The sequence below is a fragment of the Streptomyces sp. NPDC045899 genome, from assembly GCF_056431485.1.
The window spans coordinates 94,831-151,420 of the sequence record NZ_JBWKKP010000017.1 but is presented as its reverse complement, the minus strand read 5'-3'; the positions used below and the strand labels follow the sequence as shown (position 1 = coordinate 151,420).

The 56,590-nt window shown below is 72.7% G+C and carries 49 protein-coding genes and 1 riboswitch; of the genes, 25 read left to right on the top strand and 24 right to left on the bottom strand.

Translation table 11 applies throughout. The annotated features are described in order from the left end of the window. Positions 1–71 precede the first annotated feature (71 nt). Complete coding sequence (locus AC07FT_RS24560) at positions 72–890, top strand: SAM-dependent methyltransferase (protein ID WP_471203529.1); 819 nt, start codon at positions 72–74, stop codon at positions 888–890. Between the two features lie 68 nt (positions 891–958). Here the strand turns inward: AC07FT_RS24560 and AC07FT_RS24555 are convergent, their stop codons facing one another. The 3 genes from AC07FT_RS24555 to AC07FT_RS24545 all read right to left on the bottom strand — a co-directional run bounded on the left by AC07FT_RS24555 (position 959) and on the right by AC07FT_RS24545 (position 6,755). Beyond that, positions 959–1,288, bottom strand: a complete 330-nt coding sequence (locus AC07FT_RS24555) for a hypothetical protein (RefSeq protein WP_471203530.1) — start codon at positions 1,286–1,288, stop codon at positions 959–961. A 183-nt stretch (positions 1,289–1,471) separates the two neighbouring features. After that, positions 1,472–4,819: a sacsin N-terminal ATP-binding-like domain-containing protein gene (locus AC07FT_RS24550; protein WP_479178131.1), complete on the bottom strand. Its 3,348-nt coding sequence runs from the start codon at positions 4,817–4,819 to the stop codon at positions 1,472–1,474. A gap of 1,018 nt (positions 4,820–5,837) precedes the next feature. Next, on the bottom strand, positions 5,838–6,755 hold the full coding sequence (locus AC07FT_RS24545; protein ID WP_479178117.1) for a DUF3027 domain-containing protein: 918 nt from the start codon (positions 6,753–6,755) through the stop codon (positions 5,838–5,840). Positions 6,756–7,164: 409 nt separating this feature from the next. On the opposite strand from AC07FT_RS24545, the gene AC07FT_RS24540 reads away from it, so the two are divergent. From AC07FT_RS24540 to AC07FT_RS24525, 4 genes are all read left to right on the top strand, one after another. After that, positions 7,165–8,676, top strand: coding sequence for an MFS transporter (locus AC07FT_RS24540; RefSeq protein WP_479178130.1), 1,512 nt, complete (start codon positions 7,165–7,167; stop codon positions 8,674–8,676). 80 nt (positions 8,677–8,756) lie between these two features. After that, positions 8,757–9,272: a hypothetical protein gene (locus tag AC07FT_RS24535; RefSeq protein ID WP_479178116.1), complete on the top strand. Its 516-nt coding sequence runs from the start codon at positions 8,757–8,759 to the stop codon at positions 9,270–9,272. 16 nt (positions 9,273–9,288) lie between these two features. Next, positions 9,289–10,263 carry a futalosine hydrolase gene (locus AC07FT_RS24530; protein ID WP_479178115.1) on the top strand — a complete coding sequence of 325 codons (975 nt, stop codon included), beginning with the start codon at positions 9,289–9,291 and terminating at the stop codon, positions 10,261–10,263. Next, positions 10,260–11,111: a 1,4-dihydroxy-6-naphthoate synthase gene (locus AC07FT_RS24525; RefSeq protein WP_479178114.1), complete on the top strand. Its 852-nt coding sequence runs from the start codon at positions 10,260–10,262 to the stop codon at positions 11,109–11,111. The genes AC07FT_RS24530 and AC07FT_RS24525 overlap by 4 nt, the downstream gene beginning before the upstream one ends. A 132-nt stretch (positions 11,112–11,243) precedes the next feature. Here AC07FT_RS24525 and AC07FT_RS24520 read toward each other — a convergent pair whose 3' ends face one another. Then, positions 11,244–11,627, bottom strand: a complete 384-nt coding sequence (locus tag AC07FT_RS24520) for a cold-shock protein (RefSeq protein WP_308358768.1) — start codon at positions 11,625–11,627, stop codon at positions 11,244–11,246. A 146-nt stretch (positions 11,628–11,773) separates the two neighbouring features. Between AC07FT_RS24520 and AC07FT_RS24515 the strand changes: the two genes are divergently transcribed. Further along, complete coding sequence (locus tag AC07FT_RS24515) at positions 11,774–12,073, top strand: hypothetical protein (protein ID WP_254752125.1); 300 nt, start codon at positions 11,774–11,776, stop codon at positions 12,071–12,073. A 37-nt stretch (positions 12,074–12,110) separates the two neighbouring features. Here the strand turns inward: AC07FT_RS24515 and AC07FT_RS24510 are convergent, their stop codons facing one another. Together AC07FT_RS24510 and AC07FT_RS24505 are read right to left on the bottom strand one after the other, a co-directional pair. Continuing rightward, positions 12,111–12,743 carry an HAD family hydrolase gene (locus tag AC07FT_RS24510; RefSeq protein WP_471203538.1) on the bottom strand — a complete coding sequence of 211 codons (633 nt, stop codon included), beginning with the start codon at positions 12,741–12,743 and terminating at the stop codon, positions 12,111–12,113. 96 nt (positions 12,744–12,839) lie between these two features. Then, on the bottom strand, positions 12,840–14,108 hold the full coding sequence (locus tag AC07FT_RS24505; protein ID WP_479178113.1) for a hypothetical protein: 1,269 nt from the start codon (positions 14,106–14,108) through the stop codon (positions 12,840–12,842). A 113-nt stretch (positions 14,109–14,221) separates the two neighbouring features. Between AC07FT_RS24505 and AC07FT_RS24500 the strand changes: the two genes are divergently transcribed. After that, a complete protein-coding gene (locus AC07FT_RS24500; protein ID WP_479178112.1) occupies positions 14,222–16,912 on the top strand; it encodes a helicase C-terminal domain-containing protein in 2,691 nt (896 codons plus the stop codon). A 1-nt stretch (position 16,913) separates the two neighbouring features. Here the strand turns inward: AC07FT_RS24500 and AC07FT_RS24495 are convergent, their stop codons facing one another. Further along, positions 16,914–17,783, bottom strand: a complete 870-nt coding sequence (locus tag AC07FT_RS24495) for a VanZ family protein (RefSeq protein ID WP_479178111.1) — start codon at positions 17,781–17,783, stop codon at positions 16,914–16,916. 173 nt (positions 17,784–17,956) lie between these two features. On the opposite strand from AC07FT_RS24495, the gene AC07FT_RS24490 reads away from it, so the two are divergent. Further along, positions 17,957–19,606, top strand: coding sequence for a DNA repair helicase XPB (locus AC07FT_RS24490; RefSeq protein ID WP_479178110.1), 1,650 nt, complete (start codon positions 17,957–17,959; stop codon positions 19,604–19,606). A 37-nt stretch (positions 19,607–19,643) separates the two neighbouring features. Here AC07FT_RS24490 and AC07FT_RS24485 read toward each other — a convergent pair whose 3' ends face one another. After that, on the bottom strand, positions 19,644–19,835 hold the full coding sequence (locus AC07FT_RS24485; protein ID WP_432037719.1) for a hypothetical protein: 192 nt from the start codon (positions 19,833–19,835) through the stop codon (positions 19,644–19,646). A 355-nt stretch (positions 19,836–20,190) separates the two neighbouring features. Here AC07FT_RS24485 and AC07FT_RS24480 point away from each other — a divergent pair, with 355 nt between their 5' ends. Continuing rightward, on the top strand, positions 20,191–22,272 hold the full coding sequence (locus tag AC07FT_RS24480; RefSeq protein WP_479178109.1) for a HelD family protein: 2,082 nt from the start codon (positions 20,191–20,193) through the stop codon (positions 22,270–22,272). Positions 22,273–22,467: 195 nt separating this feature from the next. Here AC07FT_RS24480 and AC07FT_RS24475 read toward each other — a convergent pair whose 3' ends face one another. Continuing rightward, positions 22,468–23,196, bottom strand: a complete 729-nt coding sequence (locus AC07FT_RS24475) for a copper homeostasis protein CutC (RefSeq protein ID WP_479178108.1) — start codon at positions 23,194–23,196, stop codon at positions 22,468–22,470. 56 nt (positions 23,197–23,252) lie between these two features. Between AC07FT_RS24475 and AC07FT_RS24470 the strand changes: the two genes are divergently transcribed. Then, positions 23,253–23,918, top strand: coding sequence for an HD domain-containing protein (locus tag AC07FT_RS24470; protein ID WP_479178107.1), 666 nt, complete (start codon positions 23,253–23,255; stop codon positions 23,916–23,918). A gap of 1 nt (position 23,919) precedes the next feature. Here the strand turns inward: AC07FT_RS24470 and AC07FT_RS24465 are convergent, their stop codons facing one another. Next, complete coding sequence (locus AC07FT_RS24465) at positions 23,920–24,609, bottom strand: haloacid dehalogenase type II (protein ID WP_479178106.1); 690 nt, start codon at positions 24,607–24,609, stop codon at positions 23,920–23,922. 255 nt (positions 24,610–24,864) lie between these two features. Here AC07FT_RS24465 and AC07FT_RS24460 point away from each other — a divergent pair, with 255 nt between their 5' ends. Next, positions 24,865–26,088 carry a Cmx/CmrA family chloramphenicol efflux MFS transporter gene (locus tag AC07FT_RS24460; RefSeq protein ID WP_479178129.1) on the top strand — a complete coding sequence of 408 codons (1,224 nt, stop codon included), beginning with the start codon at positions 24,865–24,867 and terminating at the stop codon, positions 26,086–26,088. Between the two features lie 16 nt (positions 26,089–26,104). Here the strand turns inward: AC07FT_RS24460 and AC07FT_RS24455 are convergent, their stop codons facing one another. Beyond that, the gene (locus AC07FT_RS24455; RefSeq protein WP_471203556.1) at positions 26,105–26,380 is read right to left on the bottom strand and encodes a DUF4031 domain-containing protein; all 276 of its coding nucleotides are present in this window, start codon (positions 26,378–26,380) and stop codon (positions 26,105–26,107) included. Beyond that, on the bottom strand, positions 26,380–26,736 hold the full coding sequence (locus AC07FT_RS24450) for a hypothetical protein (protein WP_471203558.1): 357 nt from the start codon (positions 26,734–26,736) through the stop codon (positions 26,380–26,382). Before AC07FT_RS24450 ends, AC07FT_RS24455 begins: the two co-directional genes overlap by 1 nt. A gap of 125 nt (positions 26,737–26,861) precedes the next feature. Between AC07FT_RS24450 and AC07FT_RS24445 the strand changes: the two genes are divergently transcribed. Together AC07FT_RS24445 and murQ are read left to right on the top strand one after the other, a co-directional pair. After that, positions 26,862–27,791 (top strand): MurR/RpiR family transcriptional regulator, encoded by a 930-nt coding sequence (locus tag AC07FT_RS24445; protein WP_479178105.1) that lies wholly within the window; start codon positions 26,862–26,864, stop codon positions 27,789–27,791. An 87-nt stretch (positions 27,792–27,878) separates the two neighbouring features. Beyond that, on the top strand, positions 27,879–28,829 hold the full coding sequence (murQ, locus tag AC07FT_RS24440; protein WP_479178104.1) for an N-acetylmuramic acid 6-phosphate etherase: 951 nt from the start codon (positions 27,879–27,881) through the stop codon (positions 28,827–28,829). 100 nt (positions 28,830–28,929) lie between these two features. On the opposite strand, the gene groL is transcribed toward murQ, so the two are convergent. From groL to thrC, 4 genes are all read right to left on the bottom strand, one after another. Further along, a complete protein-coding gene (groL, locus tag AC07FT_RS24435) occupies positions 28,930–30,555 on the bottom strand; it encodes a chaperonin GroEL (RefSeq protein ID WP_254752083.1) in 1,626 nt (541 codons plus the stop codon). Between the two features lie 353 nt (positions 30,556–30,908). After that, a complete protein-coding gene (locus AC07FT_RS24430) occupies positions 30,909–31,115 on the bottom strand; it encodes a cold-shock protein (protein WP_009716982.1) in 207 nt (68 codons plus the stop codon). 408 nt (positions 31,116–31,523) lie between these two features. Next, positions 31,524–31,802, bottom strand: coding sequence for a MoaD/ThiS family protein (locus tag AC07FT_RS24425; RefSeq protein ID WP_254739496.1), 279 nt, complete (start codon positions 31,800–31,802; stop codon positions 31,524–31,526). Then, a complete protein-coding gene (gene thrC / locus AC07FT_RS24420; protein ID WP_479178103.1) occupies positions 31,799–33,112 on the bottom strand; it encodes a threonine synthase in 1,314 nt (437 codons plus the stop codon). The genes AC07FT_RS24425 and thrC overlap by 4 nt, the downstream gene beginning before the upstream one ends. Positions 33,113–33,129: 17 nt before the next feature. Then, positions 33,130–33,270, bottom strand: a riboswitch (SAM riboswitch). Between the two features lie 193 nt (positions 33,271–33,463). Between thrC and AC07FT_RS24415 the strand changes: the two genes are divergently transcribed. Next, positions 33,464–34,411 carry a glucosyl-3-phosphoglycerate synthase gene (locus tag AC07FT_RS24415; RefSeq protein ID WP_431771743.1) on the top strand — a complete coding sequence of 316 codons (948 nt, stop codon included), beginning with the start codon at positions 33,464–33,466 and terminating at the stop codon, positions 34,409–34,411. A gap of 101 nt (positions 34,412–34,512) precedes the next feature. Beyond that, positions 34,513–35,973 carry an alpha,alpha-trehalose-phosphate synthase (UDP-forming) gene (locus AC07FT_RS24410; RefSeq protein WP_479178102.1) on the top strand — a complete coding sequence of 487 codons (1,461 nt, stop codon included), beginning with the start codon at positions 34,513–34,515 and terminating at the stop codon, positions 35,971–35,973. A gap of 453 nt (positions 35,974–36,426) precedes the next feature. Here AC07FT_RS24410 and otsB read toward each other — a convergent pair whose 3' ends face one another. From otsB to AC07FT_RS24395, 3 genes are all read right to left on the bottom strand, one after another. Next, positions 36,427–37,272: a trehalose-phosphatase gene (gene otsB, locus AC07FT_RS24405; protein WP_479178101.1), complete on the bottom strand. Its 846-nt coding sequence runs from the start codon at positions 37,270–37,272 to the stop codon at positions 36,427–36,429. 30 nt (positions 37,273–37,302) lie between these two features. Next, positions 37,303–37,521, bottom strand: a complete 219-nt coding sequence (locus tag AC07FT_RS24400) for a DUF3263 domain-containing protein (protein ID WP_432590646.1) — start codon at positions 37,519–37,521, stop codon at positions 37,303–37,305. 140 nt (positions 37,522–37,661) lie between these two features. Further along, positions 37,662–38,945 carry an extracellular solute-binding protein gene (locus AC07FT_RS24395; protein WP_479178100.1) on the bottom strand — a complete coding sequence of 428 codons (1,284 nt, stop codon included), beginning with the start codon at positions 38,943–38,945 and terminating at the stop codon, positions 37,662–37,664. Positions 38,946–39,280: 335 nt separating this feature from the next. Here AC07FT_RS24395 and AC07FT_RS24390 point away from each other — a divergent pair, with 335 nt between their 5' ends. The 3 genes from AC07FT_RS24390 to AC07FT_RS24380 all read left to right on the top strand — a co-directional run bounded on the left by AC07FT_RS24390 (position 39,281) and on the right by AC07FT_RS24380 (position 42,512). Further along, entirely contained in the window at positions 39,281–40,213 is a 933-nt protein-coding gene (locus tag AC07FT_RS24390; protein ID WP_479178099.1) for an ROK family protein, read from the top strand. Beyond that, positions 40,213–41,385, top strand: a complete 1,173-nt coding sequence (gene nagA, locus AC07FT_RS24385; RefSeq protein ID WP_479178098.1) for an N-acetylglucosamine-6-phosphate deacetylase — start codon at positions 40,213–40,215, stop codon at positions 41,383–41,385. The genes AC07FT_RS24390 and nagA overlap by 1 nt, the downstream gene beginning before the upstream one ends. 158 nt (positions 41,386–41,543) lie before the next feature. After that, the gene (locus AC07FT_RS24380) at positions 41,544–42,512 is read left to right on the top strand and encodes a 1-phosphofructokinase family hexose kinase (RefSeq protein WP_479178097.1); all 969 of its coding nucleotides are present in this window, start codon (positions 41,544–41,546) and stop codon (positions 42,510–42,512) included. Between the two features lie 42 nt (positions 42,513–42,554). Here the strand turns inward: AC07FT_RS24380 and AC07FT_RS24375 are convergent, their stop codons facing one another. Beyond that, positions 42,555–43,535, bottom strand: coding sequence for a carbohydrate-binding protein (locus tag AC07FT_RS24375; protein ID WP_479178096.1), 981 nt, complete (start codon positions 43,533–43,535; stop codon positions 42,555–42,557). Positions 43,536–43,765: 230 nt separating this feature from the next. Further along, a complete protein-coding gene (gene cdgB, locus AC07FT_RS24370; RefSeq protein ID WP_471203581.1) occupies positions 43,766–45,442 on the bottom strand; it encodes a diguanylate cyclase CdgB in 1,677 nt (558 codons plus the stop codon). A 334-nt stretch (positions 45,443–45,776) separates the two neighbouring features. Here cdgB and AC07FT_RS24365 point away from each other — a divergent pair, with 334 nt between their 5' ends. Continuing rightward, the gene (locus AC07FT_RS24365; protein WP_479178095.1) at positions 45,777–46,349 is read left to right on the top strand and encodes a flavin reductase family protein; all 573 of its coding nucleotides are present in this window, start codon (positions 45,777–45,779) and stop codon (positions 46,347–46,349) included. Positions 46,350–46,591: 242 nt separating this feature from the next. Here AC07FT_RS24365 and arfB read toward each other — a convergent pair whose 3' ends face one another. After that, on the bottom strand, positions 46,592–47,020 hold the full coding sequence (arfB, locus tag AC07FT_RS24360; RefSeq protein ID WP_471203585.1) for an alternative ribosome rescue aminoacyl-tRNA hydrolase ArfB: 429 nt from the start codon (positions 47,018–47,020) through the stop codon (positions 46,592–46,594). A gap of 214 nt (positions 47,021–47,234) precedes the next feature. Here arfB and AC07FT_RS24355 point away from each other — a divergent pair, with 214 nt between their 5' ends. Then, complete coding sequence (locus AC07FT_RS24355) at positions 47,235–47,810, top strand: TerD family protein (RefSeq protein WP_471203587.1); 576 nt, start codon at positions 47,235–47,237, stop codon at positions 47,808–47,810. A 197-nt stretch (positions 47,811–48,007) separates the two neighbouring features. Here AC07FT_RS24355 and AC07FT_RS24350 read toward each other — a convergent pair whose 3' ends face one another. After that, positions 48,008–49,015 (bottom strand): AraC-like ligand-binding domain-containing protein, encoded by a 1,008-nt coding sequence (locus AC07FT_RS24350; RefSeq protein WP_479178094.1) that lies wholly within the window; start codon positions 49,013–49,015, stop codon positions 48,008–48,010. Positions 49,016–49,165: 150 nt separating this feature from the next. Then, a complete protein-coding gene (locus AC07FT_RS24345; RefSeq protein WP_479178093.1) occupies positions 49,166–50,506 on the bottom strand; it encodes a tetratricopeptide repeat protein in 1,341 nt (446 codons plus the stop codon). Positions 50,507–51,227: 721 nt separating this feature from the next. On the opposite strand from AC07FT_RS24345, the gene AC07FT_RS24340 reads away from it, so the two are divergent. The 5 genes from AC07FT_RS24340 (at position 51,228) to AC07FT_RS24320 (ending at position 56,496) form a co-directional block, all read left to right on the top strand. Continuing rightward, positions 51,228–51,674 (top strand): glycine-rich domain-containing protein, encoded by a 447-nt coding sequence (locus AC07FT_RS24340; RefSeq protein WP_479178092.1) that lies wholly within the window; start codon positions 51,228–51,230, stop codon positions 51,672–51,674. A 79-nt stretch (positions 51,675–51,753) separates the two neighbouring features. Further along, positions 51,754–52,587 (top strand): serine/threonine-protein kinase, encoded by an 834-nt coding sequence (locus AC07FT_RS24335; protein ID WP_479178091.1) that lies wholly within the window; start codon positions 51,754–51,756, stop codon positions 52,585–52,587. A 454-nt stretch (positions 52,588–53,041) separates the two neighbouring features. Continuing rightward, a complete protein-coding gene (locus AC07FT_RS24330; protein ID WP_479178090.1) occupies positions 53,042–54,682 on the top strand; it encodes a M4 family metallopeptidase in 1,641 nt (546 codons plus the stop codon). 90 nt (positions 54,683–54,772) lie between these two features. Next, positions 54,773–55,858, top strand: a complete 1,086-nt coding sequence (locus AC07FT_RS24325) for an S-(hydroxymethyl)mycothiol dehydrogenase (protein ID WP_479178089.1) — start codon at positions 54,773–54,775, stop codon at positions 55,856–55,858. Further along, positions 55,858–56,496: an MBL fold metallo-hydrolase gene (locus AC07FT_RS24320; protein ID WP_479178088.1), complete on the top strand. Its 639-nt coding sequence runs from the start codon at positions 55,858–55,860 to the stop codon at positions 56,494–56,496. Before AC07FT_RS24325 ends, AC07FT_RS24320 begins: the two co-directional genes overlap by 1 nt. The last annotated feature ends 94 nt before the right edge of the window (positions 56,497–56,590 follow it).

Genomic DNA, 56,590 nt, shown 5'->3' with positions numbered 1-56,590 from the left:
ATGTTCCACGATGCGGATGCCTCCCGGAAACCGCCCACGGCCGGCCCCAACCCGCCAGTAATGTGGGCGATATGACGGGGCACCGCTTTCGCGCAGACGAGATCGACACCAGCAAGCCGCATTCGGCACGCATGTACGACTACTTCCTGGGCGGCAAGACGCACTACGCGGTCGACACCCAGGCCGCCGAACAGGTCGAGGCCGTCTGGCCGGACGTCAAACCCTGGACCCGCGCCAACCGGTCCTTCATGCACCGCGCGACCCGCTGGCTCGCCGCCGAGGCCGGGATCCGGCAGTTCCTCGACATCGGCACCGGCATCCCCACCGAGCCCAACCTCCACCAGGTGGCCCAGGGCGTGGCGCCGGAGTCCCGGGTGGTCTACGCGGACAACGACCCCATCGTGCTGGCCTACGCCCAGGCGCTGCTGCTCTCCACCCCCGAGGGCCGCACCGCGTACCTGCACGCGGACATCACCGAGCCCGAGGCGGTCCTCGCCTCCGAGGAGCTGCACTCCACGCTCGACCTGACCCGGCCGGTGGCGCTGTCGCTCAACGCGGTCCTGCACTTCATCGCCGATGAGCAGAAGCCGTACGACATCGTGCGACGACTGGTCGACGCGCTGGCGCCGGGGAGCTATCTCGTGCTGTCCCACGGCTCGCCGGACCGCCGCCCCGGCATCTCGGACGCGGTCACCAACCTCTACCGCAGCAGCGGCATCCACGTCCAGGGCCGCACCCAGGAGGAGATCCTGCCGTTCTTCGACGGTCTCGAACTGGTCGAACCGGGCGTGGTGATGCCGCACCGCTGGAAGCCGGAGAGCGAGCGGGCGCGGGCCGAGGCGGAGGCCCTGGACCTGTGGATCCACGCGGGCGTGGCCCACAAGCCCTGACGCGGACGGCCCCGCAGCCGCCCCCGGAGGGACGGCGGCGGGGCCGCCGTGGGTCATGGATCAGGCGGTCAGCACCTCTTGATCTCGCCCGAGGACTCGAAGTGGCTGGACTGCGTCCACAGCGCCCCGCCGATGTCCTGTACCGAGTACCACACCCCGCCGCCACCGACCTTGAGGGCGCACCAGACCCGGGCGGTCTCACCTCGTTGGAACGTTCCCGCCCTGCGGGACCTGGTGCTGGCCTTCTCGTAGACCGGCGCCGGTTCGAAGGCCTTCAGCTCCACATAGCCACGCTTGGAGGCCGGCACATGATGATCCGCCTGGGCCACCGGCGACACCATCGCCGTCAGCGCGACCGCCGCTCCGACCAGCGCCGTCCCTCGTACGAGCTTGCTCATGGGCACACTCCCTGAACGTCCGAACTGCCATCGGTCCGGACCCGGAGGTCCCGCGAGACCTCGTGTTCCCCTCGGCCCCGCGCCCCCGCGTCCTGCCCGTCAGTCTGCCGGGGCGGGGGGCGGAGGGCGTTAGCACTCGGTCCACGGCCCACTTGGCTCTGCGTCGATGCGGCGGGACAGGGCCTAGTCGAACCAGCGGGCGCGGGCCAGTTCCTCGGTGCGGGTCAGGTCCTCGAGCAGGGCGGCCACCTCGAAGCGGCGGGACCACTGGCCCGCGGCCCAGGACAGTCCGGCCGCGACACCCTCGACCGTCGAGGCGTGCAGAGTGCCGTCCAGGTACCGCCAGTCGAGCTCGGTCCCGCCCTCGACCAGCAGTTCCTCATGCTCGACATACGACAGCGGGGCGTCCGGGAGGAGTTCGCGCACCGCCTCCGCGACCTCGTGGGGGTCCCCCTGGGAGACCACCGGCGCCGGGTACGCCTCGGTCAGCCGCCGCACCTGGAACAGCTCCGCCAGGTCCGCCGCCCGCGCCGGGGCCACCGGCAGCAGGGCCCGGCCGTCCGCCTCGGCCAGCGGCATCAGGTCGGGCGCGTCCGCGACCAGCGCCTCGCCCGCGTCCACCACGCGCGGACGCCCGTCCACCACGGCCCGCAGATCGTCCGGCAGGGTCACCTGTTCGGGGTCGAGACCGGCCAACTGCCCGTAGAGCGAGCGCAGCTGGGCCGGGGTCACCTCGCGGTCCGGGTCGGCCAGCCGGGCCAGCAGCTCGGCCGCGCCGCCCGGTTCGTCCAGCAGCGCCGCCACCGAGGTCCGCACCCCGAGGGCGCGCAGCACCTGCTCGTCCTCGAACCCGGCCGCGTCCACCGCCTCGTAGAGCCCGGCCAGCAGCGGATCGCCGCCGGCCGCGCGCAGTCCGGCGGGACGGCGGCCGTCCAGCACCGGATGGCCGCGCAGCCACCACGCGGTGTACGACCGCACGGCCTCCGTGGTGCCGTCCGGCAGCAGCACCCGCACCGGCGCGGTCAGCGCGTCCCGCAGCGGCGGCTGGGCGAGCATCGCCAGCGCCGCCGGCCAGGCGTCGTCGTCCACCAGGTCCAGATCCCGCACCGCCACGATCTCGGTGGCCACCGGCGGCACCGGGGTCTCCGGCAGCCGGTCCAGCGCGTCCTCGCACCACACGTCCACCGCGTCCAGCACACCCACGTCATCGGGCTCGGTGTAGTCGCCCTCGCGCGGCTCCAGCTCATCCGGGTCCAGCACCACATCGGTCGCCCGGACCAGGGCAAAGCCCGCCAGCACCCCGACGGCGGCCAGCGGCTGTTCGCCCCAGCGCTCGGCCAGCTCGGCGTCGCACGCGGCGAGTTCGCCCTCCCGCATCACCCGTTCGAAGGCGCTCCCGGGCAGCACCAGCTCACCGGCCGGGGCCAGCTCCCCGTCCTCGTCCGGCAGCGCCAGCGCGGCCAGCCACGGTTCGTCTCCGGGCGCCAGCCGGGCCTGCTGGACCAGCCCGAGGACGGTGTCGGCCAGCGCGTCGGCGTCCAGCGCCGCGCCCAGCCCGGCGCCGTCCTCCGGGAACGGGTCGTAGTCGTCCTCCGCCTCCAGCGAATGCGCCACGGCGGCCCGCACCTGGGGGGTGGTCAGCACGGCGCGCGGGGTGGCCGGGGTCGCGCCCAGCTTCTCCAGCAGCGGATGCGCGGCGTCCGGGTGCGCGACCTTCAGGCCCAGCCGGGCCAGCGTGCGATGAGTCTCGGCGACGCCCTCGCCCTCGCCGATGTCGGTCTCCCCGGGCAGCGGGAGCAGCACCTGCCGCGGCCCGATCGTCGTCCGGCCGTCGGCCAGCGGCACCGGCAGCCCGCTGAGCCGGTCCGGGTCGGTCCCGGCCAGCGCGTCGTACAGCCGCCGCCACCAGGACGGGTCGCGCTCCACCCCCGCCAGCCGGTCGATCACCTCGCCCAGCGGCACCCGCGCCACCTCGAGCACCCGCAGCTCCGTCCGGCGCTCGAGACCGGCGGGCAGCAGGGTCGGGAACAGCTCGGCCAGCACCTCCACGGTCGCCGCGCCCGCGCCCTCGACGATCTCCGCGTCCCGGGGGCGCAGCGCGTACGGCTCGCCCTCCAGCGCGCCGGGCGCCAGGACGTCGTCGTCCCAGCCGCCGAGATCGGGGGCCGCGGTCCGCTCCGGCGTCCCGCCCGCGGCGCCCACCGCCGGTCCGCCCTCCGCCGCGTCCGGGCCGAGCGCGTCCGGCGAACCCAGCCAGCCGGCCACCGGTTCGCGGCCGCTCTCGCCCGCCGCGGGCGCCGCCGCACTGGGCAGGAACGGCACCCGCGGCAGCCGCTCCAGCACCCGCTGCCGCAGCTCACCGTCCAGCTCGCCCTTGCCCAGCCGGCCCGGGACCAGGCCGATCGTGCCGACCCCCACCGGATGCCAGTCACGCAGCAGCGCGGCGTACGCCTCGGCCGCGCGGTCCAGCAGGAAGTCCGTGAGCGGGCCGGGCGCGGTGTGCCGGCGGGTGGGCTCCAGCGGGAACGAGGCGATCAGCAGCGCGGGCAGCCCCATCGGCTCGTCGGTGGGCGTCGGCGCGTGCACCACCGGGGCCGTGGCGGGCCGCACCGGCGCGCCCTCGGCGTCCACCGGCACCGCCCAGGTCACCGACCACACCGGCCGCAGCCGCTCCTCGACCGGGCGGTCGGCGAGCAGCGCGGTGTCCAGCCGTCCGCCCGCGCTCTCGGTGCGCCAGCGCGTCGTACCGCGCTCACCGCTGTCCTCGACGACCGTGTACGGCCCCTCGGCGCGGCGCCGCAGCGTCCGTACGCCCTCGGGGGTCTCGACCACGACCTCGGCCAGTCCGGGCAGGGTCAGCAGCAGCGCGTCGTCGACCCCGGCGAGCAGCCGCTCGGCCACGTCCAGGGCGGCGCCGTCGCGCAGCGGCAGCACCACGACGGTGTCGTAGCCCTCCGGCGCGCTGCCCTCGGCGGGCAGCGGCAGCCGCAGCAGCGGAACGTGCCCGTCCCGGCGGCGCAGCTCGTCCGCCAGCCCCGGCGCGGCCTCCGCGGTGCGCAGGGTCAGCTCCCGCGCCTCGGCCAGCGACCAGCGGATCCCGCCGCTCCGGCCGACGACCGCGGGTTCGTCGCTCACCGCGAGCACCGCCGCGAACCCGACACCGAACCGGCCCACGGCGCTGTCCGGCTCGTCCCGCTTGGCGGAGGCCCGCAGCGTGGACAGCGACTCGGCCCCGGCGGCGTCCAGCGGGGCGCCGGTGTTGGCGGCGGCCAGCACGGCCGGGTCGCCGTCGGTGGCCGGGTGCAGGGTGAGCCGCAGCCGCCCCGGGACCCCGGCGCGGGCGGCGGCGTCCGCCGCGTTCTGCGCGAGCTCGACGATCAGCCGGTCGCGGTGGCCGCCGAGCGCGAGGTCCTCCTCGGCGTTGGCGTCCTCCCGGAAGCGGGCGGACGAGGCGGCCCAGGCGTCCAGCACGCCGCGCCGCAGTCGCGCGGTCCCGAACGGGTCCGCGTCCTCGGTCGCGCCTCGCACCATCGCCGTGCTGCTCACGTCTCGCCTCCGGAGTTCCTGGTCCGTGCCCTGCGGTCCTGCCGTACGGGTGCCCGTAGCCGGGTTCCCCACGAGACGCGATTTTCCACCGCACTCGCCGGACCCCCGCGCGCCCGAGGTGCGTCCACCTGCGAACGCCCCTGGTGATGACGGACCCTAGCGGCGAACGTACCCCTCCCGCGATCCACCCCGGCGCCGGACGGGCGGCCACCGGCATCCGCCGCACCGGAGGCCGGTCACCACCCGGTCGCGGACGACCCCCACGGACTCCCCGGCGGCCCGGCCGAGCGGACGCGAACGCGAACGCGCCCGGACGGCCGGGACCGCCCCGGTGCAGATGTCCGCGGCCGATCCCCACGCCCCGGCCGTCCGGGTCACGGCCCGCACCCGTGCCGGTTGAGCACCAGGGCCGCTGTGCCGGGGAACGCCGGAGGCGGTGACCCGCCGGGCGGCGGTCGCCGCGTTGTGACAGAGGCACGGGCCCCACGGCGGAGCCACGGCCGCCGTGGTGCGGCAACGGCCGGGCCACGGTGCGGCGGCCCGCGCACCGCCGTACCGCACGGGCCCCGCCCCGGCGGACGCACGGCCGGGGTCACCCGCGTGGGGAACGCCGGAGGCCGTGAGCCGCCGGGCGGCGGTCGCCGCGTTGTGGCCGGGGCTCGGCCCGTGAGCACCGGCCCGGGGCGTGAGGCCACCGGGGAGGGTTGATGCCGCCGTGGGCAACGCCCCGGCTCGCCGACCGAAGCCCGAGGACACCCACCGCCGCAGCGCACGGGCCCCACGGCGGACGCACGGCCGCCGTGGTGCGGCAACGGCCGGGCCACGGTGCGGCGGCCCGCGCACCGCCGTACCGCACGGGCCCCGCCCCGGCGGACGCACGCCGGGGTCACCCGCGTGACGGAACGGATCACCCGGCCGGCGCGGGCTCGGGGCCCCGACCGGGCGGCCGGGGCGCTGGGATCGCCCCATCCGCGCCGGGTCCGGGACCGCTGCCCGCGGAGGGCTAGGAGTGGCCGAGTTCCTCGGCCGGGGCGTCCGGCTCCACCGAGCCGCCGGTGCGGTCCGGGTGGAGCGGCATCGGTTCGACGACCGTCTCGTCGAGGACGGGCTCCGCCGGACGCGGCGGCTTCGGCATCACGGCCGCCTCGGAGTGCGCCCCGCAGCCGTACGACAGGGACACCACACGGCCGTCCGCCGGGCTGAACTCATTGGCGCAGACCCCGAACGCCTGTCGCAGCGAACCCGCGAGCGGCATCAGGAAGCCGCAGCTCGCACAGGTGCCGGGGGCCGCCTGCGCCATCGGGGTCTTCGCGCCGAACGCGTCGTCCCAGCGGTCGGCGGCGTCGTGGAGGCCGTACCGGGAGAGCACCCGGGCGCGGCGCATGCCCAGTTCCTCGGCGATGGCCGCGATCGAGCCGGTCGCGGGCGCGGCCCCCTGGACGGCGGGCGCCCCGGGCGTCACGTCCGCCTCCTCCAGCGCGGCGAGCTGCTGCATCTCCTCGGAGACCACGGAGTTGGGCGGCGGGGCGTCCTCGCCCGAGAAACCCGCCTCCAGCCGCAGGTCCTCGGCCTCGGTGGGGAGCAGGTCCCCCGGCCCCATGTCGCCGGGGCGCAGCCGCTCGCTCCACGGCACCCATTCGGGCGCCAGCAGCGCGTCCGGGCCGGGCACCAGCACCGTCTCGTCCAGCGTGACGGCCTTCGCCCGCGAGGCACGGGTGACGGTGACCGCCCAGCGCCAGCCGCGGTAGCCCGGTTCGGAGGCTTCGAAGAGGTGGGTGACGACGCGGTCTCCTTCCGCGACGGCACCGACATGCTCGCCCACCGTCCCGGGCCCGGCCACTTCCCCGGCTGCCTCGCGGGCGAGTTCGACCGCCTCGGCGCACAGGCGGTCAGGGGTACGGCTTCGCATCGCAGCACTCACAGGATCGATTCTCTCTTCCACGCCGTCGCAGCCGTCTGACGAGTGCGCCAGCCGACCGCCGGACGGCGGGACTGCGGACGGAGCGGACCGTGGGACCGCGTCGACGTCCGCGCCCGATCCGACCTCGGGCGCACCTTGTACGTTCCATTCTGCGGGATGGGAACTCGGTACATGGCCAGGAACGACCGTCGGTGGCGCGCTACGCACGCTACCTTGTCCGGCCGGGCCGCCCCCACCCCCGTCCCCGCCCGATCCTCCGTCATCCGTCCCAGCCGAACCGCGTTTGCGCAGGACAGAGCGGGGTTCCCGAGGGATGCCATGGGTGTCGGAGTGAACCGAACCGATCCGGAAAGCCGCCGAAGGTCTCACGTACCGGCCGTGTTGGCTGCACCATGGTCAGGTGGCAGCCATGCGGTTCCAGGGGAGCGGCCCGATCCAACGGTCGGGCCGCTGGATCGCCCGCGCACTGCACCTCCCCTTCACCGCGACCGGCCGCGGCATCCGGCGGGCGACCCATGCGCACGGCGCCGGGGAGTCCGGGCTGGGCAAACTGATCGAGCTGCACGCGGTGAACTCGGCGGGCGACATGATGATCACCGTCGCGCTCGCCTCCACGATCTTCTTCTCGGTCCCGACGGACGAGGCGCGCGGCCGGGTGGCGCTGTATCTGGCCATCACCCTGGCCCCGTTCGCCCTGCTGGCCCCCGTCGTCGGTCCGCTGCTGGACCGCATCCCGCACGGCCGCCGCGCGGCGATGGCGGGCGCGATGCTCACCCGGGCCGTGCTGGCGCTGACGATGGCGGGCGCGGTGGTGGGCGGCGGTCTGGAGCTGTATCCGGCGGCGCTGGGCGTGCTGGTGGCGTCCAAGGCGTACGGAGTGGTGCGGTCCGCGATCGTGCCACGGCTGCTCCCACCACGGTTCTCGCTGGTCAAGGCGAACTCCCGGGTGACCCTGGCCGGGCTGCTCGCCACCGGGGTCGCCGCGCCGCTGGGGGCCGGGCTGCATCAGCTGGGGCCTAGCTGGCCGCTCTACGGCGCGTTCGTGATCTTCATGGCGGGCACGTTCCTGTCCTTCACGCTGCCGCACAAGGTGGACTCGTCCCTGGGCGAGTCGCGGGCGCGGCTCACCTCCGGCACCCACCATCTGCATCTGCCCGCCTCGGTGCACCGGCCGCGGCCCAGGCCGACGACGCCCTCGGGGGCGCGGCTGGGGACGAAACCGGGCGGACGGTTCGCCGGCGCGTTCGGCGGACGGTTCGGCGGTGCCTTCCGCGAGCTCTTCGGCCGGCGCCCGGCCGACCGGCTCGGCGGCCGGGAGCGGCGCCCCGGGCTGCGTACCGTCGGCCCGTCCGTCCTGCACGCCCTCCAGGCGTGTGCCGCGCTCAAGACGCTGTCCGGCTTCCTCACCCTGTTCCTCGCCTTCCTGCTGCGCGACCAGCCGGTGGGCGGGCTCGGACCCGAACTCTCCCTGGGCCTGGTCGCGGTCGCGGCGGGCGGCGGGAACGCCCTGGGCACGGCGATCGGCGCCTGGCTGCGGGCCCGCGGGCCGGAGCGGATCATCGCCGTGGTGCTGACCTCGGCCCTCGGGGTGCTCATCGTGTCGGCCGCGCTGTACGGCGTGGTGACGGTCGCCGCGGTCGCCGCCACGGCGGGCATCGCCCAGGCGCTGGGCAAGCTGTCGCTGGACGCGCTCATCCAGCGCGACGTACCGGAGGAGGTCCGCACCTCGGCGTTCTCCCGTTCGGAGACCACACTCCAGATCGCATGGGTGATCGGCGGGGCCGTCGGTATCGCGCTGCCGCTCAACGGGGTGCTGGGGATGGCGGTCGCCGCGGGGGTGATCGCCCTGGGCGTCGCCGTGAGCGTACGGGGGCTGCTGACCGCCTCCCGGCACGGCGCACCGCGCCCCCGGGTGGCCTGACCGGCGTCCGTCCGCGGGGCGAAACGCTCTGGGACGAACCCGCGCGCGGCATGATCGGAACGGACCGATAGCCTGCCCGCATGACCGCTGCGCTGTTTTCCAGGGGCAAGGGCCGCCGGGCCGCCACCGCCGCCTGCGCTGTTGCCCTCGGGCTCATCGCCCTCTCCGCCTGCGACAAGCCGACTCCGATCGCGACGGTGACGGTCGGCTCGACCACCGTGACCGCGGAGGCCGCCGAGGACTGCTACAGCGAGAGCGGGCAGCTCAGCAAGTCGGCGCTGAACAAGTGCCTGGACAAGGCGCCGGAGAAGACGATCAAGGTGACCACCGGTGAGAAGGTGCGCATCGGCGTCGACCCGAAGATCGCCGAGTCCGGCTGGGCCGTGGTGGCCGGTACCCCGGTCATGAACGAGCCGAGCAAGGAGACCTACCGCAGCTTCGACAGCGAGGCCCTGCTGTCGCAGTCGAACCCCCAGACGGGGCAGTCGACTCCGGTCAACAAGGTCACCCTCACCGTCGTCCAGGTGGACGACGGCGGGAAGGGCAGCCAGCGTCCCAAGGGCATCTGGCGCTTCAAGCTCGAGCGGGACTCCTGACGGACGACCGGCGCCCATGCGCGCGCTGATCGTCACGGCCGTCGCCGCCGAGCGGGACGCGGTGGTACGGGGCCTCGCCCGGCACCTCCGCGCCGCCGCCCCGGCGGGCGGATCCGGGAGCATCGGCGAGGCCACCGCACCGGACGGGGCCGCCGCCACCGGAACAACGGCCGCGCCGGGAGCACCGGGTGAGTCAGCGCCGCCGGACGGGCCGGGCATCAGCGGCGCCGGCCGGCGCATCGCGTCCGGCCGGGACGCCGCGCGTGCCGAGGTCACCCTGCCCGGCGCCATCCTGCACCGCCTGACCCGGTCCGGCTCCCCGGCGCTCACCGTCGACGTCCTGGCCGCCGGGGTCGGCCCGGCGGCCGCCGCTGCGGGCACCGCCACCGCGCTGACCGCCGCCGCGCTCGCGGGCACCCCCTATGACCTGGCCGTATCGGCCGGTATCGGCGGCGGCTTCACCGTTCCAGCCGGTGCCGGTGCCGACGCCGGTTCCGGGGACGCCCCTCGCGCCCCGCTCGGCTCGGTCGTCGTCGCCGACGCCGTGGTCGCCGCCGACCTCGGCGCGGAAACCCCCGACGGCTTCGCCGCCGTCACCGACCTCGGCTTCGGGACCGTCGCACACCTGCCGCCCGCCGACCTCGTGGCCGCGGCCGCCGAGGCCGCCCGCGCGGCGCGCGGCACCGTGCTCACCGTGTCGACCGTGACCGGCAGCGCCGGACGGGCCGCGGAGCTGCTGCGGCGTCATCCGCGGGCCACCGCCGAGGCGATGGAGGGATTCGGGGTGGCCGAGGCGGCCGCCGCGCAGTCCGTGCCCGTCCTGGAGGTACGGGCGGTCTCCAACGCCGTCGGCCCGCGCGACCGTGCCGCCTGGCGGATCGGCGAGGCGCTGGAGGCCCTGGCCGACGCCTTCGGGCGCCTCGTACCCGTCCTCAGCACCTGGACCCGGGCCCCGGGCCCGGACCCCGACCGGGAAGGAACCGGGCCGTGACCGAGCCCCTGAAGATCGCGTACTCCCCGTGCCCGAACGACACCTTCGTCTTCGACGCCTGGGCCCACGGCCGCGTTCCCGGGGCTCCACCGCTGGACGTCACCTTCGCGGACATCGACATCACCAACGGGATGGCCGAGCGCGGGGAGTTCGACGTACTGAAGGTGTCGTACGCCGTTCTCCCGTGGGTGCTGGACCAGTACGCGCTGCTGCCGTGCGGCGGGGCGCTGGGCCGTGGCTGCGGTCCGCTGGTGCTGACCCGGGAGCCCGGCCGGGCGGCCGACCTGGCGGGCCGGACGGTCGCGGTGCCGAGTGAGCGTTCGACGGCCTATCTGCTGTTCCGGCTGTGGGCCGCGACCGAAGTCCCGGACGGGGTCGGGCAGATCCAGGTGCTGCCGTTCCACGAGATCATGCCCGCGGTGCGCGACGGCAAGGTGGACGCCGGACTCGTCATCCACGAAGCCCGGTTCACCTACCGGGACTACGGCCTGCACTCCCTCGCCGACATGGGCGAGCACTGGGAGTTGACGACCGGGCTGCCGATCCCGCTCGGCGCGATCATCGCCAAGCGCTCACTGGGAACCGAGCGGCTGCGCGCACTCGCCGACGCCGCCCGCGCCTCGGTGCGGATGGCCTGGGACGACCCGGAGGCGTCCCGCCCGTATGTGCTGGCGCACGCCCAGGAGATGGACCCGGCCGTCGCCGACCAGCACATCGGTCTGTACGTCAACGAGTTCACCGCCGGGCTGGGCGAGGACGGCTACGCCGCGGTGCGGGGGCTGCTGACCCGCGCGGCGGCCGAGGGGCTGGTACCGCCCCTCGGCCCCGATGCGCTGGAATTCGCCTGACCGTCGTTCCCGGGCATCAGCGCGACACGTCTCCGCCGTCCCTTTGTCCGGAACTCGTCGCTGAGCGTGTCTGATTCATTACGTTCCGGGGGCCCGCACGGTGCGGGGCGCCCGGGTCGGACGTCGGACCGATCAGACGTCGAGCTGATCGGCGACCGCGCGCAGCATGCCCGCGATCTTGTGGCCGTGCGCCTTGTCCGGATACCGGCCGCGCTCCAACTGCTGGGTCACGTTCTCCAGCAGGGTGGTCAGATCCTGGACGATGGACGCCAGCTCGTCCGGCTTGCGCCGCTGGGCCGCCGCGACCGACGGTGTCGGGTCAAGGATCGTCACCGAAAGTGCCTGGTCACCGCGGTTTCCCGCCACCACGCCGAATTCCACGCGCTGCCCCGGCTTCAGGGCGTCCACGCCGTCCGGAAGCACTGACGAGTGCACGAAGACGTCACCGCCGTCATCGCGGGAGAGAAAGCCGAAGCCCTTCTCGCTGTTGAACCACTTGACCTTGCCGGTAGGCACGTCTGTCCTCGTCCTCGTCGCTCGTCGGAAAACACGGAAAAACAGCTCTGGATAGCACTACAGCGGGTCGTAGGACCCGCCACCACCAAGGCTAATGGTCCCGAGCCTGGTGACAAGACGTACCCGGATGGTTCCGGGTGGTTCGCATGGGCGCTCAGGCACCGATCTACCCTGGTGCGGTGAGCAATGAAACCCCGCACCGTGGCAGCCCTCCCGACGGGCCGGGCGACCGGCTGGTCCGTATCGGCGTGATCGTCTTCGTCGTCGGCGCGATCGCCACCCTGGCCACCGTCGCACCCATGTTCCTGGGCGCGGATCCGCTGCCCACCGCCGCGTATCTGATCTCGATGCTCATGGGCGTCGGCTTCGCGCTCGCCGCGGCCGGGGTGCTGCGGTCGATCACGGCGCAGCGACGGGAGGCCGCGCGGGTCACGGACGGCCGCTAGGCCGTGTCCGGTCGGTCTTCCTGCCGGTCTTCGTGGATCAGCTTCCGGCCGACCGGCCGTCGAGGTGCTCCGCCAGCCACACCGGGAACGCGGTCAGATCGGTGAGCACCACGTCGGCCCCGGCCTGACGCAACTCCTCCGCACCGCAGGGACCGGTGGGGACCGCCACCGACAGCGCGTCCGCGAGGCGCGCGCCCCGTACGTCGCCGGTGTGGTCGCCGACGTAGACCGTCGCCCCGTGCTCGCGCAGCGCCTCCGCCTTGGCCTCGGCCCACAGCCAGCCGACGACCGCGTCCGGCACGATGCCCAGGTGGCTCAGGTGGAGTTCGGCGTTGGGCTCGTGCTTGGCGGTCACCACGACACTGCGGCCCCCGGCCCGCCGCACCGCCTCGATCGCCTCCCGGGCACCGGGCAGCGCGGCTGTGGGCGCTATCGCGAACTCCGGGTAGAGCGCGCGGTAGAGATCGCTGATCTCCGGGATCCGCTCATCGGGGAACCAGTGTGCGAGCTCCTGCTCCAGCGGCGGCCCCAGCCTGGTGACGGCCAGCTCCGCGTCGACGAAGGTGCCGGTGCGGGCGGACAGCTCCTCGTACGCCGCCTTGATACCGGGCCGGGAGTCGATGAGCGTCATGTCCAGGTCGAAGCCGACCGTCACCGTGTGCGAAGCCATGTCCTTCATTGTGCCGTCCGCGCGGCGGCCTCCCGCGGTCAGGTTGACCTGCCGCGTTGACACGGTGGGTTGACCCAAGGGACCGCGCGGTAGGAGTCAGCCCCGGCGCCGCGCCCGCCACACCAGGAAGAGCACCGTGGCGACGGCCGCGGCCCGGACGATCACCGGCCAGGTGTCCGTCAGCGCGTCCTTCATCCCGTCCTTCGGGATCGGGTCGCCCCACTTGCCGTTGGCACGCCCCCACAGCCAGACCATGCCCCCGGCCGCGACAAGACCCGGCATGCCCAGCACGGCCCACTTCGCCTCGGCGCGGGAGTGCCTGCCGGTGGTGTACGCCAGCACCCAGCCGAAGCCCAGCAGCAGGATGTTGCCCATCGCGGCACCCGCGATGAGCAGGGCGATCGAGAGCAGCAGCAGCGGGCCGAGCCCCGCCAGCCACCCGGCCCCGGCGGCCCGGCCCCCATCCTCCGCCGCGGCCTTGCCCGGACCGAACAGGGTGCGGCGCAGCAGCCCGCGCCGACCCGCGCCGGTGCCCTCCGCTTCGCCGTCCGCCTCGGCTTCCGCCTCCTCCTCGGCCGCGGCCCGCTCGGCGGCGTCCCGTTCGAACCGCTCGCGCCGTTCCCGGCGCTCCTGCTCGGCCGAGGTACCGCCGAGCAGCTCGGGGATCTCGATCCCGCCGACGAACCCCTCGACGGCGCCGTACTGCGCGTCGTGCTGCTCGGGCTGGGCGAACGGCCCCGGCTCCACATGCCACCAGTCGGGGTTGGACTCGCGCGGGCCGAGCTCGTCCTCGCCCGCGAGGTGCGGCGGTGACGCGGCGGCCGACCGCGGGGCGGGGATGGCGGGCCCGTCGGGGGTGACCGGGGTGTGCTTGATCAGGGAGGTGCCGTCGCCCGCCCCGTTCCCGTACCCCCCGCTGTCGTTCCCCTTGCGCGGGGTGGGCACCTTGCCGCCGGTCAGCCCGGTGCGTTCGGCGAGTCCGGCCAGTTTGTCGCGGGCCGCCCGCGCCGCGCCCGCGGCGCCGCGCGGCGGTTCGGAGGTGACCGGACCCGACACGCCCGGGCCGGAGGGTTCCGGTGCCGACGCTCCGCTGGAGGGGCCGCCCGGCGCGCCCGCGCCCGGGCCGGGATCGGGGGCCCGGCCACCCGCGGCGGCGACCACCTCGGCCGGCGAGCCCAGCTTGGCGAGGATCCGCTTCACCCCGGCCGCGCTGTCCGCTCCGCCGGTGGCCCGCCGGTGGTCGATATCGGCGCGGAGCCCGGAGACCAGCCGCATCCGGTCACCCGACGGCAACCCCTGCTGCTGGGCCAGGTCCCCGACACGGCTCAGATAGTCGTAGACGAGCTTCTCGCTCTCGATCCCCACCAAGACCCCTGAGAATGCGCACGGTCGGCGTACCAGACGGCTTCGACCGTACCGTGCGGGAGCGGATTCCCGCCGCACCACCGGCGTCCGCCGCCCCGGGTACTGTGGATCGAATGACCAGCTCGCGGAATCGGGAGGCGCGCGTGGCGGCAGAGACCGGCCCGGCGGACAGCGGCCGCGGCGCGCCGCGCACACTCGCCGAGGAGCTGCGCACCCGCCCCGACGACGCCCTCGCGACGCTGCTGCGCGCCCGTCCCGATCTGCTGTCCCCCGTCCCGAACGACCTCACCCAGCTCGCCACCCGGGCCGGGACCCGCGCCTCGGTCGTACGGGCGGTGGAGCGCCTGGACCGGTTCGCGCTCCAGACCGCCGAGGCGCTGGCCGTCGCCCCGGACCCCTGCCCGTACGAGACGCTGCGCGACCTGATGACGGGGACGGGCGACCAGCCGGGGACGGGCGGCGAACCGGCCGGGGCGGGCTCCCTGCCCGACGGGCTGCGCGCGCGGATCGCCGAGGAGCTGCCGCGCGCCGTCGCCACCCTGCGCGGCCAGGCCCTGGTGTGGGGCGGCGACGACCGGTTGCGGCTGGTCCGCACCGCCCGTGAGCTGCTGACCCCGTCCCCCGGCGCACCGTCCCCGACCGGGCTGGGCCCCACCGTCCAGGAGGCCACGGCCGGGACGTCGCCGGGGCGTCTCCAGGAGTTGCTGGCCACCGCCGGACTGCCGCCCACCCACGATCCGGTGACGGCCGTGGCCGCGCTCGCCGGGCTGTTCGGCGACCGCGCGCGGATGGCCGCGCTGCTGGCCGGGGCACCGGAGGGGGCCCTCGCCGTCCTGTCCAAGCTGGTCTGGGGGCCGCCGTACGGCGAGGTGTCCGTGGCCGCGCCGAGCCCGCCCGTCGCCTGGCTGCTGGAGCGCGGGCTGCTGCTGCCGTCCGGGCCGCGCAATGTGGTGCTGCCCCGTGAGGTGGCCCTCCATCTGCGCGGCGGCCGGGCGCACCGCGCTCCCGAACCGCTGCCCCCGCCGCTGCCGCCCGCCGCGGAACACCGTCCACAGGCTGTGGACAGCACCGCCGCGGGCCAGGCGTTCACCGCCCTGGACACCGTCGAGGAGCTGATGGGGCAGTGGGAGACCGCCGCGCCGCAGGTGCTGCGCGCGGGCGGGCTGAGCGTACGTGACCTCAAGCGGACGGCCGCCGCGCTCGACGTGACCGAGCAGACCGCCGCCTTCTGGATCGAACTGGCCTACGCGGCCGGTCTTCTGGCCTCCGACGGGGAGACCGACGAGCGCTACGCCCCCACACCCGCCTACGACGACTGGCTGCGGCTGGCCCCCGAGGAGCGGTGGGCCGGGCTGGTCTCCGCCTGGCTCGCCGCGACCCGTACGGCGGGTCTGATCGGCGGCCGGGACGCCAAGGGCCGTACGCTCGCCGCGCTCGGCCCGGAGCTGGACCGCTCCCCGGCACCGGAGGTGCGCCGCCGACTGCTCACCCTGCTGGCGGCGCTCCCGTCGGGGGCCTCGGCCGACGCCGACGGACTGCTGGCGCGACTGCGCTGGGAACGGCCGCCGCACCGGGGGGCCGCACCGGCCGTTCCGGCACCGTCGTCACCCGCGGGTGCCGGTTCCGTTCCCGGTTCCGCTTCCGCTGCCTCCCCGGCTTCTTCCGGTGACGATCTGCGGTCGCGGCTGGCCCGCTGGACCCTCACCGAGGCCGAGCTCCTGGGCGTCACCGGCCGCGGCGCCCTCTCCTCCCACGGCCGAGCGCTCCTCGGTCTGCCGCCGGAGGGTCCGGCGGCCGTGGCCGTGGCCGCGCAGCCGGCCACCCCCGCCGAGACGGCCACCGCGACCGCGAACGCCGCCCGGCTGCTCGCCCCGCTGCTGCCCGAGCCCCTGGACCATGTACTCCTCCAGGCCGATCTGACCGCTGTCGCGCCCGGCCCCCTGGAGCGTCCGCTCGCCGAGACGCTGGGCGTACTGGCCGAGGTCGAGTCCAAGGGCGGTGCCACGGTCTACCGCTTCACCCCCGCCTCCGTGCGCCGTGCCCTCGACGCCGGGCGGGCCGCCGACGATCTGCACACCTTCCTCGCCGCGCACTCCCGCACCCCCGTGCCCCAGCCGCTGGCGTACCTGATCGACGACGTGGCGCGCAAACACGGCCATCTGCGGATCGGCGCCGCCTCCGCGTATGTGCGCTGCGACGATGAGGCGCTGCTGGTGGAGATCCTCGCCGACCGCCGTTCCGCCGGGCTGCGGCTGCGCCGTCTCGCCCCCACCGTGCTGGCCTCCCAGGCCCCGCCGGACGCACTGCTCGACGGTCTGCGCGCCATGGGGTACGCACCGGCCGCCGAATCCGCCGAAGGCGATGTGCTGATCACCCGCGCCGAGGCCCAGCGCACCCCGCCCCGCACCGCGCCCACCCCGGTGCCGGACGGGCCGCCGCGGCCCGACGACACCCTGCTCGGCGCCGCCGTCCGCGCCATCCGCGCCGGGGACCTCGCCGCCACCGCACCCCACAAGCCGGTACCGGCCGCGGTCGGCGCCGATGGCACGAGCGCGTCCGGCGGCCGGCTGCCGCGCACCACCTCCGCGGACACCCTCGCCACCATGCAGGCCGCGGCCCTCACCGGGTCCGCCGTCTGGATCGGCTACGTCAACGCGGACGGCGCCGCCAGCCAGCGCGTCATCGCCCCGGTCCGGGTCGAGGGCGGTTTCGTCACCGCGTACGACCACACCGCGGACGAGGTCCGCACCTATCCGCTGCACCGCATCACCGGCGTCGCCGAACTGGCCGACGAGGCCGGGTAGCTCACACCGCGGGGCCTCCCGCCGCGGAGGAGGACGAGGGCTTGGTCCAGCGGTGCCACCAGTGGCGGCGCCGCGGGTGCAGGGCACGGCCGAGCAGCCGCCCGACCAGGACGTAGCCCAGCAGGGCACCGCTCGTATTGAGGATCACGTCGTCGACGTCGAAGGCACGCCCCTCGACGATCAGCCCCTGTGCCGTCTCGACCATGACCATCACCAGCCCGGTCACCAGCACCACCCGCACCGCGCCCCGCGCCCGGGGCATCAGCATGGGCAGCAACACCCCGAAGGGCGCGCCGAGCAGCACATTGCCGCCGATCTGCTTGACCGTGTCCTGGAAGGCGGGCTGATCGAGGTACGCGCGCAACGAGGCGCCCGGCCGCATGTTCGTGTGCACGAGGTCGGACGAGCCGGGCGACGGCACGAGCGTCGCCCCGGCGAGCGCCACCGCGAACCCCACCATGCAGACGAACGCCAGCAGCAGCACCAGCACGCGCGCGGCCTGCGCCCGCCACGAGTCCCGCTGGAGCAGCGGCCGCTTGGGCGCGGCCGCCGCCTCCGTCGCCGGTGCCTCGGCGGCCTCCGGAGTCGGCTTCGACCGCGGCTTCGGGGGCAGCGCCTCCGTGGTCCTCGTGGCCGACGCCTTGGTGGCCGACGCCTTGCCGGCCGTCGTCTTCTTCGCCGGTGTCCGCTTGGCGGCCGTCTTCTTCGCCGCTGTCGTCTTCGCCGCCGTCGTCTTCTTCGGCACGCCCGCCGCCTTCTTCTTCGTCGTCTCGGCGGGCTTCTTCGTCGTCGCGCTCTTCGGAGTCTTCTTCGCGCCGGTCGTCTTTGCCGCGCCGGTCTTCCGGATCTCCCACCCGGCGATTGTGACCACAGGGACCAACCTCCCACCGCTGTCTCTGTCCCCGCTTGCCCGTAGCGGTGGGGAGTATCCCTGTGGCTCTGTGCGACCGCTCCGCTACATCTCCCCGCCCGTTCCGCCCGATGGGGGACACTGGTTCTTTGGCCACCCGGCCGAGCCCCAGCGAAACGGAAGGATCCAGGCGCGTGAATGGACCCCTCATCGTCCAGAGCGACAAGACCCTCCTGCTCGAGGTGGACCACGAGCAGGCGGACGCCTGCCGCCGCGCCATCGCGCCCTTCGCCGAGCTGGAGCGGGCGCCCGAGCACATCCACACCTATCGGGTGACCCCGCTCGGGCTGTGGAACGCCCGCGCCGCCGGGCACGACGCCGAGCAGGTCGTCGACGCGCTCGTCGAGTTCTCGCGCTACCCCGTACCGCACGCGCTGCTCGTCGACGTCGCCGAGACGATGGCCCGCTACGGGCGGCTGCGGCTGCTGAAGCACCCCACCCACGGGCTGGTGCTGGAGACCAGCGACCGCCCGGTGCTGGAGGAGATCCTGCGGTCCAAGCGGGTCCAGCCGCTGGTCGGCGCGCGGATCGATCCGGACTCGGTGGTAGTCCACCCCTCCGAGCGCGGGCAGATCAAGCAGACGCTGCTGAAGCTGGGCTGGCCCGCCGAGGACCTGGCCGGTTATGTCGACGGTGAGGCCCACCCCATCGAGCTGCGGGAGGACGGCTGGGGCCTGCGGCCGTACCAGAAGCAGGCCGTCGAGGGGTTCTGGCACGGTGGGTCCGGGGTGGTCGTCCTCCCCTGCGGCGCCGGAAAGACGCTGGTCGGGGCGGGCGCGATGGCCACCGCCAAGTCCACCACGCTGATCCTGGTGACCAACACCGTCTCCGCCCGGCAGTGGAAGCACGAGCTGGTGCGCCGCACCTCGCTCACCGAGGAGGAGATCGGTGAGTACAGCGGTACGCGGAAGGAGATCCGCCCGGTCACCATCGCCACGTACCAGGTGCTGACCACCAAGCGAAAGGGCATCTACCCGCACCTGGAGCTGTTCGACTCCCGCGACTGGGGTCTGATCGTCTACGACGAGGTGCATCTGCTGCCCGCGCCCGTCTTCAAATTCACCGCCGACCTCCAGGCGCGGCGGCGGCTCGGGCTGACGGCCACGCTGGTCCGCGAGGACGGCCGCGAGTCCGACGTCTTCTCGCTCATCGGGCCCAAGCGCTTCGACGCACCCTGGAAGGAGATCGAGGCCCAGGGCTACATCGCGCCCGCCGACTGCGTCGAGGTCCGCGTCAATCTGACGGAGACCGAGCGGCTGGCGTACGCCACGGCCGAGACCGAGGAGAAGTACCGCTACTGCGCCACGACCGGTTCCAAGCGCCGCGTCACCGAGGCGCTGGTGGCCCGGCACCGGGGGCAGCAGACCCTGGTGATCGGTCAGTACATCGACCAGCTCGACGAGTTGGGCGAGCATCTGGACGCGCCGGTCATCAAGGGCGAGACCACCAACGCCCAGCGCGAGAAGCTCTTCGACGCCTTCCGGCAGGGTGAGCTGTCCGTGCTCGTCGTCTCGAAGGTCGCCAACTTCTCGATCGACCTTCCCGAGGCCACGGTCGCCATCCAGGTGTCCGGCACCTTCGGCTCCCGCCAGGAGGAGGCCCAGCGGCTGGGGCGGGTGCTGCGGCCGAAGGCCGACGGCCATCCGGCGGTGTTCTACTCGGTCGTCGCGCGCGACACGATCGACCAGGACTTCGCCGCGCACCGGCAGCGGTTCCTGGCCGAGCAGGGGTACGCGTACCGGATCGTGGACGCGGGGGAGCTGCTGGCGGACGAGGACGTGTGACGGGGCGCATCGGGGCCGGGTCCACGCGGGGGCGTGCTCAGCGTCTGGGTACCGTCACGCCCCGCGCGTCGTCCCCGTACGAACCGAGAACGGCCACGCTGAACGCCGTGCCCGCGAAGATCCGCACCGCGCGGAGGGCCTGGCCCACCAGGTGACGGGGGTGGGCGGCGGCGCCCGCGGCGGCGTCCTGGCCGGTGCTTGCGCTGGTGCTGATCGCTGCGGTGGTCATGTCCTCCAGCATGCTGCGCGGGTCCGGCCGCGGCATCGACCTGCCGGTGTAATCGGCCCGGCGGCGGCGTACGACCGCAGGGCCATGCCGTCCCCTCCGGAAGGACGAGCACGCCCCTGAGACGGACCGGGACGCGGGTCCTGCCGGAGGATGACCGCCCGACGACCGGACGACGACCGGACGGTGAAGAAGACGGCGGAAAAATCGTTCGCAACCGCGATCCGCCCTGGCTACACTCGCGCGTCTGCCGCCTCCCGTACGGGGAGAGCCGCCGTCCGGTCGGAAACCGGTCGGCATCTCGAGCTCGTCGAACGTTCCTCATTCGCCCTGCCGCACCCTGCCCGGAGGCTACGCCGTGCCCTCGCACGTCCCTGACCCGTCCGACGCCCCGACCGACGCCTCTTCCGACCCGCTCGCCCGGGAACGCTCCCACCTCAGCGCCTCCCGTGCCGCCCTGCGCGCCATGCGCGCCGACGTCGAGGCGCTCGACCTCCGGGACGTCACCGCCAACTGGGTCAACGCCGAGGTGCTGCAACGCCAGGTCGAGGACCGCATCAAGGCACTCGCCGACCTCGCCGACACCCCGCTCTTCTTCGGCCGGCTGAACTACCTCCACGCCCCCGGCGCGGAGACGGCGGAGGGCGCCGAGGGCGAGCTCTTCTACATCGGGCGGCGGCATGTGCACGACGCCGACGGCGACCCCATGGTCATCGACTGGCGCGCCCCCGTCTCCCAGCCCTTCTACCAGGCGTCGAAGAAGGCGCCGATGGACATCGCGCTGCGCCGCCGCTTCGGCTACACCGGCGGTGAACTGACCGCCTACGAGGACGAACGCCTCAGCGACCCGGACGAGGCCGAACACTCCAGCAAACTGCTCCAGGCCGAGATCGAGCGTCCGCGCGTCGGCCCGATGCGGGACATCGTCGCGACGATCCAGCCCGAGCAGGACGAGATCGTCCGCGCCGGGATCGGCGGCACCGTCTGCGTCCAGGGGGCGCCGGGCACCGGAAAGACGGCCGTGGGCCTGCACCGGGTGGCCTATCTGCTCTACGCGCACCGCGAGCGGCTGGCCCGCTCCGGCACCCTCGTCATCGGCCCGAACCGCTCCTTCCTCCACTACATCGAGCAAGTTCTCCCCGCGCTCGGTGAGTTGCAGGTCGCCCAGGCGACCGTCGAGGACCTGGTGGCCCATGTGGAGGTGCGCGGCACCGACACCGCCGAGGCCGCCCGGCTCAAGGGCGACGCCCGGATGGCCGAGGTGCTGCGGCGCGCCCTGCGGTCACATGTGTCCGTCCCCGCCGAACCCTGTGTGGTGGTGCGCGGCTCCCGCCGCTGGCGGGTGCCCGCGTACGAACTGGAACAGATGGTGCGGGAGTTGCTGGACCGCGACATCCGTTACGGCGCGGCCCGCGACGCCCTGCCGCAGCGGATCGCCCACGCGGTGCTGGTCCGTATGGAACAGGCGGGTGAGGCCCCCGACGACCGGGTGCAGGACGCGGTGGCCCGCAACGCGGCGGTCAAGGCGGCGGTCAAGGCGATCTGGCCCGCCGTCGACCCGGCCAAGCTGGTGCTGCGGCTGCTCTCCGACGCCGACTTCCTGGCCGCGCACGCGGACGGAATCCTCGACGCCGACGAGCGGAAGGCCGTGCTCTGGACCAAGCCCGCACGGGGCGTGAAGACCGCGAAGTGGTCCCCGGCGGACGCGGTGCTGATCGACGAGGCGGCCGACCTCATCGAGCGCACCCACTCCCTCGGCCATGTGGTCCTCGACGAGGCGCAGGACCTCTCCCCCATGCAGTACCGCGCGGTCGGCCGCCGCTGCACCACCGGCTCGGCGACGGTGCTGGGTGACCTCGCACAGGGCACCACCCCCTGGGCGACGGCCAGTTGGGAGGAGGCCCTCACGCACATGGGCAAGGCGGGGGCCACGGTGGAGGAGCTGACCCAGGGCTTCCGCGTACCGCGCGAGGTGATCGCCTACGCGTCACGGCTGCTGCCGGACATCGCCCCCGGCCTCAACGAGGCCACGTCCGTCCGCGAGGCCGCGGGCGACTTCGCGGTGCGGGCCGTGGATCCGGCCGGGCTGGACGACGCGGTCGTGACGGCCTGCCGGGAGGCGCTGACGCACGAGGGTTCGATCGGTCTCATCGCCGCCGATGCCCGGGTGCCGGTGCTGGCGGAGAAACTGGCGGCGGCGGGGCTGGCGTATCTCGCCCCGGGCGAGGAGACCAGCGCGGACGCCCGGCTCACCCTGGTCCCGGCGACGCTGGCGAAGGGTCTGGAGTACGACTACGTGGTCCTGGACGAACCGGCGGCCGTGGTGGACGGCGAACCGGATGAACGGACCGGCCTGCGCCGGCTGTATGTGGCGCTGACGCGGGCGGTGTCGGGGTTGACGGTGGTGCATGGGGCGGGGTTGCCGGAGCGGTTGCGGTAGGTGCGGGCGGAGCGCGGGTGCGTTTTCCCGGGTGCGGGGCCGGGGCCTCCGGGGCGGGGTCCTGGACCGTCTATTTACGGCGCCGGTGCCCGGGAGCGTGAGCCTGGGCCGGAGATTGGCGCCACAAATACACGAAAGTGTCCCGGACCCCGCCCCTGCGACCCCGGCCCCTCCCGTCTCGTCGGCGGCTCTCCGTCAGCCCACCGGGACGGGCACGTCCAGCGCGGTGCGCCACTGACGGACGGCGGCCGTGTCCACGGGGCCGTCCCATCCGGCGGGACGGGCGGCACCGCCGATGTGGAAGGCGTCGATCCCCGCCGCGCGGAGGGCGGACAGATGGCCGAGGCGCAGTCCGCCACCGGCCATGATCCGCGGCTCGTAGCCGGGCAGACCGGTGCGGGCGGCCTCGACGAGGAGGGTCGGCAGCCCCTCGTCCACTCCCTGTGCCGATCCGGCGGTGAGGTAGGTGTCGAGACCGGGGAGGTCCGCGAGTTGCTTGCGGAGCGTGTCGCGGTCGGCGGCCCGGTCGATGGCGCGGTGGAAGGTCCAGCGGCTCTCGTCCATACCGGGTCCGGCCCCGATGACCTCGATCAGCTCGGTGATCGAGGAAAGGTCGACGTCACCGGTGTCGGTGAGGAACCCCAGCACGAACTCGTCGGCGCCCTCGGCGTACAGCGCGGCGGCGCGCCGGCAGAGGGCGTCGAGGTCGGCGGCGTTCCCGGCGGCGAAGCCGTCGGACGCGCGGAGCATCACCCGCACCGGGATGTCGACGGCCGACCGGACGGCGGCGAAGGTCTCCCGGGAGGGGGTGAGCCCGTCGGCGGCCATGTCGGTGACCAGTTCGAGGCGGTCCGCCCCACCGGCCTGTGCGGCGATCGCGTCAGCGGGGTGGAGCGCGATCACCTCGAGAACTGGTCTAGACATGCTTCTCAGCTTGCCACACGGCGCCGGAGGCGAAACCGGTACCCCACAATTGGCTCATGTCCGCCCCCGCGCGCCACCCCGCCCATGACGCCCTGCTCGCCCGCTGGACGACCCTGCTGACCGGTGCCCGCGAGGTCAGTGCCCCTCCGGCGGCCCCCTACGGCGAAGACCTCCTGGCCCGCTGGGCCGAGCCCCAGCGCCGGTACCACACGACGGACCACCTGATCGCGGTCCTCGACCGGATCGACGAACTGCTCGTCGACGTCCCGGCACCCGACCCCGACGCCGTCCGGCTGGCGGCCTGGTTCCACGACGCCGTCTATCTGCCGGAGCGGTCGACGAACGAGGACCGCAGTGCGCGACTGGCCGAGCGGGCACTGCCGGAGGCGGGCGTCCCCGCGGCACGGACGGAGGAGGTGGCCCGTCTGGTGCGGATCACCGCGGACCACGATCCGGCCGACGGCGATCTCAATGCCGAGGTGCTGTGCGATGCCGATCTGGCCGTTCTGGCCGGTGCGCCCGGGGACTACGCCGCTTACGCGGCGGCCGTGCGGGAGGAGTACGGATTCGTGCCCGACGATGTCTTCCGCGAGGGCCGCGCCAACGTCCTGCGCCAACTGCTGGGGCTGGGGCGGTTGTTCCGTACGGCGGTCGGCCATGACCGCTGGGAGGCGGCGGCCCGCCGGAACATGGCCACGGAGCTGGAGCTGTTGGGGGCCTGACTCAGGCTCCCTCGAGCTGGTCCGCCAGATCGGCCAGGCCGGAGGCGTACAGGTCGAACCGGTCCGAGGGCAGGGGCGGGTCACCGACCGGGCGGGCCACGTAGGCGGTGCGCAGTCCGAGGTTCTGCGCCGCGCGCAGGTCCCAGGCGTGGGCGGCGACCATCATCAGCCGCTCCGGCGGTCGTCCGGAGACGGTGACGGCCAGCCGGTAGACCGCCGGATCCGGCTTGTAGCTCCGGGCGTCCTCGGCGGAGAGGGCCTGGTGCCAGCGCAGTCCGGCGTGGGCGTTGAGCTCCAGCAGTGCCGTACGGCTCGCGTTGGAGAGCCCGATCAGCGGGAACCGTCCGGCGAGACGGGCGAGCCCCGCCTCGGTGTCGGGCCACGGCGAAAGGCGTCGGCCCGACCGGGCCAACGCCGCCACGGCGGCCGGATCCTCGACCCCGGCGGCCTCGGCGACCAGCCGGGCGGCCTCCCCGTCGAGGGCGTCACTGGCGAGGAAGGGCCGGGTCCCGTCGAGGATGCGGCGCTGCTCGCGGTCGATGTGCTGTTGCCACAGCGCGACGAGCCGCTCGGTGCCGGGGTCGTCGAGCGACGGGTCGAATGCCCGGATGCCGGAGCGGATACCGGCGGGTTCGTCGACGAGCGTGCCGAGCACGTCGAACACAAGGGCATCGATCTTCGACTTGGGCATGGCGTCTCCCAGGACGGGGCAGGGAGTCACTCTCAACATCATCGGCGGCCATGGGGATTCCCGTCCGGAGGAATGCCGTGGTTCACGGTGGGCGGCGCGCTCAGCCGTAGGAGGCGGACCACCCGCCGCTGGTGAAGTGGCACACCCCATCGGGTGCGATGTGCGCACTACTGCCGTAGATCGGAAGGCCGCCCAGGAATGCACGACGGCCCCGGCCATGTTGTGATCGGCATGTCCTCCCGCGCCAGCGTCCACATGCCCGTCGCCGTGTACGTCCTCGGTCTGTCCGTCTTCGCGCTCGGGACGTCCGAGTTCATGTTGTCCGGGCTGCTGCAGCCCGTGGCGCGGGACATGGGGGTGTCGATCCCGACGGCCGGGCTGCTGGTGTCCGCGTTCGCCATCGGGATGGTGGTCGGGGCGCCGCTGCTGGCGGCGGCCACGTTGCGGTTGCCGCGGCGGACGACGCTGATGGCACTGCTCGCCGCCTTCGGACTCGGTCAGGTGGCGGGGGCGCTGGCGCCGTCGTACGGGGTGCTGTTCGCGTCGCGGGTGGTGAGCGCGCTCGCCTGCGCCGGGTTCTGGGCGGTGGGCGCGGCGGTGGCGGTGTCGCTGGTGCCGGTGAACGCGCGGGCGCGGGCGATGGCCGTGATGGTCGGGGGCCTGAGCATCGCCAATATCGCGGGAGTGCCCGCGGGGGCGCTCCTCGGCCAGCACGCCGGGTGGCGCGCCGCGTTCTGGGCGGTGGCCGGACTTTCGGCGCTGGGACTGGTGGGCGTGGCCGCGCTGGTGCCGCGTACGGAGGTGCCGGGCGGTGCGGACGCCCCGCGGCTGCGGAACGAGCTGAGGATCTACCGCGACCGGCAGGTCTGGCTGGCACTGCTCACCACCGCGCTCAACGGCGGGGCCGTCTTCTGCCTGTTCTCGTATCTCGCGCCGCTGCTGACGGATGTGGCCGGGCTCGCGGAGAGCTGGGTGCCGACCGTGCTGGCGCTGTTCGGGGTGGGGGCGCTGATCGGTACGGCGATCGGCGGGCGGATCGCGGACGCCCATCTGTTCGGCACGATGTACGGCGGCATAGCCGCCTCGGCGGCGGTCCTGGCCCTGCTGGCGCTCACCGCGCGGTCCCCCGTGGCGGCCGTGACCCTGGCACTGCTGCTGGGAGTCACCGCCTTCTTCACCGCACCCGCGCTCAACGCCCGGATGTTCAACGTGGCGAACGCCGCGCCGACGCTGGCGGGTGCGACCACGACCGCCGCCTTCAACATCGGCAACACGGTCGGACCGTGGCTGGGCGGGCTCGTGATCAGCGCGGGCTGGGGCTATCCGGCGGTGGCCTGGACCGGTGCGGTGATGGCCACCCTCGCCATCGGAACGACCGCGCTCGCCTCCCGGATCCACCAGGCGGAGAGCGGCTCACGAGTGATCACGGGTTCGGCGACCACGCCCCTGAACCGGGAGTCCAGCCGCGCCACGCGGTGATCCGCGGGAGCGCCCCTCACGCCCCCGCGGTCCGCGCCCGCTTCGGGCGGCGCAGGCCGGCCGCCGTCAGGCGGCGGAGCAGTTCCTTGCTGCCGACCTCCTCGGCTCCGGCCCGGACCGCCGTGTCGTAGAGCTCGCTCGGGACGTCGTAGTGGTCCCGGTCGAAGCCGCGGCGGGGGGCGCCGATGCGGTCGGCGAAGGCGTGGAGTTCGTCGTAGGAGACGTCGCTCACCAGGTGTGACCACATACGGCCGTGGCCCGGCCAGGAGGGCGGGTCGATCAGGACGGCCATCAGAGGGTCGCCCCGAGGGAGCCCACACGGGCCACCGCGACCGCTGTCTTGCCGCAGACCCAGTGCGGGTCCGCGCCCAACTCCGGTTCCACGTCGAGGGCGTGGAGATCGCCGCCCTCGGTGCAGACCGGGCACAGCGGCCAGCGGCCGTACCGCTCCAGCAGGGCGTCCTGGACGTCCTGGGCGACCAGCCCGGCCACGTACTCGGCGCCTTCCGGCCACTGCTCGACCCACCACCGCCGGTGCGTGATCGCGTCCTCGACCAGGGAGACGATGTCCGCCTGGGCGACCTTTCCCGCCGCGAGATCGGCAAGGACGAGCGCACGCGCCGCGTGCAGTGCGTGTTCGAGCTTCATGGGTCCCATTGTCACCTTTGCTGCGCGCGGGCGCCCGCCCATCACCCTCCGTATGCGCCGCCCCGGTGACATACCGGGGTACGCCCAGGGTTGACGGTCACCCTGACTGGAAATAGTTTTCACGCGTGAGCAGTAAGCTGAAGGAAACTTTCACCCCGTCCGAGGCCCCCGCTCCCGCACCGGCCGCCCTCGCGGCGAAGGTCCGTACGCTGGCTCCCTCCATGACCCGTTCCATGCAGCGCGTCGCCGAGACCGTGGCGGGTGATCCGGCCGGTTGCGCCGCGCTCACCGTCACCGGGCTCGCCGAGCGCACGGGTACCAGCGAAGCCACCGTCGTACGCACCTCCCGGCTGCTCGGGTACCCCGGATACCGCGATCTGCGTCTCGCGCTCGCCGCGCTGGCGGCGCAGCAGGCGGCCGGACGGGCCCCGGCGGTCACGGCGGACATCGCGGTGGACGACCCGATCCCCGATGTGATCGCCAAGCTGGCGCAGGAGGAGCAGCAGTGTCTGGCGGACACCGCCGCCGGGCTGGACACCGCCCAGCTGGAGTCGGCCGTCTCGGCGCTCGCCGCCGCCCGGCGGATCGACGTCTACGGGGTGGGGGCCTCCAGTCTGGTCGGCCAGGACCTGGCGCAGAAGCTCCTGCGCATCGGGCTGATAGCCCACGCCCATGCCGATCCGCATCTGGCGGTCACCAACGCCGTGCAGCTCCACTCGGGCGACGTGGCCGTCGCGATCACCCACTCGGGCCGCACCACGGACGTCATCGAACCGCTGCGGGTCGCCTTCGAACACGGGGCGACCACCGTGGCGATCACCGGACGGCCGGACAGCGAGGTCGCCCAGTACGCGGACTTCCTCCTCACCACCTCCACCGCCCGCGAGAGCGAGCTGCGCCCGGCCGCCATGGCCAGCCGCACCAGTCAGCTGCTGGTGGTGGACTGCCTGTTCATCGGGGTCGCCCAGCGTACGTACGAGTCGGCCGCGCCCGCGCTGTCCGCCTCGTACGAGGCGCTCGCCCACCGGCACGACCCCCGCCCCCGGCACCGCTGACCCCGTACCCGAGAGCACCGAGCCACCCCCGAGTCATCACCTCACCCCCACCCCCGCCACGCTGACTATGGGAAAGAGCCGTTTCGCATGACTTCCGCCGCCGACCAGGGCCGGAGCCCGGCAGAGCTCCGGGCCCAGCTGGAGACCCTCACCACCGAGGCGTTCCGCCCCGAACTCGCCGAGATCGACCGGCTCGACACGCTGGAGATCGCCCGGATCATGAACGGGGAGGACGCCACCGTCCCCACCGCCGTCGCCGCCCAGCTCCCCCGGATCGCCGCCGCCATCGACGACATCGCCGCCCGGATGTCCCGCGGCGGACGGCTGGTCTACGCGGGCGCGGGCACCGCGGGACGGCTCGGGGTGCTCGACGCGAGCGAATGCCCACCCACCTTCAACACCCGGCCGGGCCAGGTCCTCGGAGTGCTCGCGGGCGGTCCGCAGGCCATGGTGACCTCCGCCGAGGGAGCCGAGGACAGCGGGGAACTGGCCGCCGCCGATCTGGACGCACTGGGGGTGGGCGAGGCCGACGCGGTCGTCGGGATCTCGGCCTCCGGCCGCACCCCGTACGCGATCGGCGCCGTCGGGCACGCCCGGTCCGCGGGGGCGCTCACCGTGGGGCTGTCCTGCAACGCGGGCTCGGCGCTGGCCGCCGCGGCCGACCACGGGATCGAGATCGTGGTGGGGCCGGAGCTGGTCACCGGCTCGACCCGGCTGAAGTCGGGCACCGCCCAGAAGCTGGTGCTCAACATGATCTCGACCATCACCATGATCCGGCTCGGCAAGACCTTCGGGAACCTGATGGTCGATGTCCGCGCCTCCAACGAGAAGCTGCGGGCCCGTTCGCGCCGGATCGTCTCGCTGGCCACCGGTGCCCCGGACGAGCGCATCGAGCGCGCGCTCGCGGCCACGGACGGCGAGACCAAGAACGCCATCCTCACCATCCTGGGCGAGGTGGACGCGCCGACGGCCGAGCAGCTGCTCGGCGAGGCGGGCGGCCGGCTGCGCGCGGCCCTGGAGGCCGCGCGGGCGCGCTGAGCGCTCCGCGGGGCCGGAAGAGAACGCCGTCGGGGCGGCACCCCTGGGAGAGGGTGCCGCCCCGACGATCTCAGGACGGTTCGACCGACGAAGACGTCGATCAGAAGTCCATGTCACCGCCCGGCATGCCGCCCGGAGCGCCCGCCGCGGCGGCCTTCTCCGGCTTGTCGGCGATGACGGCCTCGGTGGTGAGGAACAGCGCGGCGATCGACGCGGCGTTCTGCAGCGCGGAGCGCGTGACCTTGGCCGGGTCGATGATGCCCTCGGCGATGAGGTCGACGTACTCGCCGGTGGCGGCGTTCAGGCCGTGGCCCGGGGTCAGGTTGCGCACCTTCTCCACCACGACACCGCCCTCGAGGCCGGCGTTGACCGCGATCTGCTTCAGCGGGGCCTCGAGCGCCAGGCGGACGGCCTGGGCACCGGTGGCCTCGTCACCCTCGAGCTCCAGCTTCTCGAAGACCGAGACGGTCTGGAGCAGGGCCACGCCACCACCGGCGACGATGCCCTCCTCGACGGCGGCCTTGGCGTTGCGCACCGCGTCCTCGATGCGGTGCTTGCGCTCCTTGAGCTCGACCTCGGTCGCGGCACCGGCCTTGATGACGGCCACGCCGCCGGCCAGCTTCGCCAGGCGCTCCTGGAGCTTCTCGCGGTCGTAGTCCGAGTCCGAGGACTCGATCTCGGCGCGGATCTGGTTGACGCGGCCCTGCACCTGGTCGGTGTCGCCGGCGCCGTCCACGATCGTGGTCTCGTCCTTGGTGACCGTGACCTTGCGGGCGCGGCCGAGCAGGTCGATACCCGCGTTCTCCAGCTTGAGGCCGACCTCCTCGGAGATGACGGTGCCACCGGTGAGGATGGCGATGTCACCGAGCATGGCCTTGCGGCGGTCACCGAAGCCCGGGGCCTTGACGGCGACGGACTTGAAGGTGCCACGGATCTTGTTGACGACCAGGGTCGCCAGGGCCTCGCCCTCGATGTCCTCGGCGATGATCAGCAGCGGCTTGCCGGACTGCATGACCTTCTCGAGCAGCGGGAGGAGGTCCTTCACGCTGGTGATCTTCGAGTTGACGATCAGGATGTACGGGTCGTCGAGCGACGCCTCCATACGCTCCATGTCCGTCGCGAAGTACGGGGAGATGTAGCCCTTGTCGAAGCGCATGCCCTCGGTGAGCTCGAGCTCGAGCCCGAAGGTCTGCGACTCCTCGACGGTGATGACGCCTTCCTTGCCGACCTTGTCCATCGCCTCGGCGATGAGCTCGCCGATCTGGGTGTCGGCGGCGGAGATGGAGGCGGTGGAGGCGATCTGCTCCTTGGTCTCCACGTCCTTGGCCTGCTCGAGCAGCTGGGCGGAGACGGCCTCGACGGCCTTCTCGATGCCGCGCTTCAGGGCCATCGGGTTGGCACCCGCGGCGACGTTCCGGAGGCCTTCCTTGACCAGCGCCTGGGCCAGGACGGTCGCGGTCGTCGTGCCGTCACCGGCGACGTCGTCCGTCTTCTTCGCGACCTCCTTGACCAGCTCGGCGCCGATCTTCTCGTACGCGTCCTCGAGCTCGATCTCCTTGGCGATGGACACACCATCGTTGGTGATCGTGGGGGCGCCCCACTTCTTCTCGAGGACGACGTTGCGGCCCTTGGGGCCGAGGGTGACCTTGACGGCGTCGGCGAGCTGGTTCATCCCGCGCTCGAGGCCGCGCCGTGCCTCCTCGTCGAACGCGATGATCTTGGCCATGTGAAGTGGTCCTCCCAAGACTTAGGGGGTACCTCCCAGGCCGTCAGGCCGTGGGGGCGGGTTGCTCCGGACCGCGCTGGCGCCCGCGACGGACGGCCTGTCTGCCCTGCGGTTCCTTGCCCCACATGGCCGACGGGCCTCACCGACCCGGTCCTTCTGTCACTCTCACTCGTAGAGTGCTAACGCCAATGATTAGCACTCGACCCATGAGAGTGCAAGCGCCCGAAGGGCGTCCCGGAGGGGTGGCGGCCGGGTGACGGGTGGGCGCAGGGGCGGGACACGCCGGAGGGCCCGCACCCCGTAGCGGGGTGCGGGCCCTCCGACAGTCCAGTCAGCTGCCTCGCGTCGGCGCGTCAGCCGACGGCCACGCGGACCATGTCGGCCTGCGGGCCCTTCTGACCCTGCGAGATCTCGAACTCCACCCGCTGGCCTTCCTCGAGGGTGCGGTAGCCGTCCATCTGGATCGCGCTGTAGTGGACGAACACGTCCGCACCACCGTCGACCGCGATGAAGCCGTACCCCTTCTCCGCGTTGAACCACTTGACGGTGCCCTGAGCCATTCCTAACTCCCCTATTGCTGGCCCTTTTGCGCAGGACCGCACTCCGCGGACCCGGGTCAGACCTCACCCTCCGGTCAGGGAGGGTGTGCGCCGGAACGCGTCGACCGCCGCTGAATGTATCCGTCCCAACGCCCTCTGCAACAGGTCAATCGGACGAGAATTCTGGGGACGGCCGAAGGTCCAGAAGTGAAGGATTCTCACGAATGTGGGACAACTCGGGCCGGACATAGGGCACCAACTCGACAAATCATGCTCACACTTCGCGCACAACTTGACGAGTTCCGTATGTGGTTCCGGCCTCCGGCCGGTTCGGAATCTGGCCAACTGTATCGCGATTCCACACACGGAATCGCCCCGTCCGTTTTTCTCCGGACGGGGCGATTCCGATGGTGAGGGAGTGATGAGGGGTCAGCAGCCGCCCGCCACCGCCGGGATGATGGAGACCCCGGCACCGTCCGGCGTGGCCGTGGCCAGGCCCTCCGCGAACCGCACATCGTCGTCGTTGACGTACACGTTCACGAAGCGGCGCAGCTTGCCGGTGTCGTCCAGCACGCGCGCGGAGATGCCCTGGTGGTTCTTCTCCAGGTCCGCCAGGACCTCGGCGAGGGTCGCGCCCTCGGCGCTGACCTCGGCCTGACCGCCGGTGTAGGTACGGAGGATGGTCGGAATTCGGACGTTGACGCTCATACGAGTCCAGCCTCTCGGAACGAGTCAAGGGTGGGGCGGATGGTGGCGGAGGGGCCCGTGGTGGGGGCCACCGCGTCGAGGGTCTTCAGACCGTCGCCGGTGTTGAGGACGACGGTCGTCAGAGTCGGGTCGAGGAGCCCGTCCTCGATCAGCTTCCTGGTCACACCGACGGTCACCCCGCCCGCGGTCTCCGCGAAGATCCCCTCGGTGCGGGCCAGCAGCTTGATCGCGTCGACGACCTGCTCGTCGGTGACGTCCTCCACGGCCCCGCCGGTGCGGCGCGCGATGTCCAGGACGTAGGGGCCGTCCGCCGGGTTACCGATGGCCAGCGACTTGGCGATGGTGTTCGGCTTCTGCGGGCGCACCACGTCATGACCGGCCTTGAAGGCGGCGGAGACCGGGGAGCAGCCCTCGGCCTGGGCGCCGAAGATCTTGTAGGGGCGGTCCTCGACCAGACCGAGCTGGATCAGCTCCTTGAGCCCCTTGTCGATCTTGGTGAGCTGGGAGCCCGACGCGATCGGGACGACGATCTGATCCGGCAGCCGCCAGCCCAGCTGTTCGCAGATCTCGTAGGCCAGGGTCTTGGAACCCTCGCCGTAGTACGGGCGCAGGTTCACGTTGACAAAGCCCCAGCCCTCGCCCGCCGGGTCGCCGATCAGCTCGCTGCAGAAGCGGTTGACGTCGTCGTAGGTGCCCTCGATGCCGACCAGGTCACCGCCGTAGACGGCGGCCATGACGACCTTGCCCGCCTCCAGGTCGTGGGGGATGAAGACGCAGGAGCGGAAGCCCGCGCGGGCGGCCGCGGCGCCGACCGCGCCCGCGAGGTTGCCGGTGGAGGAGCAGGAGAGCGTGGTGAAGCCGAAGGCGCGGGCGGCCTGGACGGCGATGGCGACGACCCGGTCCTTGAAGGAGTGGGTCGGGTTGCCGGAGTCGTCCTTGATGTGCAGCTCGCCCGTGACCCCGAGCTCACGGGCGAGGTTGTCGGCCTTGACCAGCTTGGTGAACCCTGGATTCAGGCTGGGCGTGTCCGCCACGTCCGCCGGGACCGGAAGGAGCGGGGCATAGCGCCAGATGTTGTTCGGACCGGCCTCGATCCGCCGGCGGAGCCCCTCCGGGTCGCCGGTCGGCAGCTCGTACGCGATCTCGAGCGGGCCGAAACACGCCGCACACGCGAAGATCGGGCCGAGGTCGAAACGCTCACCGCACTCACGACAGGACAGCGCGACGGCGGGGCCGAAGGAGGGCGAGGTGGACGCCGGGGCAGCGGCGTCGGAAGAGGTGGTTGAGCTTTCGACGGATTGCACAGCCATGGAGGCGAGGCCCTTTCTCCTCATCTTCCTCGCGACGCACTTCGCCACGAGACGGAATTGGCACCTTCCCGAGCTGGGAGCCTCGCGGTGAGCACGAGACCAGCTGGAGGGTTGCCGGGGCTTCAACGGGCCGTTCCCTCTGCCCCTCTGGATGAGCGGTATGGCACCGGGCTCCGCCCGGGCGTTTGTCATCGCGATGAGCGCCGCGGAGCCGGGTCGACCCCGACATACGACGGTCATGCGCGCTGTTCAAGACTGTAACCGAAGGCCCGGAGGGTTGAGACAGCCGTCCGAAGCGCGAGATGGATCACAGCTGATCACAAGTGATCACAGCAGCAGGGAGACAGACAGGTGCTGGATGAGGTGGAGCGCTGGCTGGAGCACCGCTCCTGGTCGGCCGACGACCGTCCACTGGACCGCCTGCTGGCCGCCAAACGCGACACGGGCCGCACCGTGAGCGTGGTGCTGCCCGCGCTGGACGAGGAGGCGACGGTCGGGGAGATCGTCACGGTGATCCGCCGGGAGCTGATGGACGGGGCGGTGCCGCTGGTCGACGAGCTGGTGGTGCTGGACTCCGGCTCCACCGACCGCACCGCCGAGGTCGCCGCGGCGGCCGGGGCCACGGTGGTCCACCGCGACTCCCTGCTGCCGCGGCTGCCGGCGCTGCCGGGCAAGGGCGAGGTGCTGTGGCGCTCGCTGCTGGCCACCCGTGGCGAGATCGTCTGCTTCATCGACGCCGATCTGCGGGAGTTCGACGCGCGCTTCGTCTCCGGGATCGTCGGACCGCTGCTGACCGATCCGGAGGTGCAGCTGGTCAAGGGGATGTACGACCGTCCGCTGGGGGACGCGGCCGGTCAGGGCGGCCGGGTCACCGAGCTGGTCGCCCGTCCGCTGCTCAATCTGCACTGGCCGCTGCTGGCCGGGTTCGTCCAGCCGCTGGGCGGGGAGTACGCGGCACGGCGCTCGCTGCTGGAGCGGCTGCCGTTCCCCGTGGGGTACGGGGTGGAGCTGGGGCTGCTGGTGGACTCGTTGCACACGGTCGGGCTCGACGCGCTGGCCCAGGTGGACATCGGTGTGCGCAGACACCGCCACCAGGACGGGCAGGCGCTGGGCCGGATGGCCGCGGCCATCTACCGCACCGCGCAGCTGCGGCTGGCCCGCGGCCATCTGGTGCGGCCGCGGCTGACCCAGTTCGACCGGGGCGAGAACGGCTTCGAACCGCGGACCTCCGCCGTGGACACCGAGGAGCGGCCGCCGATGATCGAGATCCCGGAGTACGCGGAGCGGCGAGCGGCCTAGCGGGGTGGGGCGAGCCCGGCGGGAGCACGGTCGGGTACCCCCTACGGGCCGAGAGACCGCCGCCACGTTTGCGTCGCGCGCCCGCTGGCTAGGCTCGCGACATGGCTGCCCAGCGCACTGCCCAGATCCTCGTCGCCTCCAACCGCGGCCCGGTCTCGTACGCGCTGGGCGAGGACGGTTCGCTCGCCGCCAGGCGCGGCGGCGGCGGGCTGGTCTCCGGTCTCAGCGCGATCGGTCCGGACGCCGGTGCGGTGTGGGTGTGCGCGGCCCTCGGCGACGGCGACCGGGAGGCGGCCCGGCGCGCCGGAAGCGGCCATCTGGACACCGCCGACACCGGCGGGCAGCAGGTGCGGATGCTGGACATCGCACCGGACGTGTTCGCCGCCGCGTACAACGGGGTGGCCAACTCGGTGCTGTGGTTCATCCACCACCTGCTCTACCAGACCCCGGTGGAACCGGTCTTCGACGCCGGGGCCGCCGCCCAGTGGGCGGCCTACGAGACGTACAACGCGGCCTTCGCCGACGCGCTCGCCCAGGAGGCGGCCGAGGGCGCGGTGGTGCTGGTGCAGGACTACCACCTGGCGCTGGTGCCGGGGCTGCTGCGGGCCCGCCGCCCCGATCTGCGGATCGGCCACTTCTCGCACACCCCGTGGGCCCCGCCGGACTACTACCGGCTGCTGCCGGACGACGTGGCGGAGGCGGTGCTGCGCGGCATCCTCGGCGGTGACCGCGCGGCGTTCCTCACCGAGCGCTGGGCCACAGCCTTCGCCGACTGCTGCGCGGCGGTGCTCGGTGCCGAGGTCGTCGGGGACGGCGGTGGCGCGGCCACGGCGGTGCGGTTCGAGGGACGGGAGACCCGGCTCGGGGTGCACGGGCTGGGCGCGGACGCGGAGTTCCTGCGGGAGCGGTCGCACGCGGCGGACGTGGACGAACGGCTCGACGCGCTGCGGACCCAGATCGGCCCTGACCGGAAGACGATCGTCCGGGTGGACCGGACCGAGCTGTCCAAGAACATCGTGCGGGGACTGCTGGCGTACCGGCGGCTGCTGGAGACCCACCCCGAGTGGCGCGAGCGCGTGGTCCACGTGGCGTTCGCCTACCCCTCGCGCCAGGACCTCGCCGTCTACCGCGACTACACGGCACGGGTGCAAGCCGTCGCGGACGAGATCAACGCGGAGTTCGGCACGCCGGGCTGGCAGCCGGTCGCCCTGCATGTGAAGGACGACTTCGCCCGTTCGCTGGCCGCCTACCGGCTGGCCGACGTGGCGCTGGTGAACCCGATCCGGGACGGGATGAACCTGGTCGCCAAGGAGGTGCCGGTCGTCTCCGAGCGGGGGTGCGCCCTGGTGCTGTCCCGCGAGGCGGGGGCCTGCGCGGAGCTGGGTGAGGACGCGCTGGTGGTGAACCCGTACGACGTGGAGGGCACGGCGGCGGCACTGCACGAGGCCCTGCGGATGAGCGACGCCGACCGCGCCGAACGCACCGGACGCCTCGCCGCGGCGGCGACCGCGCTGCCCCCGCAGAAGTGGTTCCTGGCGCAGCTACGGGCTCTGGAGGCATAGCCCGGCGCGGGCCGCCGGGCCGCCGGGCCGCGATACCGGTCTCGCGCGTGGCGGCCCGGCCGCATGCGTCTTTCGCCCGGATGCCCACCCGGCGCCGCGCGCCGCCCCCGCCGACCGGATCGGCCCGTGGGCACAGGCCACCCTGACCCGGCCGGAGTCATCCGGCCATCGGCGGAGCCCGGCGCGTATCCGGTGCCTCGGCGTGCGGACCACCGCGGCCCGGCCCCACTCACGTAGGACCGGCGGCGCGGGCCGGTGCCGCACACACCCCGCCGCCCGGCGGGGCGTGGGGCGGAAGCCCAGAGCGCCGGCCAGGCTCCGGCGCGCGCCCGTGCTCCCGGGCTGCCTGCCCGGTGCCGCCTCGCCGCCCCCGCTGGCCGGCCCGGAGAGCGGAAGGTCCTCGCCGCTCGGACCACCGCGACCGGCCCCACCCACGTAGGCCCGGCGGCGCGGCTAGGCCGTATCGGCGGCGGTCGCCAGGGAGTCGAGCAGGGCGACCACGCCCGCCGGGCCGTCGACCACGAGGTCGGCGCGGGCCGCCAGTTCGGTGACCTCCGTGCTGCCGCTGCACACCAGGACACCGCGCAGGCCCTCCTCGCGCAGCTTCTCCACGGCGGCGAAGGCGGCCAGATCGCCGAGGTCGTCGCCCGCGTAGAGGACGGTATCGGCGCCGGTGGCGCGGAGGTACTCGGTGAGGGCGACGCCCTTGTCCATCCCGGGCGGCCGCAGCTCCAGCACCAGACGGCCCGGTTCGACGATCAGCCCATGGCGTTCGGCCAGCGCGTGGAGCGGGTCTCGGAGCCGTTCGAAGGCGGCGTGCGGATCGTCGGCGCGGCGGGTGTGGACGGCGAACGCGCGCCCCTTGTCCTCGGTCCACAGGCCCCGTCCACCGCCGTGGGCCTCCAGTACGGCGGGGAGCTCCGCCTTGGCGGCGGCGACGCCCGGCGGGGGCGCGGGCGCGGTGAGCCCGCCGTCGGCCGCGTCCCAGCGCTCGGCACCATAGGCGCCGAGGACCACCAGACCGGCCAGTTCCCCGACCCCGGCGAAGCCGCCGTAGTCCACCGCTACCCGGGCCGGACGGCCGGTGATCACGGCGACGGAGCGCACGAGCGGGGCGAGGCGGGAGAGCGCGGGGACCGCGCCGGGGTGGGCGCGGGCCTGGTCCGGGTCGGGGACGATCTCGGCGAGGGTGCCGTCGAAGTCGAGTCCGACGACGGCGCCGCCGGGCCGCTCCAGGAGGGCGGTGAGGCCCTCGCGTCCGGCGGCCGTGGTCGGTTCGGGAAGGGGGTGGCTGCCCATGCCGGTGACCCTACCCAGCCCGGTGCCCGGTCAGCGGCGCATCCGCCGCTCCTGCCGCACGCGGCGGAGGCGGTTGACGGTGACGGGGTCGTGCTCCAGGGCCCGGGGATCGTCCAGCAGCGCGTTCAGCAGCTGGTAGTAGCGGGTCGGGGAGATGCCGAGGCGTTCGCGTACCGCGCGCTCCTTGGCACCGGGGCCCGGCCAGCCGCGCCGCTCCAGGGCGAGCACGGCCCGGTCCCGCTCGGACAGCGCACCGGGCTCGTGGTCCGGCCCGTCAGCGGGGTCGGTCCCGTCAGCGGAGTCCGGCCCGTCCACGGGCTCCGGCCCGTCCACGGGCTCCGGCCCGTCCACGGGCTCCGGTTCCGGCCCGGCGTCCCCCGTCACATCCGTCATGTCCCCGCGTTCTCCATCGCGTCGGCCGCACGCTGGATCTCGCCCAGCACGCTCGCCGGGTCTCCGCCCTTGACCACCGTCGAGCCGATCTTCTCCTTGACCAGCTTGCTGACGGCCGCCCAGGAGGTCTTGTCCGACGGGTAGAACTCGGCACTCTCCAGCTCGTCCAGGAAGCGCCACAGCGACTTGTACTCGCGGTCGTCGAGCATGGTCTCCCGGACGGTGGTGGTCACGGGCAGCAGATCGTACTGGGTGGCGAAGCCGAGCACGTTCTTGTCGCTGTAGACGAAGTCGAGGAATTTGCCGATCTGTGCGCGGTTGCCGTGGGTGTTGAAGGCCATCAGCCAGTCGGCGACGCCCATCGTCGAGCGGGACTTGCCCTTGCGGCCGGGCAGCGCCGCGGTGCCGTAGCTGATGCCGTGGCCGGACGCCTGCTGCATCAGGGTGGGGTGACCGTTGAGCATGCCGACCTCACCGCGGGTGAAGCCGTCGAAGACGTCCTGGCGGTTGGTGCGGGCCGGGGAGCCGGGGCCGGTGAGGCCCGGGGCGACCAGCTTGTCCCGCAGCCATTCGAAGGTCTCGATGTTCTCGGTCGAGTCGATGGTGTAGCTGCCGTTGGCGTCGGTGTAGCCGCCACCGCCGCTGAGCATCCACATCATGGTCTCGGCCTGGGTCTCCTCCGGGCCGAGGGGCAGTCCGTACGGGGTGCGCACCCCGATCCCCTTGAGCGCCTCGGCGGCGTCCTTCAGCTCGGCCCAGGTGGTGGGCGCGTCGGTTATCCCGGCCTGGTCGAAGAGCTTCTTGTTGTAGAAGAGCAGCCGGGCGCTGGAGACGAAGGGCAGTCCGTACTGCACCCGGTTCACCTCACCCGCGTGGGCGATCGAGGTGATGAACCCGGCCTGGGTGGGGATGGAGAGCATCTGGTCGGCGCGGTAGAGCTTGCCGTCGGCCGCGTAGTCGGCGTACGCGCCGATCTGCGCGATGTCGGGGGCGTCACCGCTCTTGACCATCTCGGCGACGCGCTTGTCGACCTCGGTCCAGCTGTAGACCTTGACCTCGATCTTGACCTTGGTGCCGTGCTCGGCCTCGTAGGCGCGGGCCATCTTCTCCCACGCCTTCTGGGAGCTGTTGGCGGCGCTGTCGCCGTAGTCGGCCGCGACCACCTTGAGGGTGACCTCACCCCCCGAGCCGCTGCCCCCGCCGCAGCCCGTCAGCACCGGCGCCGTGGCCGCCGCAGCGACTCCAGCCGTCGTCAGACCCAAGAACCGTCGCCGCTGCACCGCTGTTTCCCACCCTGTTGGCTTGATTCATCCCCAGGGGTTCGTCCCCGGAGTCTCCCGGGGTTCGCCCCCGAGGTCGAGCGAGTCTGCCTTGCAAACCTCCACAAGGTCTACACCATGGGCATATCACTTCGGTATCGGGGCCCTGCCTTCCCAGTTCAGCCGTGGTCCACACGTCTAAGTGGAATGTGTCACGCCGCCACAACTCCCGTACAGCGCAAGGAAACAAGGGCCAGAACGAGCCGAAGGCGGGAAGGGGCGAACGGGTCCCTCTTCCGGGGAGAAGCGGCGAGTGGACTAGACCTCTCATGGGGGATCGCGGGAGACTGTTTCCCGTGGAACACGTCATCGCCCTCGATGTGGGCGGCACCGGTATGAAAGCCGCCCTGGTCGGGGCGGACAGCACCCTGCTGTACGAGGCCAGGCGGCCCACCGGACGCGAGCGCGGCCCCGAGGCCGTCGTCGCCGCGATCCTGGACTTCGCCGCGGACCTGCGCGCGGTGGGCGAGGAGCGCTTCGGCCGTCCGCCCTCGGCGGCCGGCGTCGGCGTGCCCGGGGTCCTCGACGAGGCCCGCGGGGTCGCGGTCTTCGCCGCCAACCTCGGCTGGCGGGACGTCCCGCTGCGCGCACTGCTCTCGGAACGGCTGGCCGGGGTCCCGGTCGCGCTGAGCCATGACGTCCGGATGGGCGGACTGGCCGAGGGGCGGATAGGAGCGGGCGAGGGCGCCGACCGGTTCCTCTTCGTATCGGTCGGCACCGGGATCGCGGGCGCCATCGGCATCGAGGGCCGGATCGACCCGGGGGCGCACGGCTCCTCGGGGGAGATCGGCCATGTGGTGGTACGGCCGGGCGGCCCGGAGTGCGGCTGCGGTCAGCGGGGCTGTCTGGAGACGCTCGCCTCGGCGTCCGCGGTCGGCCGTGCCTGGGCGGCGGCCGTCGGTGACCCCTCGGCCGACGCCGCCGCCTGCGCCGAGGCCGTCGTCGCCGGCGATCCGCGGGCCGAAGCCGTGTGGGGGGAGATGACCGCGGCGCTCGCCGACGGTCTGGTGATCGCCCACACCCTGCTCGACCCCCGGGTGCTGATCATCGGCGGTGGGCTCGCCGAGGCCGGGGAGACCCTGTTCGGCCCGCTGCGCACGGCGGTCGAGAAGCGGATCACCTTCCAGCCGCTTCCCCATATCGTCCCGGCGGGCCTCGGGGACACCGCCGGATGCCTGGGCGCGGGCCTGCTCGCCTGGGACCTACTCGCCACGGAGGTTTCCGCCTGATGGTGCAGCGAACGGTTCTCACGGGCGCCCGGGTCGCACTGCCGTCGGGGGTGGTGGAGAACGGGCGGGTGACGGTCGAAGGCACCCGTATCGCCGCCACGGACACGGGGCCCGGCACGGGGGCCGGACCGGGCGCGGTGCGCGATCTGACCGGCTGCTGGATCGTCCCCGGCTTCATCGACATCCATGTGCACGGCGGCGGTGGCGCGTCGTTCTCCGCGGGCACCGCGGAGGAGGCCCTCACCGTCGTCCGCACCCACCGGGCCCACGGCACCACGACCCTGCTGGCCTCCACCGTCACCGGTGACCTGGACGACCTCGCCCGGCAGGCGTCCGTCCTCTCCGAACTGGTCGAACAGGGCGAGCTCGCGGGCATCCACTTCGAGGGGCCGTTCATCTCCCCGCACCGCTGCGGTGCCCACCAGCCCTCGCTGCTGCGCGCCCCCGACCCGGCGGACGTCCGCAAGCTGGTCGACGCGGCCCGCGGCACCGCGCGGATGATGACGCTCGCGCCCGAACTGCCCGGCGGTCTTGAGTCCGTCCGGCTGCTCGCCGACAGCGGGATCATCGCGGCCGTCGGCCACACCGACTCCGGCTACGAGGCGACCCGGGAGGCGGTCGACGCGGGCGCCACCGTGGCCACCCACCTGTTCAACGCGATGCCCTCACTGCTGCACCGCGAACCGGGTCCCATCGCCGCGCTGCTGGAGGACGAACGGGTCACCGTCGAGCTGATCAACGACGGCACCCATCTCCACCCGGCCGTGCTCCAGCTCGCCTTCCACCGCGCGGGCGCCGATCGCGTCGCGTTCATCACCGACGCCATGGGTGCCGCGGGCATGAGCGACGGGCGCTATCCGCTCGGCCCGATGGAGGTCGAGGTCAGGGACGGGGTGGCACGGATCAGCGACGGGCCGACGGCCGGTTCGATCGCGGGCTCGACCCTCACCCTCGACCGCGCCTTCCGGCGGGCGGTGACCGTCGACGGGCTGGATGTCGGCGAGGCGGTGCGGGCGCTGTCCACCACCCCCGCGAAGGTGCTGGGCGTGGACGGCCGGGTCGGCTCGCTGGAGCCCGGCAAGGACGCGGATCTGGTCGTCCTCGGCCCGGACTTCCGGCTCCGCGGGGTGATGCGCCGCGGCACCTGGGTGGTCGATCCCGAAGTGAACTGATATACCCCGGTGTTGAACCGCACGGCAGGGGCCGAGGTCTGGGCCGGGCGCCACGGCTTTGGCATGATCGCCTGACGGCGAGCGCCGCTCGTCGCAGAGCCGCACGCTTCAGCACAGGAATCTCCGTCCGGCGGGGGGACGGGAGAGGGGATGCCAGGGTGATCCTGACGGTCACGCTCAACACCGCCCTCGACATCACCTACCGGGTGCCGCAGTTGCGCCCGCACACCACCCACCGCGTCACCGACGTCGCCGAACGGCCCGGCGGCAAGGGGCTCAATGTGGCCCGGGTGCTGGCCGCGCTCGGCCATGACACCGTCGTCACCGGCTTCGCGGGCGGGGTCACCGGCGCGGTGCTGCGCGAACGCCTCGCCGCCCTCGCCGGATCCGGATCCGATACCGGCACCGAGCCGCCCCGCGGCCGGATCACCGACGCCCTGGTGCCCATCGCCGGGACCACCCGGCGCACCGTCGGCGTGGTCGACGGCTCCACGGGCGACACCACCCAGCTCAATGAGCCGGGGCCGATCGTGACCACCCCCGAGTGGTCGGAATTCCTCACCGGCTACGCCCGGCTGCTGCGCGAGGCGTCGGCCGTCGCGCTGTGCGGCAGCCTGCCGCCCGGTGTCCCCGTGGGCACCTACGCCCAGCTCATCCGGGAGGCACACGCGGCGGGGGTGCCCACACTGCTGGACACCAGCGGGGAGCCGCTGCGCCGCGGGATCGCCGCCCGGCCGCATCTGGTCAAGCCCAACGCCGAGGAGCTGGCGGGACTGACCGGCACCACCGATCCGCTGCGCGCCGCCCGGGACGCCCGGCGGCGCGGGGCGCGGGCGGTGGCCGCCTCCCTGGGCGCGGACGGCATGCTCGCGGTCACCTCACAGGGCACCTGGCGGGCCCGGACGCCACTGCGGCTGTCCGGGAATCCGACCGGGGCCGGGGACTCGGCGGTGGCGGGACTGCTGTCCGGCCTGGTGGAGGAGGTGCCGTGGCCGGACCGGCTGGCCCGCGCGGTGGCCCTGTCCGCGGCGGCGGTGCGGGCTCCGGTGGCGGGCGAGTTCGACCGGGCGGACTACGACGAGCTGCTGGGGCGGGTCGAGGTGACGGAGCACCCGGCGGCGGCGTGACCGGCCGGGTGCCCGGGACGGGCGTCCGTCACCCGTCCCGCGTCAGTCGCCCGGCTTCTTGTTGGTCAGCCACATCTGGTCGAGGTTGGCATTGCACTTGTCGCCCGCCTCACAGGACACCGCGATGGTGTTGGTGCCCGCGTTCAGCTCGACCAGGGACCAGCTGTTGGTCCAGCCCTTCTCCCAGTCGCCCTTCGGGCCGTGGGCGAAGTTGTCCATGTTGAGCGGGCGGGACTGCTTCTGGCCGTTGATCGTCAGCGTCATGCTCTGCTTCTCGCCGGGCACGCCGTAGCCCACGTAGAGCCGGTACCGCTTGCCCTTCTTGACGTCCACGCTCCAGCTGGCGGAGGCGCCCGGGGTGTTCAGACCGGCCACGTACTGGCCGCCCGCGGCCTGGGCGCCCTTGATGTCACCCGCGGCCGCCGCGCCGCCCGCGAGCTGCATCTTCACGGCGTCCTCGGTGGGCAGCTTCTGGTTCGGCTTGGCGGAGGGGCCGGCGGTCCGGCCCGGCTTCTCGCTCTGTCCGGTGGTCGGCTCGTCGCCCGGTCCGGCCTGGTCGTCCTTGTCGTCGCCGCCATTGGTGATCATGGCGATGCCGATACCGACGATGACCACGGCGACCACCGCGATCGCGCCGATCAGCAGACCCCGGTTGTTGGGGCCGCGGCCACCACCCCGGCCGCCGGCCGGGGCCGCGGACGGCTGCTGCCGGGGCGCGCCGCCGGGCAGCGTCTCGGGCGCGGCGTAGTGGGCGTTCTGACGGCCGTAGCCGCCCTGCTGCTGGCCGTAGCCGCCCTGCTGCGGATTGGGCGCCTGCTGACCGTAGCTGCGCTCGCCCACCGCACGGACCTGGTTGTACGAGGTCCGCGGGACGCCGGGCTGGGCCGGACCGGGATAGCCGTAGCCACCGGTACGGGCACCCGGCTGACCCGGCTGGCCGGACTGCTCGCCCTCGGAGCGGTACAGATAGGCGAACGGGTCGTCGTTCTCCGGTGTGTCCGAGCCGTTGTTGCCGGCCGTCATCCCTCGTCACTCCCCTGTGCATTGGCCTTCGGCGTCACGATGCGTTGCGCCACGACTGCTCATACCAGGGCCGACAGGGCCTCGGCAGGTGGTGCGCTGTCCGGATGGCCAATATTCATGATCGGTTCACTGTCGGCGGCAGGGCCGCATCGGCGCAGCCTACCGTGACAGGGACGTGCTGAGCCCCCGTCCGGGTTCCACCCGGCCGGGACCGGCGGGACACCCGGGGCCTAACCGGCCCGTCTGCGCTCCTTGGAACGCGACCGCTTCTCCACATACATTCGCTGATCAGCGGATTGCAGCACTTCCTCGGCCGACATTCCGCAGCCCGCCCAGCCGATGCCGAAGCTGGCCCCGACCCGGACCGCCCGGCCGTCCACCCGGATCGGCGGGATGATCGCGTTCCGCAGGCGGACGGCGAGGTCCTGGGCGTCGGCCCGGCCGAGCCCGTCGGCGAGGACCACGAACTCGTCACCGCCGAGCCGGGCGACGGTGTCCCCGTCCCGGACGCCGTTGGTCAGCCTGCGGGCGACCTCGATCAGCACCGCGTCGCCCGCGTGGTGGCCGAACCGGTCGTTGATGGACTTGAAGCCGTCGAGGTCGCAGAAGAGCACCGCGAGCCCCTTGTGGCCGTCGTCGACGTCACTGTCCTCATTGGGCGGAACGGTGTGCACATGGCTGTCGAACGGGACGCCGCCCGGCGCGGGCGGACTGCCGAACCCCTCGAACTCGTCGAAGCCGTAGAGATGCCCGCCCGGACCGCCCGGGTCGGCCTGGGCGGCGGCCACGGCGGGCTCCTCCTCCACCCCGCCCGGCAGCGGCGGGGTGCCGCACAGCCTGCTGCCGAGCCGGGCGCGCAGCTCGGCGCTGTTGGGCAGCCCGGTCAGCGAGTCATGGCTGGCCCGGTGGGCGAGCTGGAGCTCATGGCGCTTGCGCTCCTCGATGTCCTCGACGTGGGTGAGCAGGAAGCGCGGCCCGTCGGCGGCGTCGGCGACGACCGAGTTGCGCAGCGAGACCCAGACGTAGGAGCCGTCCCGGCGGGCGAGGCGCAGCTCGGAGCGGCCCCCTTCGGCGGAGGTGCGCAGCAGGGTGCCGATGTCCTCGGGGTGGACCAGGTCGGAGAAGGAGTAGCGGCGCATCGCGGAGGCCGGGCGGCCCAGCAGCCGGCACAGGGCGTCGTTGGTGCGCAGCAGACGGCCGTGCTGGTCGCCGCCCATCTCGGCGATGGCCATCCCGCTGGGCGCGTACTCGAACGCCTGCCGGAAGCTCTCCTCGCTGGCGCGCAGGGCCTGCTGCTCGCGCTCCAGGCGGAGCAGGGCGCGCTGCATATTGGCGCGCAGCCGGGCGTTGCCGATCGCGATGGCGGCGTGGAAGGCGTACATCTGGAGCGCTTCACGGCCCCAGGCACCGGGGCGGCGGCCGTTGCGCGGGCGGTCGACGGAGATGACACCGATCAGCTCACCGCCGGAGGCGCCCGCCGCGTAGAGCGGGGCGAACAGCCGGTCCATCGGATGCCATTCGTCGGCGAACCGGGGGGCGGGGCCGGGGGTGTGCCACTGGGGGACGTCGTCGTCGTCGAGGACCCAGCCCTCGGTGTACGGGATGAAGCGCAGATCGCCCCAGCGGTCGCCCATGGAGAGCCTGCGGTCCCAGGAGGTGCGGGAGCCCACCCGCCCCGCCATCAGCGCTTCGGCCCCGGCGCTGCCGCCGACGGCCGCGACCACGAGATCGCCGTCCGGACGGACCAGATTGACGGCCGAGAGCTCATAGCCGAGCCCGGCTATGACGCCGTCCGCGACGGTCTGCAGGGTGTCGGCGAGGCTGCGCGCGGTATTCAGGTCGGCGACCACCTGGTGCAGCTGCCGCAGGGTCGCAAGGCGGATATAGGGCTCCGACTCGGTCTCCATTGCTCGCACTCCCCCGAGACCTCGACAGCAACTCCTGGCTTCTTGTCGTCCGATTGCCACGGCCACTGAATCACAGCGAGCTGCTCACTCGGTACACAGGGTCAACAATTACTGGCTGCTGTGACTCATGTCACAGACCGTGTTCAATCCTTGGCGAGAGGGTGTGGGAGCGCTCCTATCTTTCCGGTCCGCAAATTCCGGAATGACAATGCCTGGTCATCCCTTGCGTTCCCTGGTAACCGGGGCGATGTCCGATCTAGAACCGAAGACCTAGGTCCGCTTTGGGTCCGGAGTCCGATGCGGACGGGAAGCGTGCGGCGTTAGCGTGCGGGACGTGTTCCCGACAACGCCTTCCACTCCCGCGTCCGCCCCCGCCGCGCCCTCCGTCCCCCATGCTGGTGGGGTGAGTGAGGACGATTTCCGGGCCGCGCTGTCCCGCCTGGCCGCGGGCGTGGTGCTGGTGACCGCGCACGACCCGGAGGAGGGGCCACGCGGTGAGGACGTCGGCATGACGGCCACCGCGTTCATGTCCGTGTCGCTCGATCCGCCGCTGGTGATGGTGAGCGTGCGCAATGGCTCCCGGATGGACGACCTGCTGGAGCGGCAGCCGCTGTGGGCGGTCTCGGTCCTGGCGGAAAGTCAGCGGCATATCGCGGGACGTTTCGCGATGAAGGGGCGCATCAGCGACAGACTGCTCTTCGACGACATGCCGGTCGTACGGGGCACGGAGAGCGGGGCGCCGCTGGCCGCCGGAGCGCTGGCCACCCTGGAGTGCCGCACCGAACAGCGGATGACCGCCGGTGACCACATCCTGGTGGTCGGCCGCGTCCTGACGGCGGCCACGCCGACGGGCGCCGAGGGCGGCCCCCTGATGTACTTCCGGGGCCGCTACCGGACGATGGACTGACCCGGGGCGGGACGACGCGCGGCGTACGGCGCGGTGCGGCACCGCACCGAATGCGGCTTTCCACGGGACGCGGCGCCCGGACGGCGTACGCGGGTGTCTCCCGGCGCGGATGCGACTGTTGCCCTGCTCGATGCGGGCGGCGACCCGTCGCCGGATGCGGCTCACCGCGGGCCACGGCGCGGCGGCGCGCGACCCGTCAGCCGGACGGCGTAGGCGGGTGTCTCCCGGCGCCGGGGCGCGGGTCAGTGCCAGTCGCGGCCGGAGCGGCCACGCTTGGTGTCGCTCCGCTGCTTCTTCTGCCGCAGCCGCCGCTCGTTGATCCCGCGCGGGATCCGGGTGGGCCGGCGCGGCTTCGGCGGCGGCGCGGTGGCCTCCGCGAGCAGCGAGGCCAGCCGCACGGCGGCGGTCTCGCGGTTGCGCCACTGGGAGCGGTGCTCGGACGCCCGCACGGTCACCACGCCGTCGGTCAGCCGTCCGGCCAGCCGCTCCAGCGCGCGCTCCTTCCACACCGGCGGCAGCGCCGTGGTGCGGCCGAGGTCGAAGCGCAGCTCGACCTGGCTGTCGCTGGTGTTGACGTGCTGCCCGCCGGGTCCGGAGGACCGCGAGAAACGCCACATCAGCTCGGCCTCCGGCAGGGAGACCGAGCCACGGATGACATAGGGCGCGGACATGGCCCCCATGGTCCCGTGTCCACCGGGCCCCCGTCACCTCGTTTTGCGGTCCGTTCCCGGTACGGCGGTCCGGCCCGGCATCAGGATTTGGCAAAGAAAGTAAAGAGAGCTGGAACCCGACACCGCCCTGATGGCGTTGTGGAGGGTGACGGTAGCTTCGTGGAGGTACGAAGCCCGACGCTCGGATTCATCGAGACCACGAAAGGGACTCCCCATGGCTGTAAGCCTGTCCAAGGGCGGCAACGTCTCGCTCACCAAGGAGGCACCGGGCCTGACCGCCGTCACGGTCGGCCTCGGCTGGGACGTCCGCACCACCACGGGCACCGACTTCGACCTGGACGCCAGCGCCATCGCGGTGAACACGAACGGCAAGGTCTACTCCGACCAGCACTTCGTGTTCTTCAACAACAAGGCCACCCCGGACCAGACCATCGTCCACACCGGTGACAACGTCACCGGCCAGGGCGAGGGCGACGATGAGCAGATCAACGTCAACCTGGCCGGTCTGCCCGCCGACATCGAGAAGATCGTCTTCCCGGTCTCGATCTACGACGCCGAGTCGCGCAGCCAGAACTTCGGCCAGGTGCGCAACGCGTTCATCCGCATCATCAACCAGGCGGGCGGCACCGAGATCGCGCGCTACGACCTGAGCGAGGACGCCGCCACCGAGACCGCCATGGTCTTCGGCGAGCTCTACCGGAACGGCGCGGAGTGGAAGTTCCGCGCCGTCGGCCAGGGCTACGCCTCCGGCCTGGCCGGCATCGCCCAGGACTTCGGCGTCAACGTCTGACGTTCCGCCGGAACCACCGGTGCGTAACACGAGGGCCGGATCCCGCACCCGCGGGATCCGGCCCTCGGCCGTCGTGGCTCACCGCAGGGAGAACCCCCGTGTCTCCCCGCCGGTCGTCATGGGCCGCCCGCCGGACGGCCCGCCGCCGTCCAGCATGGTGGAGCGCGCGCCGGACGTCATGCGCACAGCGTCCACTGTTATGAGCAGGGAGTCGACGGCACGGCCGCACCGGGGACGCGGAGGGCCTGCCGCCGGTAGTCGCTGGGCGGTACGCCGTACGCGGCGCGGAAGGCGCGGGTGAAATCGGCGGCGCGGGGGAAGCCCCAGCGGGCGGCGACGGCGTGGACGGGCGTGGCGGCCATCCCCGGATCGCCCAGGTCACGGCGCGCCCGCTCCAGCCGCTGTGAGCGGATCCAGGCCGCCACCGTCTCCTGCTCGCCCTGGAAGAGGCGGTGCAGATAGCTGATCGAGATGTGGTGCGCGGCGGCGATCGACGTCGGCGTCAACTCCGGGTCGTGCAGATGGCGTTGCACATGGGCCCGGATGCGCAGCACCAGGCTCCGGGTGCGGGTTTCCGGCGGAAGAGCACCGTCCGCCTCCAGGGTGTGCGCGAAGAGCGAGGACAGCAGATCGACCACCACCCCGCCCAGCCGGGGCCCGTCGGACGGCAGATAACAACTGGTGTCCGACGACAGCTGGGTGAGGAACTGCAGGAGCAGGGCGCCGAATCCCTCCCGTCCGGACATTCCACGGGCGAACAGCCCGTCCATTCGGCTCTGCGGCAGCGGCAGCACGGCCTTGGGGACTTCGATCCCGATCCCCGTGAACTGCTCCGCCCCGTTGGAGGAATAGACCTGGAAAGCCCGTGAGCTGTCGAAGACCTGTATCTCGCGGGAGCCGTACACGGCGTTCTCGTTGTCCCAGGAAATGTGGTTGGTGCCGTGCATCGGAATCCCGATGTGGTACTGCTCGGGGTCGGACTGGCGAATGAGCTTCGAGGTCCGGCGGAAGCGGATGGCCTGGTGGGTCGTGGGCCACACATACACCGCGCCGAGGTCCAGCACCCGCTGCCGCGCCTGGTAGTCCGCCGCATGGGGGCTGCACAGATCCAGTGGCGCATGGGTCCGCCCGACGCGCTCGCACCAGAAGTCGAACCGGTCCGCCCCGTGCAGACCCTCGGTCCGGAACACGGTCTCGTTCAGCATCCCGCCGCCTCCCTCATCTCCCGCCCCCTGCTCCGGTCCCGACACCGGGGGCGGGTTCCAACCCAGCCGTGCCAACTCCATTCGAGTCCATCACAAAGCGCGGACATGACATCGACACGGGTGCTTTCGGCCGACGGAGGAGCCGCGTTCCTACGCGCTGAACGAAGCGGGCGCCACCGTCCGGGCGCGCTCGCGCAGCTCCCGGGCGGCTGGGTTCTTGAGATGCGGACGGAGGAGCCCCGCCATCACACGCATACGCTCGTCCGCTCTGCCCGACTGGACCAGCGGGTAGTCATCCAGGGCCTGGTGCCAGGTCGCGCAGGCGGCCTCCAGATGGCCCACCTTCAGCTGACGCTCGGCGAGCATGGCCCGGTGGCGAACTCGCGCTCGGCGATAGATGCTGTAGCGCAGTACATCCGCCTGCTGCATGGCCGCGATGGACCCGTGGATATCGCCCAGCTCATAGCGCACCTGACCGATGTGGTAGTTCAGGGTGGACGGGTCGTAGGAGCCGAATACTGTTTCCTTGGACTCAGCCTTGTCCATAGCGGACTCCGCTTCACGTAGCCGCAGAAGAGCCGTACTGCGGTCGCCGATCTGCGCTGCGGCATGGGCCTGTTGACCCGCCAGGAACGCCCGCATCCTGGGACCGGCCTTGGGCGACGCCGCCGCTGCGGCGTCCGCCAATCGCATGGCCTCGCGGCCGTGGCCGAGGTCAACCGCCTGGACGCTCATCCCGCGTAACGTCGTGCAGTAGGTCAGGTGGTCTTCCGAAGCCCCGGCCAGCTCCAACGCCTTGACGTAGTACCGCTGCGCCAGGCCGTGCAGCCCCTCGTCAACAGCCATGTACCCCGTCAGATAGCAGAGGTCGGAGGCAGCCGACATCATCGCCTTGCGCACGGTCTCGGGGGCGTCCGCCTTCAGATAGGGCACGACGGTGTTCACCAGGAACGCCGCCGCCATGGGGCGGGCATGACGTCCGCCGAACTGGTCGTCCACTTCGGAGATGCGCTCGGTCATGGCCGCAACCATCTCCACGTCGGCCATACCGGCCCGCTGGATCCGCCCCCTCCCTGCCGCTTCCATCCGTCCCACGACATCGGGCCAATGCGGCACGGTCAGCGCGACAGAGAAAAGACTCGCGCCAAGGACGCTGCGGCGTGAGGGGTCCATGTCCTGCCTCCCCAAGTCGACCAACCCCTCCACGGTACTCGCGCGGACGTTCGACTCCTCGGCGGTCACCGGGAATCCCACTTCGGCGTGCGTGATCGGGCGGCCCAGTTTCCGGGCGAACGCTTCCAGGATCAGCGGCCGGGTGGCCTCCTTGGGCATATGCCCGCGAAGCCACTGATGAGCGGAGGGTTCCCGGTACTTCTGCGGCGTGCCGCGTTCCGTGCCGATGCGGTTGATCTCCTGGACCCACTGGCGCAATGTCCATCCGGTCGCCCGGAACAGCCGCTCCAGGCCCGCATTGGGCTTGCGCTGGCTCATGCGCGCTCAACTCCTCCGCACCGCAGGGCGCTTAAAGCTCTTAAAAACCGCCGCGCACCTCACCGTACCGCGATGCGTAGTGGGCCGGTTGCATAGAGCGAGAGAGCACCCCCGCGGCCGTGGCACCGGCCCGGGGGCATGGTCAACGCTGAACAGCTGAAGAGGAGCGTCAACATGCGTGAGCGTATCGCCCGGTTCATGGTGCGGTGGCGAGGAACCTTACGGTCCGCCCTCAGCCATCGCATGATGTCCGGGCCCTCACATCCCGCGCCCGTACGCGTGCGCGAGCACACCACCGCCCCGGTGTGCGTACCGGCCGCTGTCGACCGCGCAGATCCGCCCACCCTGCGCCTCCCGCGTGTCCCTGCCGGGGATCGCTTCCCCATCGCATGGGACACGGACCCGGTTCCGCTGTACGTCCTCCGGCACGAGCACCGGCAGACGCTGGTGGCGCGGTGAGCAGTGGGCGGCCCCAACCGGGCCAGGAAGCCTATGACACCGCCACGGGACGTGTGGGCGTTCTCCAGGCCATCTGTGACGTCAGGGAACTCATCTTCGACCACCGGATGCCGGGCCCGCGCGTCGCTTTCCTCCGCCCCATGGGGGGTGGACAGGAATGGACGACCGACCTCCAGAACATCACGTTCCCCGAGGGAACACGACCGCGCTCCGACGCCGACGAGTACGGCACACCAGGCTGGACCGAGAAGGGAACACCGTCATGACAGCAGTAGCCAACGATCAGCGGACCGGCCGATCACTGGTCGGCGAGGAACTGTTCGGGAGCATCGCCCACTTCGTGGCCGTCCACGACGAACAGCCCCGGGAGCGCGCCGAACGGATCGCCGACCAGGCCATCGCGTTCATCGTGACAGCCGCCACAGCGAGCACGGCCACGATGCCGTCCGACGACGTGGATCTGGGCTTACACGCGTTCATCCTGCACACCGAGGAGTACGCGCGGTTCTGCCATGAGCACGCTGGCCGTTTCCCGCACCACAACCCCGCTCCCGGCGGGGGCGGACGCACTCTTGAGGCGGTCACCGCCAGCGCCCATGCCATGAAGGCGGCAGGCTTCATGGTCGTCGACGCCCTGTGGACCGTGCGTGGAGAGAACGCGGCGCAGTGCGATTCCGACTGCGGACGACCGTACGCGCAGTCGGAGTAATCTCCGGCCGGTGACATAAGACGGGCCGACCCTCAACCCGTACCGGGGGTCGGCCCGTTTCTTGAGAGGACCGGAGTCCATGGCCACCGCCGAAGCACCGTACGAGATCCCCGCCGACGTCTCGGCGTCGCTGGATCCCTCCGGGAGGCGCCTGGTGCTCGATCGGCGGGGATCGACCGTCTGGGACGTCGAGACGGAGCGGGGACGGTACGCCGTGAAGCTCGGGTATCCCAGCGTGCCGCACGCGTGGACCGCGTTGGCTCCCGCCCGTGAGGGGGTCGTCCTGCGGCAGCTCGGCCGCGAAGACGTGAGCTACGGCGACTGGGAGCGCGGGACCTGGAACGTACAGCCCTGGCACCAGGGCATCAGCCTGTACGACCGGTGGCGACCGCACCGCACCGAAGGGGCCGCATCCGAGCCTGACCTGTCCGACGCGTTCTCGTGCGCGCGAGCCATGGCCGCCCTGCACGCCACGGGGTGGGCGCACGGGGACATCCAGCCCGCGCACCTGATCATCCAAGCGGACAGGACGGCGTTGATCGATCTCGCCCTGGCGCACGGCGGAGAGGTCCCCACCGCCTATGACTTCCGCTACCGGGGCTGCCTGGTCCACTACGAGAGTCCGGAGATCTCGCGGAGCGTGCTGGAGACCGGCACGGCCACGCCGAGTACGGCAGCGGACGTCTACGCGCTCGGTGCCTCGTTCTTCATCAGCGCCACGGGGCTGCGTCATGTCGCCTATCCCGACGACGCGAGCCGCGCGGAGCAGCGGCAGGCCATCGCGGACGGACCACATCGGACGGTGCGGGTGCCCGGGGTTCTCGGCGGACTCATCGAGGCCATGCTGAACCCGGCACCGGCCGACCGGCCGACCGGTGCCGAGGTCTGCGCGGAGTTGGGCGGCGGGTGCTGAGCCGCTGCCGGGTCACGCGGAGGGGCGGCCGTCGGACAGGGCGTCAACCGAATAAACTACGGGGTCAAACGAATGCGCCATCCCGTGATCCGGTGGGCGCGCCCGGGGGATCGTCGGGGTGAAACCCCCGGCGGCGGCTGGAAGGTGCCGCCGGGGGGCGGGTGATCCGGATGTCGATGAGGTGACAAGTCGCCATACTCCGGGCGCCATTGCGCATCAGAAGCTGACCGATTTCGCCCCTGTATCAACAAGCCCAAGTCAAATCCTTGTTACGGACCTGTCAGAACCGGTCATTCGGTGACAGTCTCTGCTCGACCTCGCCACGCGCATCGGCAAACGCGTCGGTAAGGCCGTACCTCACGCACCACTCCTGCTGTACCGGACGGTCCACCCACGGCTGTCCGAACCCCCTACACCGGGCCACGAACCGGTGGCCCCCAAGCAAGGAGACCGAGTGAGACCCAACGCTTCCTCCCCCCGCAGACGGACCGTCCGCGCGGCGGCGTTCATCGCCTCCGCCGCCATGGTGGTCATCGGTGTCCAGACCGGCCAGGCCAGCGCCCAGCCGGACCGCGCGGACCAGGCGGGGGCGTCCGCGCTCCAGCTGAGCGCCGCGCAGCGGACCACCGCGATCAAGGCGGCGCAGGCCGGCGCCTCGGCGCAAGGCCGGTCCCTCGGGCTCGGGGCCAAGGAGAAGCTCCTCGTCCGCGATGTCATCAAGGACACGGACGGGACCGTCCACACCCGCTACGAGCGCACCTACGCGGGACTGCCCGTGCTCGGCGGTGACCTGGTGGTCCATGAGAAGAAGAGCGGCAAGCGCTCCGTCACCAGGGCGACCGGCGCGCGGATCGCGGTGGACAGCACCACGGCGGGGATATCGGCCGCCACCGCCGAGAAGGCCGCGCTGAAGACGGCGCTGAAGGCCGCGAAGGGCACGGCCGGCTCGGACGACCCGCGGCGCACCCGTTCGCCGCGCAAGGTGATCTGGGCGGCCACCGGCGAGCCCGTGCTGGCCTGGGAGACCGTCGTCACCGGCACCCAGCACGACGGCACCCCCAGCGAGCTGCACATCATCACCGACGCCGCCACCGGCAAGAAGCTGTTCCAGGACGAGGCCGTGGAGACCGGCACCGGAACCAGCCAGTACAGCGGCACGGTGTCACTGGGCACCACCCGCAGCGGCTCCGGCTACAGCCTGACCGATGGCACCCGCGGCAACCACAAGACGTACGACCTGAAGCAGGGCACCTCGGGCACCGGCACCCTGTTCACCGACGCGGACGACCGCTGGGGCGGCGGACGGCAGACCGCGGGGGTGGACGCCCACTACGGCGCCGCGCAGACCTGGGACTTCTACAAGAAGGTGCTGGGCCGCAACGGCATCCGCAACGACGGCGTCGGCTCGTACTCCCGCGTCCACTACGGCAACAACTACGTGAACGCGTTCTGGCAGGACTCCTGCTTCTGCATGACCTACGGCGACGGTTCGGGCAACGCCAACCCGCTGACCTCGCTGGACGTGGCCGGTCACGAGATGACCCACGGCGTCACCGCGGCCACCGCCAAGCTCAACTACAGCGGTGAGTCCGGCGGTCTCAACGAGGCCACCTCCGACATCCTCGCCACCGCCGTCGAGTTCTACTCGGCCAACTCCGCCGACCCCGGCGACTACCTCATCGGCGAGAAGATCGACATCAACGGTGACGGCACCCCGCTGCGCTACCAGGACAAGCCCAGCAAGGACGGCGCGTCCAAGGACTACTGGTCCTCCTCGCTCGGCGGGATCGATGTGCACTACTCCTCCGGGCCCGCCAACCACTTCTTCTACCTGCTGTCCGAGGGCAGCGGCGCGAAGACCATCAACGGCGTGAGCTACAACAGCCCGACGTACGACGGCTCCAGGATCACCGGGATCGGCCGGGACAAGGCCGTCCGGATCTGGTACCGGGCGCTGACCACGTACCTGACCTCCACCTCGAAGTACGCCCAGGCCCGCACCGCCACCCTCAGCGCGGCGCGTGACCTCTACGGCTCCACCTCCACCGAGTACAAGACGGTCGCGGCGGCCTGGACCGCGATCAACGTCCGGTGAGAAACGCCTGACAGCGGGACGCGGACCGCACCGGAAAACCGGTGCGGTCCGTTCCTGTCGTCACCGTTGATCGGCACTTACGCTGCTCCCATGACTCAACAGGTACGCGGCGTGGTGGCCCCCGGCAAAGGCGAGAAGGTCAGGATCGAGACGATCGTGATCCCCGACCCCGGCCCCGGCGAGGCCGTGGTGCGGGTCCAGGCGTGCGGTGTCTGCCACACCGATCTGCACTACCGGGAGGGCGGTATCAACGACGACTTCCCCTTCCTGCTCGGCCATGAGGCGGCCGGGACCGTGGAGTCCGTCGGCGAAGGGGTCACCGAGGTGGCGCCCGGCGACTTCGTGGTGCTCAACTGGCGGGCGGTCTGCGGTGAGTGCCGCGCCTGCCGCCGCGGCCGCCCCTGGTACTGCTTCGACACCCACAACGCGTCGCAGCCCATGACGCTCACCGACGGCACCGCGCTGACGCCCGCGCTCGGCATCGGCGCGTTCGCCGAGAAGACGCTGGTGGCGGCCGGGCAGTGCACCAAGGTGGACCCGGAGGCGTCGGCGGCCGCGGCGGGGCTGCTCGGCTGCGGGGTGATGGCCGGGATCGGCGCCGCGATCAACACCGGCGCGGTCGGGCGCGGCGACTCGGTCGCCGTCATCGGCTGCGGCGGCGTGGGCGCCGCGGCGGTCACCGGGGCCCGGCTGGCCGCCGCCGCGAAGATCATCGCGGTGGACGTGGACGACCGGAAGCTGGAGTGGGCACGCGGGCTCGGCGCCACCCACACCCTCGACGCCACCGAGGGCGACGTGGTGGAGCGGATCCGTGAGCTGACCGACGGCAACGGCGCCGATGTGGTGATCGAGGCGGTCGGCCGCCCCGAGACCTACCGGCAGGCGTTCTACGCCCGGGACCTGGCCGGGACCGTGGTGCTGGTCGGCGTGCCGACCCCGGAGATGAAGCTGGAGCTGCCGCTGCTGGACGTCTTCGGGCGCGGCGGCGCGCTCAAGTCCTCCTGGTACGGCGACTGCCTGCCGTCCCGTGACTTCCCCATGCTGATCGACCTCTACCGGCAGGGCCGGCTCGATCTGGACGCGTTCGTCAGCGAGACCATCGGCCTGGACGACATCGAGGAGGCGTTCGCCAAGATGCACCGCGGTGAGGTCCTCCGTTCGGTGGTGACGCTCTGATGACCCCTCCCCCCGTACGCGTCGACCACCTCGTGACCTCCGGCACCTTCTCGCTGGACGGCGGCACCTGGGAGGTGGACAACAACGTCTGGCTCGTCGGTGACGACCACGAGGTCTACGTCATCGACGCGGCCCATGACGCGGACGCCATCGTCGAGGCCATCGGCGGCCGCAGGCTGCTGGGCATCATCTGCACCCACGGCCATGACGACCACATCGACGCCGCCCCGGCCGTCGCCGACCGCACCGGCGCGCCGATCCTGCTGCACCCCGAGGACGAGGTGCTGTGGCGGATGCGCCATCCGGACCGGGCGCCGGACAAGCCGCTGGCCGACGGGGACGTGCTCACCGTCGGCGGGACCCAGCTGCGGGTGCTGCACACCCCGGGTCACTCCCCCGGCGCGGTCTGTCTGCACGCCCCCGCACTGACCACGGTGTTCTCCGGGGACACGCTCTTCCAGGGCGGTCCGGGGGCGACCGGGCGCTCGTACTCCTCATTCCCGACGATCATCGAGTCGATCCGGGAACGGCTGCTGGCGCTGCCGCCGCAGACCGTGGTGCGCACCGGGCACGGCGATCCGACCACGATCGCCGACGAGGCCCCGCACCTGGACGAGTGGATCGCCCGCGGCCACTGACCCGGTCCCGGGGGGGGGGGGGGGGGGGGGGGGGGGAGGGGGAGGGGGGGGGGGGGGGGGGGGGGGGGGGGGGGGGGGGGGGGGGGGGGGGGAG

What these genes read in the sequence shown, in the direction of transcription:
- AC07FT_RS24430 (WP_009716982.1), bottom strand. Translation starts at nt 31,115, where the DNA reads ATGGCTCAGGGCACCGTCAAGTGGTTCAACGCGGAGAAGGGGTACGGC.
- AC07FT_RS24485 (WP_432037719.1), bottom strand. Translation starts at nt 19,835, where the DNA reads ATGACCACCGCAGCGATCAGCACCAGCGCAAGCACCGGCCAGGACGCC.
- AC07FT_RS24535 (WP_479178116.1), top strand. Translation starts at nt 8,757, where the DNA reads ATGACCGCTGCGCTGTTTTCCAGGGGCAAGGGCCGCCGGGCCGCCACC.
- AC07FT_RS24530 (WP_479178115.1), top strand. Translation starts at nt 9,289, where the DNA reads ATGCGCGCGCTGATCGTCACGGCCGTCGCCGCCGAGCGGGACGCGGTG.
- AC07FT_RS24410 (WP_479178102.1), top strand. Translation starts at nt 34,513, where the DNA reads ATGGCTGCCCAGCGCACTGCCCAGATCCTCGTCGCCTCCAACCGCGGC.
- AC07FT_RS24450 (WP_471203558.1), bottom strand. Translation starts at nt 26,736, where the DNA reads ATGAAGCTCGAACACGCACTGCACGCGGCGCGTGCGCTCGTCCTTGCC.
- otsB (WP_479178101.1), bottom strand. Translation starts at nt 37,272, where the DNA reads ATGGGCAGCCACCCCCTTCCCGAACCGACCACGGCCGCCGGACGCGAG.
- AC07FT_RS24460 (WP_479178129.1), top strand. Translation starts at nt 24,865, where the DNA reads ATGCCCGTCGCCGTGTACGTCCTCGGTCTGTCCGTCTTCGCGCTCGGG.
- AC07FT_RS24540 (WP_479178130.1), top strand. Translation starts at nt 7,165, where the DNA reads ATGCGGTTCCAGGGGAGCGGCCCGATCCAACGGTCGGGCCGCTGGATC.
- murQ (WP_479178104.1), top strand. Translation starts at nt 27,879, where the DNA reads ATGACTTCCGCCGCCGACCAGGGCCGGAGCCCGGCAGAGCTCCGGGCC.
- thrC (WP_479178103.1), bottom strand. Translation starts at nt 33,112, where the DNA reads ATGGCTGTGCAATCCGTCGAAAGCTCAACCACCTCTTCCGACGCCGCT.
- AC07FT_RS24355 (WP_471203587.1), top strand. Translation starts at nt 47,235, where the DNA reads ATGGCTGTAAGCCTGTCCAAGGGCGGCAACGTCTCGCTCACCAAGGAG.
- AC07FT_RS24340 (WP_479178092.1), top strand. Translation starts at nt 51,228, where the DNA reads ATGACAGCAGTAGCCAACGATCAGCGGACCGGCCGATCACTGGTCGGC.
- AC07FT_RS24510 (WP_471203538.1), bottom strand. Translation starts at nt 12,743, where the DNA reads ATGGCTTCGCACACGGTGACGGTCGGCTTCGACCTGGACATGACGCTC.
- AC07FT_RS24455 (WP_471203556.1), bottom strand. Translation starts at nt 26,380, where the DNA reads ATGGCCGTCCTGATCGACCCGCCCTCCTGGCCGGGCCACGGCCGTATG.
- AC07FT_RS24320 (WP_479178088.1), top strand. Translation starts at nt 55,858, where the DNA reads ATGACCCCTCCCCCCGTACGCGTCGACCACCTCGTGACCTCCGGCACC.
- AC07FT_RS24475 (WP_479178108.1), bottom strand. Translation starts at nt 23,196, where the DNA reads ATGTCTAGACCAGTTCTCGAGGTGATCGCGCTCCACCCCGCTGACGCG.
- AC07FT_RS24335 (WP_479178091.1), top strand. Translation starts at nt 51,754, where the DNA reads ATGGCCACCGCCGAAGCACCGTACGAGATCCCCGCCGACGTCTCGGCG.
- groL (WP_254752083.1), bottom strand. Translation starts at nt 30,555, where the DNA reads ATGGCCAAGATCATCGCGTTCGACGAGGAGGCACGGCGCGGCCTCGAG.
- AC07FT_RS24350 (WP_479178094.1), bottom strand. Translation starts at nt 49,015, where the DNA reads ATGCTGAACGAGACCGTGTTCCGGACCGAGGGTCTGCACGGGGCGGAC.
- arfB (WP_471203585.1), bottom strand. Translation starts at nt 47,020, where the DNA reads ATGTCCGCGCCCTATGTCATCCGTGGCTCGGTCTCCCTGCCGGAGGCC.
- AC07FT_RS24470 (WP_479178107.1), top strand. Translation starts at nt 23,253, where the DNA reads ATGTCCGCCCCCGCGCGCCACCCCGCCCATGACGCCCTGCTCGCCCGC.
- AC07FT_RS24550 (WP_479178131.1), bottom strand. Translation starts at nt 4,819, where the DNA reads ATGGTGCGAGGCGCGACCGAGGACGCGGACCCGTTCGGGACCGCGCGA.
- AC07FT_RS24555 (WP_471203530.1), bottom strand. Translation starts at nt 1,288, where the DNA reads ATGAGCAAGCTCGTACGAGGGACGGCGCTGGTCGGAGCGGCGGTCGCG.
- AC07FT_RS24465 (WP_479178106.1), bottom strand. Translation starts at nt 24,609, where the DNA reads ATGCCCAAGTCGAAGATCGATGCCCTTGTGTTCGACGTGCTCGGCACG.
- AC07FT_RS24325 (WP_479178089.1), top strand. Translation starts at nt 54,773, where the DNA reads ATGACTCAACAGGTACGCGGCGTGGTGGCCCCCGGCAAAGGCGAGAAG.
- AC07FT_RS24425 (WP_254739496.1), bottom strand. Translation starts at nt 31,802, where the DNA reads ATGAGCGTCAACGTCCGAATTCCGACCATCCTCCGTACCTACACCGGC.
- AC07FT_RS24375 (WP_479178096.1), bottom strand. Translation starts at nt 43,535, where the DNA reads ATGACGGCCGGCAACAACGGCTCGGACACACCGGAGAACGACGACCCG.
- nagA (WP_479178098.1), top strand. Translation starts at nt 40,213, where the DNA reads ATGGTGCAGCGAACGGTTCTCACGGGCGCCCGGGTCGCACTGCCGTCG.
- AC07FT_RS24500 (WP_479178112.1), top strand. Translation starts at nt 14,222, where the DNA reads ATGACCAGCTCGCGGAATCGGGAGGCGCGCGTGGCGGCAGAGACCGGC.
- cdgB (WP_471203581.1), bottom strand. Translation starts at nt 45,442, where the DNA reads ATGGAGACCGAGTCGGAGCCCTATATCCGCCTTGCGACCCTGCGGCAG.
- AC07FT_RS24560 (WP_471203529.1), top strand. Translation starts at nt 72, where the DNA reads ATGACGGGGCACCGCTTTCGCGCAGACGAGATCGACACCAGCAAGCCG.
- AC07FT_RS24515 (WP_254752125.1), top strand. Translation starts at nt 11,774, where the DNA reads ATGGGCGCTCAGGCACCGATCTACCCTGGTGCGGTGAGCAATGAAACC.
- AC07FT_RS24345 (WP_479178093.1), bottom strand. Translation starts at nt 50,506, where the DNA reads ATGAGCCAGCGCAAGCCCAATGCGGGCCTGGAGCGGCTGTTCCGGGCG.